This is a genomic window from Xenorhabdus aichiensis (assembly GCF_028598775.1).
In the GTDB taxonomy this organism is placed as follows: Bacteria; Pseudomonadota; Gammaproteobacteria; order Enterobacterales; family Enterobacteriaceae; genus Xenorhabdus; species Xenorhabdus bovienii.
On the sequence record NZ_JAQRFO010000005.1, the window covers coordinates 1 to 57,671 of the forward strand.

The 57,671-nt window shown below is 50.0% G+C and carries 31 protein-coding genes and 1 pseudogene (1 of these 32 running past the window's edge); 17 read left to right on the forward strand and 15 right to left on the reverse strand.

Features of this window, described 5'->3' with window-relative positions:
• Both PSI22_RS03730 and PSI22_RS03735 read right to left on the reverse strand, forming a co-directional pair.
• Positions 1-217: hypothetical protein (locus tag PSI22_RS03730; protein ID WP_273578645.1), on the reverse strand; the 217-nt coding region annotated here is incomplete at its 3' end.
• A gap of 423 nt (positions 218-640) precedes the next feature.
• On the reverse strand, positions 641-967 hold the full coding sequence (locus tag PSI22_RS03735) for a hypothetical protein (protein ID WP_273578646.1): 327 nt from the start codon (positions 965-967) through the stop codon (positions 641-643).
• Between the two features lie 1,015 nt (positions 968-1,982).
• Between PSI22_RS03735 and budC the strand changes: the two genes are divergently transcribed.
• Positions 1,983-2,741 (forward strand): meso-2,3-butanediol dehydrogenase, encoded by a 759-nt coding sequence (budC, locus tag PSI22_RS03740; RefSeq protein WP_273578647.1) that lies wholly within the window; start codon positions 1,983-1,985, stop codon positions 2,739-2,741.
• 28 nt (positions 2,742-2,769) lie between these two features.
• Here budC and fliR read toward each other — a convergent pair whose 3' ends face one another.
• The 13 genes from fliR to fliF form a co-directional block, all read right to left on the reverse strand.
• Positions 2,770-3,552, reverse strand: coding sequence for a flagellar biosynthetic protein FliR (fliR, locus tag PSI22_RS03745; RefSeq protein ID WP_254851281.1), 783 nt, complete (start codon positions 3,550-3,552; stop codon positions 2,770-2,772).
• A gap of 2 nt (positions 3,553-3,554) precedes the next feature.
• A complete protein-coding gene (gene fliQ, locus PSI22_RS03750; protein WP_012989128.1) occupies positions 3,555-3,824 on the reverse strand; it encodes a flagellar biosynthesis protein FliQ in 270 nt (89 codons plus the stop codon).
• 78 nt (positions 3,825-3,902) lie between these two features.
• Complete coding sequence (gene fliP / locus PSI22_RS03755) at positions 3,903-4,619, reverse strand: flagellar type III secretion system pore protein FliP (protein ID WP_143827733.1); 717 nt, start codon at positions 4,617-4,619, stop codon at positions 3,903-3,905.
• An 82-nt stretch (positions 4,620-4,701) separates the two neighbouring features.
• Positions 4,702-5,199, reverse strand: a complete 498-nt coding sequence (gene fliO, locus PSI22_RS03760) for a flagellar biosynthetic protein FliO (RefSeq protein WP_273578648.1) — start codon at positions 5,197-5,199, stop codon at positions 4,702-4,704.
• A 2-nt stretch (positions 5,200-5,201) separates the two neighbouring features.
• Entirely contained in the window at positions 5,202-5,609 is a 408-nt protein-coding gene (gene fliN, locus PSI22_RS03765) for a flagellar motor switch protein FliN (protein ID WP_012989125.1), read from the reverse strand.
• Positions 5,602-6,609, reverse strand: coding sequence for a flagellar motor switch protein FliM (gene fliM, locus PSI22_RS03770; protein ID WP_273578649.1), 1,008 nt, complete (start codon positions 6,607-6,609; stop codon positions 5,602-5,604). The genes fliN and fliM overlap by 8 nt, the downstream gene beginning before the upstream one ends.
• 5 nt (positions 6,610-6,614) lie before the next feature.
• Complete coding sequence (gene fliL, locus PSI22_RS03775; protein ID WP_273578650.1) at positions 6,615-7,091, reverse strand: flagellar basal body-associated protein FliL; 477 nt, start codon at positions 7,089-7,091, stop codon at positions 6,615-6,617.
• A 203-nt stretch (positions 7,092-7,294) separates the two neighbouring features.
• Positions 7,295-8,656, reverse strand: coding sequence for a flagellar hook-length control protein FliK (locus tag PSI22_RS03780; protein WP_273578651.1), 1,362 nt, complete (start codon positions 8,654-8,656; stop codon positions 7,295-7,297).
• Positions 8,653-9,099, reverse strand: coding sequence for a flagellar export protein FliJ (gene fliJ, locus PSI22_RS03785; RefSeq protein ID WP_273578652.1), 447 nt, complete (start codon positions 9,097-9,099; stop codon positions 8,653-8,655). Before fliJ ends, PSI22_RS03780 begins: the two co-directional genes overlap by 4 nt.
• A gap of 94 nt (positions 9,100-9,193) precedes the next feature.
• Positions 9,194-10,558: a flagellar protein export ATPase FliI gene (gene fliI / locus PSI22_RS03790; protein ID WP_273578653.1), complete on the reverse strand. Its 1,365-nt coding sequence runs from the start codon at positions 10,556-10,558 to the stop codon at positions 9,194-9,196.
• The gene (gene fliH, locus PSI22_RS03795; protein WP_038208732.1) at positions 10,558-11,262 is read right to left on the reverse strand and encodes a flagellar assembly protein FliH; all 705 of its coding nucleotides are present in this window, start codon (positions 11,260-11,262) and stop codon (positions 10,558-10,560) included. The genes fliI and fliH overlap by 1 nt, the downstream gene beginning before the upstream one ends.
• Complete coding sequence (gene fliG / locus PSI22_RS03800; RefSeq protein WP_273578654.1) at positions 11,255-12,247, reverse strand: flagellar motor switch protein FliG; 993 nt, start codon at positions 12,245-12,247, stop codon at positions 11,255-11,257. The genes fliH and fliG overlap by 8 nt, the downstream gene beginning before the upstream one ends.
• Positions 12,244-13,953, reverse strand: a complete 1,710-nt coding sequence (gene fliF / locus PSI22_RS03805; RefSeq protein WP_273578655.1) for a flagellar basal-body MS-ring/collar protein FliF — start codon at positions 13,951-13,953, stop codon at positions 12,244-12,246. Before fliF ends, fliG begins: the two co-directional genes overlap by 4 nt.
• A gap of 285 nt (positions 13,954-14,238) precedes the next feature.
• Here fliF and fliE point away from each other — a divergent pair, with 285 nt between their 5' ends.
• The 16 genes and pseudogenes from fliE to PSI22_RS03885 form a co-directional block, all read left to right on the forward strand.
• On the forward strand, positions 14,239-14,550 hold the full coding sequence (gene fliE / locus PSI22_RS03810) for a flagellar hook-basal body complex protein FliE (RefSeq protein ID WP_038214531.1): 312 nt from the start codon (positions 14,239-14,241) through the stop codon (positions 14,548-14,550).
• Between the two features lie 287 nt (positions 14,551-14,837).
• Positions 14,838-14,912 (forward strand): annotated as a pseudogene (locus PSI22_RS03815) (IS6 family transposase); the annotation flags it as partial.
• Between the two features lie 171 nt (positions 14,913-15,083).
• The gene (locus tag PSI22_RS03820) at positions 15,084-15,527 is read left to right on the forward strand and encodes a hypothetical protein (RefSeq protein WP_273578656.1); all 444 of its coding nucleotides are present in this window, start codon (positions 15,084-15,086) and stop codon (positions 15,525-15,527) included.
• Positions 15,528-16,041: 514 nt separating this feature from the next.
• Complete coding sequence (locus PSI22_RS03825) at positions 16,042-16,293, forward strand: acyl carrier protein (RefSeq protein ID WP_012989112.1); 252 nt, start codon at positions 16,042-16,044, stop codon at positions 16,291-16,293.
• Positions 16,286-17,449, forward strand: coding sequence for an acyl-CoA dehydrogenase family protein (locus PSI22_RS03830; protein ID WP_273578657.1), 1,164 nt, complete (start codon positions 16,286-16,288; stop codon positions 17,447-17,449). Before PSI22_RS03825 ends, PSI22_RS03830 begins: the two co-directional genes overlap by 8 nt.
• Positions 17,450-17,586: 137 nt before the next feature.
• Positions 17,587-19,206, forward strand: coding sequence for an amino acid adenylation domain-containing protein (locus tag PSI22_RS03835; protein WP_273578658.1), 1,620 nt, complete (start codon positions 17,587-17,589; stop codon positions 19,204-19,206).
• Positions 19,199-23,845 carry an AMP-binding protein gene (locus tag PSI22_RS03840; protein ID WP_273578659.1) on the forward strand — a complete coding sequence of 1,549 codons (4,647 nt, stop codon included), beginning with the start codon at positions 19,199-19,201 and terminating at the stop codon, positions 23,843-23,845. Before PSI22_RS03835 ends, PSI22_RS03840 begins: the two co-directional genes overlap by 8 nt.
• Positions 23,842-25,080, forward strand: a complete 1,239-nt coding sequence (locus tag PSI22_RS03845) for an ACP S-malonyltransferase (protein ID WP_273578660.1) — start codon at positions 23,842-23,844, stop codon at positions 25,078-25,080. The genes PSI22_RS03840 and PSI22_RS03845 overlap by 4 nt, the downstream gene beginning before the upstream one ends.
• A 2-nt stretch (positions 25,081-25,082) precedes the next feature.
• The gene (locus tag PSI22_RS03850) at positions 25,083-28,433 is read left to right on the forward strand and encodes an AMP-binding protein (protein WP_273578661.1); all 3,351 of its coding nucleotides are present in this window, start codon (positions 25,083-25,085) and stop codon (positions 28,431-28,433) included.
• Positions 28,430-34,957: a type I polyketide synthase gene (locus tag PSI22_RS03855; RefSeq protein ID WP_273578662.1), complete on the forward strand. Its 6,528-nt coding sequence runs from the start codon at positions 28,430-28,432 to the stop codon at positions 34,955-34,957. The genes PSI22_RS03850 and PSI22_RS03855 overlap by 4 nt, the downstream gene beginning before the upstream one ends.
• Positions 34,950-38,150, forward strand: coding sequence for a serine hydrolase (locus PSI22_RS03860; RefSeq protein ID WP_273578663.1), 3,201 nt, complete (start codon positions 34,950-34,952; stop codon positions 38,148-38,150). Before PSI22_RS03855 ends, PSI22_RS03860 begins: the two co-directional genes overlap by 8 nt.
• Entirely contained in the window at positions 38,143-44,682 is a 6,540-nt protein-coding gene (locus tag PSI22_RS03865; RefSeq protein WP_273578664.1) for a non-ribosomal peptide synthetase, read from the forward strand. The genes PSI22_RS03860 and PSI22_RS03865 overlap by 8 nt, the downstream gene beginning before the upstream one ends.
• 1 nt (position 44,683) lies before the next feature.
• Positions 44,684-51,244 carry an AMP-binding protein gene (locus PSI22_RS03870; RefSeq protein WP_273578665.1) on the forward strand — a complete coding sequence of 2,187 codons (6,561 nt, stop codon included), beginning with the start codon at positions 44,684-44,686 and terminating at the stop codon, positions 51,242-51,244.
• Positions 51,229-56,253 carry a beta-ketoacyl synthase N-terminal-like domain-containing protein gene (locus PSI22_RS03875; protein WP_273578666.1) on the forward strand — a complete coding sequence of 1,675 codons (5,025 nt, stop codon included), beginning with the start codon at positions 51,229-51,231 and terminating at the stop codon, positions 56,251-56,253. Before PSI22_RS03870 ends, PSI22_RS03875 begins: the two co-directional genes overlap by 16 nt.
• Before the next feature lie 13 nt (positions 56,254-56,266).
• On the forward strand, positions 56,267-57,364 hold the full coding sequence (locus tag PSI22_RS03880; protein WP_273578667.1) for a cupin-like domain-containing protein: 1,098 nt from the start codon (positions 56,267-56,269) through the stop codon (positions 57,362-57,364).
• A 250-nt stretch (positions 57,365-57,614) separates the two neighbouring features.
• Positions 57,615-57,671 carry the beginning of a GNAT family N-acetyltransferase gene (locus PSI22_RS03885; RefSeq protein ID WP_273578668.1) on the forward strand. It continues 624 nt past the right edge of the window, so 57 of the gene's 681 nt are visible here — the first part of the coding sequence; its start codon is at positions 57,615-57,617; the stop codon falls past the right edge of the window.

The window sequence follows — 57,671 nt, forward strand, 5'->3', positions numbered from 1 at the left end:
CGGTTGCATAATCGTAATAAATTGGCCAGCTACCGCTTTCAGTCGTGTCACCCAATCTACCGTCTGGTAATATTTCTTCAATGAAATGTTTATTATTTTCGGTTTTGGATTGTCCAAACATAAATTTCTTGTTATTTATCTCGTATATTGCCATTGCATTTCTATGATAGAAATTATATGCATTTTTATATTGAATTGTCGTAATTAATATACTCATTTTATACCTCGATTATATATTTTTATATGTGAATGGTGTTAATTTTGATGTTTATTATCCTCTCGCTTTAGTAATTAAGCGCTAAGTAGGGCGATATAAGTATTGAGAGTTTGTAGGTTATGGAATATCTGAGAATATATTTTCCATATTTACATGATAGAGGGTGCAAGAAATTATTCAATTTCATTTTATATAATGGATGAAAGGAAAATAGAAATTTCATTGTAGTTAGCGAACAGTTGGGTGGGGGTGGTTAGGGTGAATTGTGGTCGGATGTTGGAGGGTTCGGTGTGGGATGTGAAGCGGGGGAGAATAGCGGAGGCAGAATAAGGGGCGTTATGCCCCATCTCTAATATCTCATCTATATATCAGAAAGTGTATCCTTTATTATTGAAATAAATTGACAGGTTCATCGATCGTTAATCAATAATCCTTGCTTACTATAACACCTGTTATGTAATTATTTCCGGTGCTACTTATAGGTCCATTTGTTTTGATACTCACTTTTATTGAATTAGTCAAAGCAATCAATAATGTTGTATATAATCCTGCACTTTCTATTACGCTATTACTGGGATACGCGAGATAAACATTACTATAAAATTTACCATTTTTATCTCTAATTGTTATCTGAGCATTATTAGTTGCTGTATTTGATGGGGATGTTTCTAGCCTAGTTATATTCACTCCCTCTAGAATAGTTGAGTTTGATGTGGTGATGGTGGGAGATGTGTTTTTACTATCATTCATATTTATTATCCATTAATTGTAGGTAAAAATTTAGGTTAAATAAAGATATTGTAAATATCTATCGTTTTTAAAGTTTACAGTTAAAAAATATTATTGGTGGTTATTAACTTAATGATATATTTTTTGGTGGTGAATAATTACGTATAAAATAAATAAAAACGCCTCTATTATTTAACTTTTGTATATTGTTTAAAATTTTTCTAATAAGCAATAATATCTTTTAATACAGTAATAAAACCACTATTGTTACTGATGATTTTTTAATTTTATTATTGAATTTTTAATATCATATTAAAAATCATAGCATAATAAGTTTAATTGATTGTTATTTATTGTTATGTAATTTATTGGATAAATATTAACTAAGTTTAATGAGTTATTATAAAGGTTTTCAAAATATTTAATCTGGAATTTTATTTTCTCCATTGTTTCTAAAGCCTCACGAAAATCACGACAAAAACTTGTAAAATAGTTCAATGGAATATAGTTAACATGAATAACAATTAATTTATATTTTAATTAATGTACTTCATTTTCTTTATGGTTAAATAGCATTTTTCTTTATTCTAATTACTTTTAATGATAAGCATTATTCGAGTTATTATCGCAATTCCTTGATTTCATTAATCTCTAGCACAGTGACAGAATTAAGTAAAATCAATTACTTAGATAAATGGAAGAATTGCACCATTTTTAACTCATTGATTTAATTGAATTCCCGCCATGAGAGATAATTACAAAAAAAAATCAAAAGGTTAGCTAAAGGGGATTTGAAAGCCCATCTAAGTGGGGATACCCACTTTGGTTTTATACTCACGGGTGAGGGTGTGAGAAATTCTTCGCATGCCTTGTGTTTTCGGAACTACTCCCAACTTCTCCTATCTAATAGTGTGAAATCAATTTCTAAGTGTCATATTGAGCACTCTTTTAGTTTGTACATATTAGTGTGCATATATTATTTTATTTCACTTGGATTATTATATAACTATATGTTTTTTATAGGTAAATTAATAATATGATGCGATTTGAAAATAAAGTGGTCGTGATTACCGGTGCGGGAAGTGGTATCGGTGAAGCCACCGCAAAGCGTTTTTCCCAAGAAGGTGCCATTGTTGTTTTGGTGGGACGCAACGTTGATAAACTTAATCGAGTGTACAGTGAGCTGTCATCCAGCCACGCACGGGTCATTCAGGCGGATGTGTCTGATCAGGATTCCGTCAAGATGATGATTGATGAGACCATCGAACACTTCGGCAAGATAGATATTCTCGTCAATAATGCCGGGTTGTATATTCCCAGTACGATATTGGATACTTCGCTGGATGATGGCAAAAAAGTGTTGGCGACGAACCTTGATGGCGTTATTTATTGCAGCCATTTTGCCTTGCCTCATTTGCTCAAAAGCAAAGGATGTATTGTCAATAATGCCTCTGTATCGGGGGTAAGGGCTGATTGGGGCAATGCTTATTACTGTACCGCAAAAGGGGCGGTGGTCAATCTGACCCGTGCTATGGCATTGGATCATGGCTCCCAGGGGATTCGGGTTAACGCGGTGTGTCCAAGCCTGATCATCACACCAATGACCGAGTATATGTCCGATGACGTTCTGCAAAAATTCGATTCTCGAATCTCGATGAAAAGAGCGGGAACTCCGGCTGAAGTTGCATCAGCCATTGCATTTTTAGCCAGCGAAGATGCCAGCTTCATTAATGGCGTTAACCTACCCGTCGATGGTGGCGTTACGGCATCAAATGGTCAGCCCAATTTTAGTTAAACATAAAAGGGTACCGGGGAGCGGTGATTTATAACACCAACTCCCCGATAATCACTGCCAGCCGATCGAATATTTCTGCCATTAACCGTTCAGTAAAGGGCGCCAGCATCGGGAACAACAGGGAAAGTGTGAAGATCCCCACGGTGAGCGTCAGCGGAAAGCCGATGACGAACACGGAAAGTTGTGGCGTCATGCGGTTGAGCATCCCCAAGGCAAAGTTCAGGACCAACAGCAGGGTAATCAACGGCATTGCCAGCATCATGCCATTGATAAAGATTAAATGGGCACTTTGGGCTAACAGCAGAAAACCTTTGGGATTCAGTTGCGTAGGTTGAATGGGAATCGAATCAAACGTACCGGCCAGAATGCTCAGTAACCATAAATGCCCATCTAAAGCCAGAAACATCAACATCATCAGCAAGTTCAGAATACGCGCCAAAATCGGCATATTCGGGCCACCGGTAGGATCAAAAAATGTGGCGAATGAAAGCCCCATCTGTAAGCCGAGTATTTCTCCGGCATGACGTATTGCTGCAAAAGCAATCTGCATGGTTAATCCCAAGGCAACACCAATCAACACCTGCTGTATCATGACCCAAACCCCCGCAACGGAAAATATCGGAATTTGCGGAGAGGGTATGTTAGGAACCAACAAGAAGGTGATCGCCAGCGCCAAACTAATTCTGACTTTTATCGGTGTCTGCTTTTCACTGAAAATAGGGGCTGTGCTGAACAGCGCCAAAAGGCGTACCAGTGGCCAGAAAAAATCACTGACAAGACGAGAGAGCATTTCGCTATCAAACGGGATCATGATTAACCGATAATGGTTGGAATGCTGCTAAATAACACGCGCATGTAATCTAGCAGTAAGTTCAGCATCCACGGGCCAGCGATAACGATAGTGACAAAAACAGCCAAAATTTTAGGGATAAACGATAAGGTCATTTCGTTTATCTGAGTTGCTGCCTGCAACAGGCTGATCACCAAACCACATATCAGGGCAGACAGAAGCAGCGGGGCGGCCAGCGCCAGCGCCACTTTCATTGCCTCAATGCCGAGAGCCATTACCGATTCTGGAGTCATAATTTTTTTAAACCGCTTTTTCGATCTTGTTCCAATAGGATTTCACGCAAGTTTCGCGCTAGACATAAAAACTGTTTGTTAGACATAAAAGCTTTGTGCCAGTGAGCCAAGCAGCAATTGCCAGCCATCCACCAAGACAAACAACATGAGTTTGAAGGGCAGCGATATGGTGGCAGGTGGAACCATCATCATCCCCAAGGCCATCAAGACACTGGCAACGACCAGATCGATGATCAGGAAAGGAATGAAGAGCGTGAAACCAATCTGGAAGGCGGTTTTCAATTCACTGGTAATAAATGCCGGAACCAGAACACGGATGGGGACGGAATCCGCTGTTTCAAAAGCATCCTGATCCGCAAGACGGGCAAACAGTGCCAGATCGGTTTGTCGTGTCTGGCGCAGCATGAACTGACGCAAAGGCTGGGCACCTTTGTCCAGTGCGGCTTCCAGACTTATCTTGTCTTCACTGAAAGGCAAGTAAGCATCTTGGTAAACTTTATCGAATACGGGCGACATAATGAAAAAAGTCATGAACAGTGCCAAGCCAATCATGATTTGATTGGGTGGGGCAGAAGGCGTTCCCAGTGCGTTACGCAGTAAACCAAGCACGATGATGATGCGGGTAAAGCTGGTCATCATTAGTAAAGCCGCAGGGATAAAACCCAGTGCCGTGATGAAAACCAGGGTTTGAACCGGCAGTGACCAGCTTTGCCCACCATTTGCCATCGGCTGGCTGATGATGCCAGGCAATGCGGCCGCGGCATTCATGGGGAATAGCGGCAACAAAAGCGCCATCAGCAGGGTTGCTAAATGCACAGGCCGGAGGAGAGAAACAAATTTCTTGCCAGTCATTGGAGTGCCTGTCATAAAGAAAACGCTATTTTTCATCGTCATCCTTGTCGTTCTTGCTTTTTCGCTGGAGCGTATTTTTTAACATCTGGCTGAAGGGTAACGTCTTGAGTACAGTTTCCTTTTCCGCGTTATCAGATGGCACAGGCATCTGATGCAAGACATTAATCTGTTGGGATGTCACGCCTAATACGAGCCAATTGTCTTCTATCTCCAGTACAACGACCCGTTCTTTTGGCCCAAGAGAGCAACTTGCCTTCACATTGAGCAACCGGTGATTTTTGTTCTTGGCAGGAGCAAGACCCAGACGACGAATCAGCCATGTTATGACGAAAATCAGCAGCAGGATGCCGCCGAGTGCACTGCTGACCTGCATCAGTGTCTGACTGGCGGGGAGAGGTTCGGGACTGGCTGTTTGTTTCACCGTGTTAGCAGATAGGATGTTAGCTTTTGCGTTAACAGGTGCAGCATCAGATGCTGCACCATGTTGAAAAGAAGCATAAAGGGAAGGCTGGTTCGCCATCATGGTCAACGACTCAAACGACGCATGCGTTCAGAAGGCGTGATGATATCCGTGATACGGATACCGTATTTATCGGATACGACAACCACTTCCCCTTGTGCAATCAGATAGCCGTTGATCAGAATATCCAGTGGTTCACCGGCAAGACCATCAAGAGGAACCACTGAGCCTTGGGACAGTCTCAGGAGTTGTTTAATGGTCATTTTAGTGCGTCCCAGCTCAACAGAGAGCTTAACGGGAATATCCATGATCAGGTCAATATCAGAAAGCTGGGCGAGGGCGTCCTGCGGCTCCAGGTTCTCAAATATTGACGCGCCGCTGTCAGAGGTTTGCTGTGCGGCCTGTTGTTCCAGTGCTTCTGCCCACATATCTTCAGTCAGTCTGGCTTCTGCGGGTTGTTTAGCATCACTCATTGGGCTTTTCCTCATCCAGAGCATTTAAAACAGGGTTAATCAGGTGTTCAACACGCAGGGCATACTGCCCGTTCAGTGTTCCATATTGGCTGGTGAGCACGGGCACACCATCAACGTGAGCGATAAGGCGTTCCGGTTTCTCAATCGGCAAAACATCGCCGCGTTTCAGTTGGAGAATTTTTGATAGTCGCAGGGGAATATCAACAAAGTTAGCAACGAGTTCCAATTCTGAATGCTGAACCTGTTTCACCAGACTTTCACGCCACTGGCCGTCTTCCTGACGTACATTTTCTACGGGAGGATTGGTCAGACGTTCACGCAGAGGTTCAATCATGGCGAAAGGAATACAAATATTGAATTCTCCGCACAGTGCACCAATTTCCACCTGAAACGGCGTCGTGACCACGATATCGTTCGGTGAGGTGGTGATATTGGTGAACTTCACCTGCATTTCGGAACGGACGTATTCCACTTCAATTTTGAAGATGGAATCCCATGCGTCACGGTAGGCATCCAGTGCCAGTTTCAGCATCCGGTTGATGACTCTCTGTTCGGTATAGGTGAATTCACGGCCTTCGACTTTGGTCGGAAAACGGCCATCACCGCCAAACAGGTTATCAACGGCGATATAAACCAGACTGGGTTCAAAAGCGAATAGTGCGGTTCCCCTCAAGGGTTTCAGATGAACCAGATTGAGGTTGGTTGGCACGGCCAGATTGCGGGCGAATTCGTGATAAGGCTGGATTTTAATAGCGCCGACCGTAATATCTGGGCTGCGGCGCAGCATATTAAACAGCCCCATCCTGAATTGACGGGCAAAACGTTCATTGATGATTTCCAGTGACTGCAAACGTTCGCGTACAACACGACGCTGCGTATTGGGATCGTAAGGTCGAATCTCACTCTCCCCTGACGCAGTGGGTTCTACGTCATCGGCAGTGGCACTGTCACCATTGAGCAGAGCATCAATCTCTGCCTGTGAAAGAATATTGTCACTCATCGTGATTATCGCAAAATAAACGTGGTAAACAACACATCGGTGACCACTTGATCTGGCTCACCGGGTATCATCGTTGGGCGCAGTGTCTGCTTGATATCTGCCACCAAACGCATCTTGCCGTCATCGTTCGTCAGATCTATCGCTTTCTGACGGGATAACAATAGCAGCATACGGCTACGAACTTCTGGCAGATAATCATGGAAGCGCTGACGGGTTTTTTCATCAGGCAGGCGCAGTGTCACTCCAACATGTAAAACACGGTCAATATGGTCTTCGTTGTCGATCAAATTGACGGTAAAATTCTCCAGCGTCATAAATACCGGGGTACTGATGACTTTGGCTTTTTCGGTGCTGTTCTTGGTTGGCTGCTTCATTGTCCACCAGCTATACCCTCCGATGGCGGCACTAAGAACAGCAATCAGTATTAACAGTATTATCCAAATTGGATTTGTGCGTTTACGCTCGTAGCTATAATCAGACATGGACAGACAAATTCCTGTTTTCCGTTGCGGATAAGTTCCCGCGCATTCCGTGGCGGGTCTTCTTATCCATCAAAATCGATATCAATTATCCCGCGTCTTTGTTCCGCCAATAGCGAGAACAAACGCGGAAAAAACCATTAACTCATACGTTTGTTATCGGCCTTCTTTCTTTTTCTTGCCGTTTATTACCGTGCATCCTGAAATCAGGCGAAAATATCAACACCTCCGCGAATTGAAGCGAGCTGCTGCGGTGTTATTTTGATGGCTGATTCATGAGTCGTTGGCATCTGTGTCACGGCGGCTGAATCCTGTCCCTGAGCCTTGGCAGAGTGATGGGAATGACTCGGTGAATCGCCCGCCTGTTCCTGCTGCCAGTTCCCCTGAGTGTCACCGCCTACACTGCTTTGTGCTAATTGGATGCCATTTTCCGCCAATGCATGGCGAAGCCCGGGTAACGCCGCTTCCAGTGCTGTGCGGACATGCTGGTGTGCAGAGACAAAATGCAGTTGAGCCTGATTGTCTTCAACATTCAGGCGGATATGCAGTGCGCCTAATTCTTGAGGGTGTAAGCGCAATTCAGCCTGTTGCAGCCCGTTGCGATTAAAGAACAAGACATGTTGGTTGAGCTGCTGTTGCCACTCTTCACTGCCAAGATGGGCACTCAGTAGCGGAGCAGGAGTGCCGTTTAACTGAAATTGACCGGTTGTTTGCTGTCCCGCTGAAAGCAGGGGAGAGGCAGCCGGTATCGCAGGTGATTCTGGCTGGAAAGTTTCAGCCGCCGCCGCCAGTGCGGGTATCCCCTGAATCGCTATCTGGAACTGATTCAACTCTTTTCCGTTATTTTGGGAAGCGGAGTTTTGTTCTGCTTTATTATTGATGGCGAGTTTCACTTGCCCGGCAACAGGAGCCAGAGTTGGGCGTATTTTGGTTGATTGCTCCGCGTTGTTGCTCAGGGTAGTCTCTTGCGTGGCGAAAGACCGGATACTTTTATCTTGTTCGCCCTCTTTGGTGTGGTCAGTACGATCTGTAGTGATCAGTGCAGCATCGACTTTTGCATTCTTGCTAGGTTTTACATGCTGACCCAGTAAAGTCTCCGCATCGGTATTTTCACCACGTAGCCGTTCGTCTGTGTTTTCAGCACCATCCGCGGGAATCGACTGAGTGTTGATCAATCCTGCGAGTTGGATTGGCATTGCAGCAACCAGAGCTTCAGCAGACAAGAGATCTTCATCCTTCAACACAGCAAAATCAATATCGCTTTCCGGTGTGGAGATTTCTGTCAATGGTTTGCCCCCAGCCAGCGTTTTACCACCAACGCTAATGACAGTGTTGTCCGCTACAGCCAGCAAGGGCACCAATTCACCTTCGATTGGGTTATCACTGGAGTGTTTCTCATTATTCAGACCATTTTTATCAGCCTGAGCCGCCGTCTTCCGCACAGAGGCCATTTCTGCATCAAGATGCTGCCCAAATTCAGAAGAATTGTTACGGGTCAAGGGATCATTCAACGTCGGCTGACTTTTTTCCGTGAGTGTTATATCAGTAGGCAAAAGAGTGAGGTTCATTGTTTCATTCTCCGTTGTGCACCACGTTGTGCGTACTCATCCATTTGTTTTTGCTCCATGCGATTCTGGTGTAACTTCAAATTGTGCTCTGCCCGCTGTTGCAGTGTGTCGAAGGCGTTCAGACGCTGCTGTTTTTCCTGCCATTGTGACATGGCCTGCTCAAGCCGATTTTTCCATTGGGTAAGCTGTAACTTGTGTTGTTCAATCGCCATTTCCAGCGTTTTCATAAACTGTTGATAGTTTTGCCAAGTTGAGCTGGACATGCCGCAACTGAGTGTGTCATTTAAACGTGTACGATATTCATCCTGATAATTCGTCAACGCCGTGAGCTGTTGCTCCATTTGCTGGTGACTCTGCCGGATCTGTGCAAGTTGCCTTGCCGCTTTTTCCGCCGCATCTTGAGCAAGTTCACGTAAAGTCACGAGAGGGGAGTGCTGTTGCATGTATTTCCTCGTTTTAATGACAAAACAGACATAAGCGTTACTGAATTACATTAATAGCAAAGTTGTATTAGCAATAAGCTATATTGGCAATAAGTTATATCGGCAATAATTGTTGAAGCTGAATACATGCCGCATCGTACTCACTACGTTCATTCATGCCTTGTTGCAGGAACTGGGCCATATGAGGATAAAGCTGAATCGCTCTGTCCAGTAAAGGATCGCTGCCCGCGGCGTAAGCGCCGACATTAATCAAATCCCGATTGCGCTGGTAGCTGGAAAGCAACTGTTTGAACTGCTGTACCCGTCGATAATGGTCGTTATCAATCAGTGCGGTCATAGCACGGCTGATGGAAGCTTCAATGTCAATGGCAGGATAGTGGCCAGATTCTGCCAGTGAGCGCGATAGCACGATATGACCATCCAGAATAGCACGGGCGGAATCGGCAATCGGATCTTGCTGATCATCACCTTCCGTCAGAACGGTATAAAACGCAGTAATCGAACCGCCATCACTGATGCCATTGCCTGCTCGCTCTACCAGTGCCGGCAACTTGGCAAACACGGAAGGCGGGTAGCCTTTGGTTGCCGGTGGTTCGCCGATAGCCAGTGCTATTTCGCGTTGAGCCATGCTGTAGCGGGTGAGGGAATCCATGATCAGCAGGACATGTTTGCCGCGATCGCGGAAATCTTCGGCAATGCGGGTGGCATAAGAAGCACCTTGCATCCGCAGCAGTGGCGAAACGTCGGCAGGCGCGGCCACGACAACTGAACGTGCCAGCCCTTCCACACCTAAAATGTTTTCGATGAAATCTTTGACTTCGCGGCCACGCTCACCAATCAGTCCAACGACAATCACGTCTGCTTGGGTATAGCGAGCCATCATGCCGAGGAGCACACTCTTACCGACGCCTGATCCGGCAAATAGCCCCATGCGTTGTCCACGTCCAACGGTCAGCAGGGAATTGATGGCCCGCACACCAACGTCCAGAACATCGCTGATGGGTGTCCGTTGCAGTGGATTGATAGGGGGCGTGGTCAACAGCGCACGATAACCTGTATCGGGGGCAGGAAAGCCGTCGAGAGGGCGACCAGAGCCATCCAGCACTCTGCCAAGTAATTCAGGCCCCAGTGGTAACCGACGTCCGCCAGCCGAATCTTCGCCGTAAGAACGGGCATAGACACGGGCACCCGGTACTATGCCTTCCAGCTCTTCCAATGGCATCAATAACAGTTTTTCGCCATTGAAACCAACAACTTCGCTTTCGACTTCTTCAATCGTGCTGCCATTCTGCCGTTCGATCAGACAGGTCGCGCCCAAAGGCATCTGTATGCCAGTGGCTTCCAGTACTAAACCGGTAGCGCGGGTCAGACGCCCGTAACGGCGGACTTTCGGGGTTTTCTCCAGACGTTTTTCCAGTGAATCTAACGTTGCCAGCCAGCGCCCAAGTCGTGCAGTCATCACAATTCTCCTGACGCCGCCAGACGACACATTTCATGCCAGCGCGTTGCCAGACTGGCGTCCAGATCGCCTTCATCCGCACTGGCTTTACAGCCACCCGGATGCAGCTTGTTATCTGCAATCAGACGCCAGCCATGCAATGCCAGAACTTCCCCCAGTTGCTGTTCAACCAGCGGGATATTCTGTGGGTGGACTCGCAGTTGTGGTTTTCCGCTGAACATCGGCTCCTGCTGGATAAATTCACGGATCTGGTTCAGTAGGGCAGTGCCATCACACACTGCGGGCTGCCCCAGAATATGGTGAGCCGCTGTGAGAGAAAGCTGCATCAGGCGTGAAGCGATAACCGTATCCAGCCCATCCAGTGAATGGCTAAAGTCTTCCAGCAACGCTTTCCACTGTTCAACAACAATCTGCTGCTGTTGTCTGGCTTCCTGCAACCCTTGCTCCAGACCCGCTTGTCGGCCTTCCTGTATCCCTTGTTCATAACCTTGCGCTTGGCCTGCCGTAAAGCCTTGTTCATGGCCGGTCTGACGCGCTTGTTCTTTCAGCGCGTCCAGCATTCTGGCTTGCACCAGCAGACGATCCTGCTCGCTAGGTTCCGGCTCGTTGTCCATGGGCTCCAGTTTCGCCCGTAGTGTTTCCCACTGAGTCAATTCATTTGGCTGCCACGGCTGCCAAATTGCCTTATTCGACTTATCAGACATAGGTATCATCACCACCATTCAGGATAACTTCGCCGTTTTCTGCCAAACGACGAACCACAAGCAGGATGGATTTCTGTTCGGCTTCCACTTGAGACATGCGAACCGGGCCACGGGTCGCCAAGTCATCACGCATGATTTCAGCAGCACGCTGTGACATATTGTTGAGGAAGTGATCGCGCAATGCCTGATCGCAGCCTTTCAATGCGACAAGCAGGGAGTCGGTGGTAATTTCCTGCAACAAGCGCTGGATACTACGAGCGTCCACACCGATGAGGTTTTCGAACAGGAACATTTCATCAATGATTTTCTGTGCCAGTTCACCATCATAGGTACGCACTGCCTCAATGACGCTCTCTTCCTGCTGGTTTTTCATCAGGTTGATGATTTCAGCCGCAGTACGGACACCGCCCATTTTGCTACGTTTAAGGTTCTGGCCATCCAGCAGGTTATTCAGTACTTCGGTCAATTCAGCCAGCGCGGACGGCTGTACACCACCAAAGGTCGCAATACGCAGCATGACATCATTGCGCAGGCGATCATCGAACAGGGCAAGGATATCGGCGGCCTGACCCCGGTTCAGGTGAACCAGAATGGTGGCAATGATCTGCGGATGTTCATCGCGGATCATATCAGCCGCCATTTGTGGCTCCATAAAGTTGAGGGTCTCGATGCCCGTTGTGGTATCGCGGGATTCAAGGATGTCTTCAAGCAGGCTGGAAGCACGCTCTTCGCCCAATGCTTTCACCAAGACGCTGCGCAGGTAGTCGTTGGCGTTGATGCTGAGGGCCGCGTACTGTCCTGCATCTTCTTCAAACTCTGCCAGCACTTCAGCCAGTTGCTGGTTGGAGACTTGCCTCATCCCCGCCATCGCGATACTCAGTTGCTGTACTTCCCTGGAATTCAGGTGCTTGAACACCTCGGCCGCCTGATCTTCTCCCAGGGTCATTAACATGACGGCACTTCTTTCTGTTCCGGTCAGGCTCATTGTTCGTTACTCATCCATTGGCGGATCACCAGCGCGACAACGCGAGGATCTTTTTCTGCAAGTTCACGGATACGCTGGCTTTGAATCTCGGCATTGACTCGTTGGCGAGCCAGCTTACGGCGCACTTTTTCATCCAGTTCTGCGTTGGATTCTGGCGCTTGCTGTTTCTGTTGATTTTTCTGCGCGTTAAGTGCTGCTTTTTCCGCCGCACGTTTCTTGGCGATTTGCGGCACGATCATTTTGCGCCACAATAGCCATGCAACCAGTGCCAACAGTAACCAACGGCCCAACTCTAACGTTTTTTCCAGCAGGACAGGGTGTTGCCAGAACGGCAGGGGTTCTATCACTTCAGCCGTATCGTTGAACGGTGTGTTGACGACATTCAGGCTATCGCCACGTTTAGTTGAGAAGCCCATTGCTTCACGAGTCAGTGCTTCGATCTGGGATAACTGTTCTGGTGTCAGTGCTTTTGTTTCAGGGCCATTTTCTCCCTGAGCAGTGGCATAGTTGATTACAACGGCAACGGAAAGACGTTCTACTGCGCCTACCTGTAATTGGGTATGGCTAATGGTTTTACCGACTTGATAGTTAATCAGTTCGTCATGACGGTTATTGCGGCTGTTGTTCACCAGACGCTCATAATTGTTATAAGTACTGCTGCGATTCTGGTCGGATTTTTCGTCACCTTTGCCTTTCGTGTCTGGGTTTGGCTTCTCAATCGGTGCGCTTGGTGCTGCACTCGGTTGATTCGATAAGGCACCCGGAACGCCACCAACCAGTGATCCCCCACTTTGTTCGCTGGAACTGCTCTGTTTAGAGAGAATAGCGGCCTCATTAGGTGGCTGATTAGGTTTATACTCTTCTGCCGTTTGTTCGCGGCGAGAGAAATCAAGCTGGGCTGTGACCTGAGCATGAACATTGCCACGGCCGACCACCGGCGTCAGAATGGTTTCAATGCGATGCTGGAAACGTTTTTCGACTTCCTGGATGTATTTCAACTGAGTGGTGTTTAAATCGAGTCCATTAGCATCGGCTTGAGTCAGCAGACGCCCCGACTGATCCACAATCTTGACATTGCTCGGCGGCAAACCGGCAACACCGCTTGAAACAAGGTGCGCAATGGCGTTGACTTGTCCCTCATCCAGAGTACGGCCTTGCAGTAATCTTACCGTTACGGAAGCGGTAGGGGATTTTTGTTCACGAACGAACAGAGAAGGCTTGGGTATGGACAGAATGACACGAGCACTCTCGACAGGATCGAGTGACTCAATGGTACGGCTTAACTCACCTTCTTTTGCGCGATTGTAATTTACCTGCTCGCTGAACTGGCTGATGCCGAATTTTTCTTTATCCAATAACTCATAGCCCACCGCTCCCCCTTTGGGCAGCCCTTGCTGTGCCAGTTTCAACCGGGCTTCATGTACCTTATCGGTGGGTATCATGAGCGCAGAGCTGTTTTCAGCAAAACGGTAAGGAATATTCATTTGGGTTAATTGCGTGACGATCTCGCCGCCATCTTTATCACTCAGATTGCTGTAAAGCACCCGGTAATCGGGGCTGCGCATCCAGAGAAAAAGGGCGACTACGATAGCGATGGCAGCAGAGCCAGCAACTAATAATGGAACTTTTGGATCAGCTTTTATCCTGCTGATGATAGCGCTGAAACCTTTATTTTGGTTCTCAACGTCGGTTGTTGCTGCACTCATAGACGATCCTTGCCTTGCTGGTCAACATGAATACTAAAAGCGTGGCGTAACAAAACAGACTCCCCATACGCAAGCGAAAAGATTCTTCCTACTATTAATCCCATCATTATTCGCTGTTCACACCTCTTTTAATGGCACAATAAGCTTTGAATTTTTACTTCAATTACGCGCTTTAGTTTGAAAGGGCTATGTTACGGTGGCAGCGTGGAAAAATTGCCATGTCAGCCCAAGGCTAATATGGCACTTAATCACATAATCAATAGGGTGATTTAACGCGAGGTTTTTATGTCAATTCAGGCAATTGAAGGTGTACTGCAACAGATGAAGGCACAGGCATTACAGGCAACGAACATTGCCAAGCCCATGCCAGTACAGGGAGGTTTTGCCAGCCACCTTACCGCCGCAGTAGAAAAAATAAATCAAACCCGTCTGTCGGCGACTAAGTTGTCTCAGGATTTTACGTTGGGTGTGCCGGGTGTGGAATTGAATGACGTGATGGTCAATATGCAGAAGTCGAGCATTTCATTACAGATGGGGATTCAGGTCAGAAATAAACTGGTCAGTGCGTATCATGAGATTATGAATATGCAGGTGTAATAGGTAATTAATTGATATACAAGGATGTAATGGTTTTTTATTCCTCGTTTGGGGCATATCCGGGGCATTAGGGGTTTTGATTATATATCGTAATGCCTATAAACTATACATCCTATTGTCTAGTGAGTCATATGAGGGGGTTATATGCCAATTCAACCAGACCATATTTAACCATTAAAGCCCAGCCCCCTTGAGTGCCAACAACATGCGTAGTATGAACAACACCCGCTTCAACTAGGCGATGGAGCATTCAGGTAATATCGCAACTTTTACTTGGTGCTCTGATCATGTCTTTAATCCGAAAATCCTTCAAACGCCTGCATTATCCTGTTGATATTATGGCTCAGTGTGTCCGCGGGTATTATTACCAGGAAGTACATTCCTGATTCATTTATAATATTGACGCTAACTTTGATGCTCTATTAGGAAATATCAAAATGATGTATTTTTGGCCTAATTTTTATGGTTTTATATTTTTTATTGCTATTTTTTTGTTATCTGTCCGTATGTTTCGTTCGTCGAAAAGAATATTTATGAAAGCCATTTTATGTATCATTATTTTTGCGTCTTCATCGTGTTCTATTAAATCCATGATTAGTATGTTTGGGGATAATTTCGAAACTGAAACAAGAATTTTAGTTCAGGGTATGTTTTTTGGGGACAATAAAACCGACCCTGATTTTATAATTTCAATGAAGGATGCAAGAAAGACATCAGGGTTTAAATTGGCTAATATATATGTTCATTCAGTCTGGCATGGAAAGTATCGTATTTATAATGGTGAGATTCCATTTAACATCTATGAAATCAACTTGGAATGGAAAAATGAAAAAAAAGATACTGTAGAATATAATTGTTTTATGATGGCTTATGCCACTGATACGATAAATGATTTTTTGAAAGCAATGAGTTATTCAGAAGATTGTTCTAAAAAAGATGAATGGATTCTTAAAATAAAAGAAAGCATTACTCAATAATAAGTATCACTATATTTAATAAAAAATCACTCAAAAAAATAATAACAGAACCATATTGATGGTTTAAACATGAAACTAAATACAATAAAATTTTTAATCTCTTAGGGTCTAACTCCCCGCCGCAAGCGGCGGGGTTCTTCCCTGCATTCCGTGCAATTGTCTTCTGAAAGTGCGACAGAACCGTAACCTGTGCTACGGACTAATTTAATTCTATTTGTGACCCACAAAAAATGAGAAGAATACTTTTCTTTGAAGATATATAGTTCCTTAACGATATGTTCACTATACTGATAATATATCGTAAGTTAATAATTTTTATTTAAATAATATTTTATGTTATATAAAAAGAGATCTGCAATCATTAATCTGCATTCAACTAATGTCGGTCACAGTGACCTGTTCTGATTTTGTATTCTCTTCGGGAAGTTACACTCTCATGCGGTAGCTATAATAGTTCCAGCCGTTTTTACAATAGAAAGATCCACGAAATTAAGTTCGCATAAGGAAATTAGTGATGGACGTATCTGCGCGTAAAAAATTAGTGTCTGAATACCTGTGCAAACTTGCTGGCAAGCAGGATTTAGACGATTCGGTCAATATCTTCGAAACAGGCTTGGTTAACTCTCTGGCCGCTATCCAGCTAATCTCCTTTCTCGAAAAAAACTTCAAAATCAAAGTCGAAATTGATGACCTTGATAATGCCAATTTTTCCAGTATTCAAGCTGTCTGCAACTTTTTGGACAGAAAGGTGGCGGTAAATGCTTAATCGTTTTTTGTCACCTTTGCAAAACGAGTGGTTACAGACATTTGAGCAATTTTCAGCGACTGAAATCGCGCCTTATGCTGACGAATGGGATTTGGCAGAAGCGATTCCTGCAACGGTTGTGCGAAAACTTGCACATAACGGTTGGTTGGGGGGACTGGCAAAACCCGAGAGTGGTGGCCTGGGGTTTGACGTTACGACTTTCGGATTGTTGAACATGGCTATCGGCGCAGGGAGCGGTTCGCTCACGGGTTTGCTGAATGTGCACGCCATGGTGTTGAAAACCATTGAAGATTGGGGTTCTCAAGATCAGAAACAACGCTTTCTGGCACCGCTGGTAAAGGGTGAAATAATTGGTGCATTCGCGCAAACGGAAGTTTCCGCTGGCGGAGATTCCAAAAATCTGTCGACGCAGTTTGAAGAAGACGGAGATTATCTCAGTGTTAATGGGCAAAAGGCTTGGATTACTTTCGCCCAGATTGCGGATTTATTTCTGGTATTCGGTAAATATCAGGGACTGGATACCGCAGTGTTGGTTCCTAAAGATACTCCGGGGCTAAAAGTGACCGCCAAAAAAAATATGCTGGGCTTCAAGAGCGCATATTTGGCGGTGTTGGATTTCACTGATTGTCGGGTTCCTAAAACCAATATCGTCGGAAAGCCCGGATTCGGACAAAACCTAATCTCTAATAATGCCTTGGACTATGGCCGCATCAGCGTGGCCTGGGCGGCGCTCGGAATACAGCAGGCTGCATTGGCGGCATCCGCTCGCAGGGCTAACTCCCGCGTTACCTTTGATACGTTGCTTGCGGATCAAGGTATCATTCGCGGCTATCTGGCAGAAATGTCCAGTAGCCTGCTGGCCTCTCAACTCATTTGCTTATCAGCGACAAAAGCCAAAGAAACAAGGGATGAAGACGCTCTTGAGCAGATCCTTCAAGCCAAACTTTTCTCATCGCATGAAGCTGGCACCGCAGCAGCGAAAGCGGTACAGATTCACGGTGGTCACGGTTGCGATGAAAGCAACGGCATCAGTCGGCTCTATCGGGATGCGAAAATATTGCAAGTTGTTGAAGGCAGCAATGAACTTCAAAAAATGCTGATCGGCAAAGCAGTATGCAATCGGTACAGCCATAACGTCGCACAGACTATTCCATAAATCGTCTCAACATTATTCCCCCTGAAAAGCCTGACGTGTTGCGTCCGGCTGACGGGTTTCTATCGCCTGACGTTCGTCTGTAACGTCAGGTCACAATGAGATTTGAACAAATCCAGCACTCAGAGGATGTCGGCATCATGGCAACTGGTCGATTTATTACTGATTATTTCGAAAGTACGGCGAGAGATAACCAGAATCCGGCGATACGGTGGGGAAAAGGGAACGCTTTATCTTGGGGCGAATTATACGAAAGAGCACAACGGTTGGCTCATTATCTGGTGAATGAGCGCGGTGTATGTCAGGGCGATTGTGTTGCTATTGGCCTTGAGCGCAGCCCGGAATTTCTGGTGGCGGCATATGCGGTACTGCTTGCTGGTGGCGTTTATTTTCCTGTGGAGGCGAAAACGCCTGCCGCCCGGTTGACGTCTATGTTTGCGACGGCTCAATGTCGTATCGCTTTTTGCAATGTGGCACAGGAGAGTCTGTTTACTCAGGCCAGGCCCGGATTGGAACTGATCGGGCGTGAATTTCTGACAGAAATCTCCACTTCTCATTGTCTGGATGACCAGCGCCTGAATTTTCATCAGCCAGAAAGCGCGGGCAAAAAAGTGCGCCAACGACGGGCTACCGATCCGGCCTACTTAATCTTTACTTCCGGCACAACTGGCACCCCGAAGGGCGTGCTGGTCAATCATGGCGCCTTCATTAACCGATTGCAGTGGCATCAGGCTCATAGTGAGATGAGGGATGCGGACATCATCTTACAAAGAACGGCGTTGACGTTTGATGTGTCTTTATGGGAGCTCTTTTTACCTGCCCTGAATGGCGCGAGTAATTATTTGCTGCAACCGGGATTGGAATCCTTTCCCAGAGGCATAGTCGCTGCATTGGTAAATGAAAATGTTACAGTCGTCCACTTTGTCCCCAGTTTATTAAAGCCCGTACTGCAAGAGCTTCAGGATGACAGTATTGAAACGCCCCCGTTATCGGCGCTGCGCAGGGTGTATGTGAGCGGAGAATCATTGCCAGCCAGTCTGGTGACTCAATTTCAGAAAATATTTGCTTCGCGCTGCCTGTTGACCAATTTATACGGCCCCACGGAAGCTGCCATTGATGTCAGTTTTTATGACTGCGTGGAAACCGTGCCGGACGCCATTCCCATTGGACAGCCTCTTACTGGATGCCAGTTATATATCTTAGAACCCGACAGTCTGACGTTAAACGCGGACTCGGAAGAAGGCGAAATTGCCATCGGTGGGATATGTCTGGCAGAGGGCTACTACAACCGAAAAGATCTGACGGATAAGGCATTCATCTTCCATCCAGAACTTCAGCAGCGGTTATACCTGACCGGTGATCTTGGTTGGCATGAGAAAGGACGGGGTTTTTTCTGTCAGGGACGAAAGGATACGCAAGTCAAATTACGCGGATTGCGGATTGAGTTGGGAGAAATAGAGCACCATCTGCTCAATTACCCTTCTATTACCGAGGCCGTTGCTTGCGTGGTTGAGGATGAAGATCAGGAACAGTGGCTGGTCGCGGCGATTGTTGCAGGCGAAAGGGAGCTTAATGAGCAGGATATTCGCCAATTTCTCGCTGGGCAGGTGCCGGCTTACATGTTACCCACTCGTTATTGGCAAGCCCGAAATCTGCCGAGGTCTGGCTCAGGAAAACTTGATAGGAAAACGATAGCCCAAAATATGCGGGATCTGTTTTTCACCGATCATCACAAAGGTGGGAACTTAAGCCATGAATAAACCGACTTTTGAGCTATCGCGGTCACAACAGGCCGTTTTCAAAATGGAAGCGTTTCATCTATCCGGCTACCCATTTTATTTGGGAGGCGTGGCGCGATTGAGTGGAAATGTGTCGCTGGATCAACTTGTGTGGGCGGCCGAAACTGTCAGGAATACGCAGGATGTGTGCCATATCGGATTCGTCAACGACCCTTTAGCAACGGTTCATCCAGAAGTGGTTGATTGGCAAATATTATGGCGGGGAATTCGGCACAACACGCCTCAGGCCGACGTGGAGCGAGTGGACTTCAGCAGGCATCCAGACCCCAGACAGGCTTTTGAAAGTTGGGTGGAGCGTCAACTGCTGGTGGAAGAGGACTTATCACTCACGCCGATACGGATTTTTGCGGTGCGTTTCGGACAGGAACAATCGGGATGGTTTGTGAAAGCGCATCATGCCGCGGTGGATGGTGCGGCGTTGGCGATATTACTAGAACGTCTGGCCGATGCGTTGGCGCAGGAGTCGGGGAAGGTGAGTTCCCCTTTGTACCCTATTCACGCCGAGAGAGAGCGGGATTACGAGAATTCCCGGCGTATGGTAAGGGATGCGGCGTATTGGCGGACGGTTTTTGGTGAACAGAATGCGTATAGCGACACGGCGTCAGCCAGCGCCACTAAAATCTCCTGCCGCTACCCAATAGGGGATTATCGTGGATTGAAGCCGCACGCGATGCGTGTACGGATCGCTTTGAGCGAAACGCAAAACGACATGCTGCACAAATTCAGTCATCGCGGCGGTTCAGTCTTTCGGCTGTTTTTCGCTGCGGTTGCCTATACACAAATGGTGATTGAAGACGGCAATGGCGCTTTATTGCAGGCACCTATGCTGAATCGTTGGAGCGAAGACGAAAAACAGTCAATAGCCATGGCAGTAGCTCCCGTCCTGATCCCGGTATTTCGTGAGGCAGGGGAAACCGTCGCGGATTGCTACCGCACCCTCAAAAAAAGTCTGCAAAAAGCCATTGTGCACTCACGCTATGCTCCGGGCGCCCGTTGGGGGGATTTCGCCTCGCAGGAATGGAGACAGATTGTGCCGGCTTTCGGCGTTTCCTATCAAACAGGCGTGTTTCAGAAAACCGTCTCAGGTGCTGAAGTGGAGATTGACCATATTCAGGCTGTGGAGGCGTTGTTTGCCACCGTACATATCCACGATCGCTTTGAGGGCGGTGACTTCAAGATTGAAGCCGATTTTCGCAAAATCTGGTCTTTCGACCAATGTCATGCATTCCTGCAAACCGTCATTGATTATGCACTGGAAGCTGCCGCTGAAGTGATGGGGCAACAAGAAACCACGAGGCAAACAAAAGAAGTCAACGTACGGACTGATTGCCTCGCAGAGCCGATCGGCATTCATTTATGTGACGCTTTTCGGCGTTATGCCGATAACTGGCTGTTCAAACAGGAAGCCGGTGAGGAAGTTGGTGATCTGACCTACCGTCAAGGATGGCAGTGGATTCGCAAGTTTGGTACGCAATTGCGTGACAGGCGGGACCGACGTTTCGAACACCGTCCGGTGGTAATTCTGGGAAGGCGCTCGCCTGAAATGACGCTCGCCTATTTGACCTGTCTTATTGAAAATGTGACCGTGGTTCCTGTTTGTCCCACCGCGCCGTTGGCGAGATTATCGACTATCGTCCGTAATTCGGGCGCGTCTCTTTGCATTTATACGGGAACGGATCAAAACCTTGCGGAGGCGCTGAATTTGCCTCTGTTACGCGCTTCGCTGGATAAAGATTTAGGTGACGTGGGTTTGCATCCGGAAATACAGCCAGAATTCATACACCCCGAACAAGCTCGGTCACAACAAACAGACAGCAATCCTGCTTATATTCTGTATACATCAGGGTCAACCGGAGAACCTAAAGGCGTTGTCATTTCCCCTGTTGCACTGGCGAACTATGCGCTGGCAGCCAAAGGGGAATACGCTGCTGAGACGCCGTTTAATGCACCTTTGTTTACTTCCTTTGGGTTCGATTTGACGCAGACAGCGATTCTGATCCCGGTTTTGTCGGGAGGTTTTATACAAGCCCACGAACAGGATATTCGCGATAACCCGGAACTACTGCGAACTCTTCTCTCCGATGAGGCATTGACGGGAGTTAAATGTACACCATCCCATCTCTCATTATTGATTGAACATAGCGCCCAGAGACGGAATCCGCTGACCTTTATCGTTGGCGGCGAAAACTTGTCTGTCGCTTTGGTGAACAGAGCGCTTGGTTTCTTTCCTTCGGGCAGTAGAGTGATCAATGAATATGGGCCGACGGAGGCAACGGTAGGGTGCTGTATTTATTTGATGAACGAAAGTTCGATGAGCGAATCTGATGAGAATGACAGAACGAGTGCCGTGATTGCGCCTATCGGTAAAGCGCTGGGGCAAGCGGAGATGTCGATAAGAGATGCTTGGGGGCAAAATATGCCTCGTGGGTTTAAAGGTGAAATAGGGATCGGCGGTTCAGTGCTGGCGGATGGATATCTCAACAACAGCGCGCAGACGGAGGCGCAGTTTGTGTGCAGCGCCGATGGGCCGCATCGTTGGTATCGCACTGGCGATCTGGGCTTGCAGGATGAACAGGGAATATTTTATTGCCTTGGGCGCATTGACGATGAATTCAAAGTACGTGGTCATCGGATTCATCCTGCGGAAATTGAGAAAGCTGTGGAAGAAGCACTGGCAGATCTTGAACATGACGATGACCGTCGGGAGTTGAAAGCGCTAAAACTGACCATTGATGGATATGAAACGGTCGCTTTGTGCAGCAGCCAATCTGTGCCATACGATAATCCTGCATTCCAGAAAAACCTGAAAAACCAAATCCCTGACGCTTGGCTGCCGGGTCTCTATTGTACTGTGCAGCCTTGGCCGATGAATGCCAATGGTAAGGTTGACATGGCGGTACTCACCGCTGCGGCTAAAGCAAAGTTGGCGGCAGCCGATCCTGCTCAGTTTCGCACAACCGACAGGCAAGGTCAGAGAGAGCCGGAAACCTACTCACTCCCGGCATGGCTGGACGCCGAGTTTTTAAGGCCGATTTGGCCGAAAACTGTGGATCTGACCGCTTCATTTTTGGCGCAGGGGGGTGACTCGATCAAAGCGATCCGCCTTGTCGCATTGCTCGCCAGACAAGGCGTTCGGGTCGGCGCCAGTGAACTGTTAACGTCAACCGCCTTAGGGGCTGTACTTGAAAGAGTCTGTGCGGAAAAACCAGAAGTTGTTGTCACCGATTCGGCTGTATTGGAAGCGCCAGAAGCAAACTGGGTGAACTATTTACCCAGTGTTCGCTGGTTTCAGGAACATCACTTTAAATACGGGGAACGGTTGCAACAGGGCGTAGTGCTTGAGTTACCGCCATCCATTTGCGCCGGGCGTATAAACAGCGCGGTGGCAGCGGTAAAAGCCAGGCACAAAATCTTCGCTTTGAGATCGAATCGGAGTTTGAGTGAGTTTTATTTTTCGTCCTTGGAGCCAGAGCAACATGACGGCGATATGTTATTGCAGGGGCAAGTGTTGGCGCAAGACGAAAGCCTTGAGGACAGACTGCACAGATTGCAGGGCGAAGTTTGTCTGGAAAACCAGCCCAGTGTGCATGAAGTGGTATTTGATCCGGTTGCGAACAAAAATTATCTGATCTGGGTTTGCCATCACCTTATCTGTGATGTTCATTCATGGATTTTCTTACTGGATGAATTGGATCAGGTGCTGAACGAATCGGCGGTTCTGCTCAACGTTGATAAAGCCAGCGCTGTTGTTGAGCAGGGTGCATTCCTTTGGGGGAAATGGCTGCGGGATCACGTCTCTTATGCTGAACCTGCACCACATGACGACACCTTTTATCAGCCGGCAGCCGTTCCCGTCACGCTGGCACTGTCAGTTTCCGGCGAGGGTTTCCGGCTTATGGAACAACGCTACAAAGCTGAACGCACGCAGTTGATCGTCGCTGCTTTGCTGGAGATTGTGCAGGATAACGGCATGTTACCGGAGCAGCCTGCGGTGCTGTTTGAAAACCACGGACGCTTATTCTCCGAGGCAGAGACTCCCGCTGCCTGGCATGCGGTGATGGCGAATTCCGTCGGTTGGTTTACTGGCTTCAATCAACTGAATCTCCACGTTCCCTTTGGCCATCAAAGCGGTTTTTTGCCCGGTTTATTTTTACGAACATTGAAATCACAACGATATGAAGACAACCCAGACTGGAAAGAACAACTGGGATTGAATGGCGTGCGGACGCGGCCGCTCATCTGCATCAACGATATTGGCTTCGGACTGAGCGAACACGGAACATGGCGCCATTTTAATCTGGTTGATTCCCTGTCGGGTGGTTTTCGGCATCCCGATGAAAAGAGCGTGGCTGATTTTGATGTGCTTATTCACGATGGTCGCGAATCCGGTTCTGTTTTTGTTGAGTTGAGATTGGGCATTCCCGGAGCTGGCGACGAGGATGCCAAGTGCTACCTGATGCAATTAAACGAAAGACTATCCGACTGGAACGATGCGTTACATCGCGCGCAAGTGGAACAGGCGTTAATTCCGGCAGATTTTCCCCTTTGTCAGCTCTCACAACCGGAGCTCGATCTCATTATTAATGGAGCCTCAGCATGAGAACTGCTATCGATTCAGCGAAGACGGTATTTTTATTTCCCGGCGTGGGCGCACAGCAACCCGATATGTTTGCCGCATTCAGAACCTATCCCGAATATCGAGCCTGTTTGGAAGAAGTGTCGGATCTGTCTCAGGTCGATCTATTCGGTGTTATTCATGGCGAACGGCGCGATTCCTTGAAACAAGTGCGCATTGCCCAACTGGCGCTCACGGCGACCACGGTTGCCATCGCGGGCATATTACGTAAGCACTGTGGGATTGTTCCTGAGTTTATGATGGGACACAGTCTGGGGCAGTATCCGGCTTTGTGCTCCGCAGGTTACCTTGATTTGGCGACGTTGACCAAAGTGGTGAATCTCCGCTCGGAAGTCGTGGAAGCCTGCGCCCGTCATTACGAACAAGGCGACATGTGTTGGGTGTTGCACCTTCCTGCCGACGTTGTGGTGCAGGAAGTGGATAAAGCCAGAAAAGACGATGGCATAGAATTGTACATATCTGCCATTGATGCGTTTGATCAGGTGACGGTTTCTGGCGTCATGGCTGACATTCGACGCTTCGCGCCGCGTATGGAAGCGTTGGGCGGGTTGCTTTATCCATTGAAAATCGGCGGCCCGTTTCATTCGCCTTTAATGATGGAAGCGCAAGAGAAATTGGCGGCATTGCTTGATTTCCTGCCTGACACAGACAAGCAGGGGACGCTGATCTCCAGACTGGTCTGCAACGTCAGTGGCGCGGAATTACCGGCCGAGGATCTCAAGCCATCAATTTTACAGCATCTGACTTCTCCCGTGCAGTGGCTGCGGAGTTTGCAGTATGCCGCGCAAAACGGCGTCACCCGTTATTTGGAGATTTCCCCGAAAACCGTATTGAGTTATCTGAATCAGCGCGCCGGATTGCCCATGCTGCCCTTGTGCGAACCCGCTGAAATTTTCACTTTCGCTGAGGCTCTAAGCACCGCAGATAGCCGGCTGGAACGGCTTTTCAGGCACTGTCATTTCCATCTTTATAGCTCCAGATTGCCTGACATAAAGGATGCGGCAGCGATCGCACAACTGCGTCAAATCAGGGATGCAGTAACACAAAAGATAAAAGGCTCACATCTGACCCGTGAAGACTGTGGCTTTCTCCATCAGTACACACAGCAATGGCTGGAAATTATCGAAGAAAGGGGAGACACCTCTTTATCTGTGGAAAAGGTGAAGTTGCAAAGCCTCTTTGATGCAGTGGGGCGTTGAGTATGAAGCAGCCCAACGATTCCAATAAACCCAACTATATCGAAGAATTATTACAGGTGACGCCGCAAGCGAACGGCCTGCTGTTTCATGCTTTGAAAGATGGCAACAGTGCCTATCATATTGGCGTGGTATTCAGCCTGAAAGCGGACACCAGTGAAGAGGAGATTGTTGATGTATGGTATCAGATACAGCAGTCACAACCTGCGCTGAGGGCGGTTTTTACCTGGGAAGGCATTCGTGTTCCCCATCAGGCTGTATACGCATTACCACGGATCCCGCTTGAATATATCCGCGTTGACTCAACCCTCCCGGAACCGTCGTTAAAACGACGCGGTCTCGATTGGCTGGCACAGTCGAAAGCGACGCCATTTGAGTTGGATACGGAGGTGTTTCGGATTATTTGTTTCCACGATATTGACGCGGGAACCTTAAGAATCGCTTTCTCTTTTCACCATATTCTGATGGATGGTTGGAGTAGCTCGCTACTGATTTCTCTCTGGTTACAGGGATTGCGTCAGCAAAAAATCGTTCCTCTGGCTGCACGACTTTATTCGCAGCAACTCTGGAAAGGGCTAAGCCAAGAAGAACTGAGGCTCAGTCGTGAATACTGGCATCGTGTTTTCCAATACCTGCCAGACGGAGAAACTTCGGCGACGACAAAACTGCTGGCCGAACCGCTGTTCCGTTCTGCCGAACATACCGCGATTAAGCGTAAGGCGGGAGAAAAAATAACAGATGAAAAAATCACCGCGAACTGCATATGGGACAAAGAACGTAAAGCGGCGATAGAGTTGCTTTGTCGCCGTGCGGGGGTGACTCCGGCAAGTTTTGTCTATCTGTGCTGGGCGCTGGTGCTGGCCAAGTTGACCTTTCAAAAAACCGTCACGTTCGGTTGTACATTTTCCGGCAGGGGAGCGGCGTTGACACAAAACGTCGACCGCCAACCTTTGGGGCTGTTTACGAATACGGTGCCGCTGATCCTGACGCTCGACGGAAAATGGCGTCTGGAGGTGGCATTACGTGCCGTTTTTCAAGCGCTGCAACAGACTCATCAACATGAAAAAACGCCGCCCCTGTTGATAAGAGAAGAAACGGGGATACGTGACGAACTCTATGACTCTATTGTCGTTTTCGATAACTATCCAATCGATGCCAAGTTGCAGGACGCCGATTGTGGTGCGTTTCTGACGGATTTGCACAGCGAAGAAACGACGCATTTTGGTTTGACTCTGACGGTTTCCGGTGTGGATCAATGGAAAATTGAGTTAAGTGCGGGGGAAACTTTTGAGGGTGATCCTGATGCGGTGAATAGGGTGTTTTACGCGTTTGAATCTTTGGTGGCGGATTTGGTTAAAGGGGCTGCGGATGTACGGGTTGAAGATCTGGTGTTAAAACTCAACCCAGACGGCGCTGAAGAAGCCACTTTGGTCATGGGAGAACACAATGCGCAAACGCCGGATATCAATGCTTTGCTGCTGCGCATTTATCAGCGCCTTAATCAGTCACCCCAAGCAATAAGCCTGATCGAAGACCGGCATCAGATCAGTAATCGCGAGTTGCTACGGGGCGTTTTTGCCTTGCAGGAACGGTTACGGGGATCGGGATTCGTTCCGGGCGATAGAGTGGCCGTCCATCTCGAAAAGGGACTGTTATCCACCCAGGCGATACTGGCGATATTGTTTAGTGGCGGCAGTTACTTCTATGTAAACCCGAAAGATCCACGGCAACGCAAAAAAAATCTGTTGGCATTGGCGTTGGCGAATTGCGGCATTGTCTTATGTGATGCTTCCTTGAACGGGGAACTTGATACTGACATCGGGCGTCACTTGCTGCTGAATATCGAAACAGAGACAACATGGCTGGAGTCCACTGGCGAACCGACGTTATGGCGCAATCGGCGGCCTGAAGATGAGTTTTACTTCATCTTCACCTCAGGAACGACCGGAGCGCCTAAAGGCATCTCTATCCGTAATGAATCAGTGGCAAACTTGCTGGATTGGTTTGTCCGGGAAACCTACCTTATGCCTACGGATCGAGTGCTTGGGCTGACCGATCTGAATTTCGATCCCAGTGTCGAAGATCTGTTTGGCAGCCTTGTGGCCGGAGCTACGCTGATTTATCCATCCTCCAATGTATTGTTGGAGCGACAGACGTTTATCGATCTGCTGCGGGATGAGTCCATCACGCTGATTAACTTTATTCCGGGCGCCATTGCCCAGCTCATTCAGGGCGCTCCCTTCTTCCCTGCTATGCGATTGTGGATCTTCGGTGGGGAAGAATTACCTCAATGGCTCAGGGATGATTTGCTGCGGCAGGGCTACGCCGTCAGCAATCATTATGGCCCCAGTGAGACGACGGTGGACTGCTTGACTGCCAGACAATCTCTCGCTGCGGAAGTTTCCATCGGCTGGCCAATTCAAAATGTCATCGCCTGCTGCGCGGACGTCTTCGGTAAACCTTTGCCTGCGGGGATACGGGGCGAGCTTTGGGTTGGGGGACGGGCGGTGGCTCACGGTTACGCCACCAATCCGGTTGAGTCCGATAAATACTTTGTCAAATACAGTGAGCAAGCTTTTTATCGCACAGGTGACGCGGTCACTTTTTCTCATGGGTCAGGTTTTAAGTATCTGGGACGAATTGACGATCAAGTGAAAGTGAACGGTGTTCGCATTGAACCGCGTGAACTGGAACGCGCCGTTGAGACATTGGAGGAAGTTAAAGCTTGTTGTTTGTTACCCGCGATAGGGCGGGAAGGAAAGCGGCAATGGCGTCTTTTCGTCGATAGCCGCGAACCGCCTGCCATGCTGGAGCCCCGTGTGCGAGAACATATTCGTCAGCATTTTTCAGCGTCGTGGCTCCCTGCCCTTATTGTGGTGGTAGACGGTTTTGAACGCACCATCACCGGTAAGATCGATCGTCAGCGACTGCTGGAGCGCGAGACTCAACGACTGCAAATACAAACCGCCCTGGATCATACGCCGTTGACCGATCCTGTCGAAGCGAAAGTACAGGCTATCTGGAGCGCGGTTCTGGAACACCCGGTGGCTGATGCAAACGTGAATTTCTTCGATGCAGGCGGTGACTCAATAAAAATAATCGCGCTGCAATCCCAAATGCAGCAGGCGTTCAACCAGCAAATCGGCGTCGCCGTCTTATTCGAATATCCAACCATCACTACCTTCGCAAACTGGATCAAACAGAGCAACTTGTTTTCCGAAAATGCGGAAGCCGGGGTGAAGCTGTCCGATTCCGGCAAGCAGCTATCCCAAGAAAATACTCTGTCGTCGGCTCGCTCAGGTAAAAACAGACTGGCGGACAGGCGGCGTAAAGTGAAAGGAAGTTCAGTATCATGAAGCGTGAATATATGGGTAGTGAAGTCGCTATTATTGGCATTTCTTGCCGATTTCCCCAAAGTCCCGACTGGCGAAGTTTTTGGAACAATCTACTGGCGGGGCGTGAGCTCGTGTCATTTTTCTCGCGGGAAGAACTCTTAGCTGCCGGTGCGCCGTCTGAGATTATCGATCTCCCCAACTACGTCCCTGCCAAAGCCTCCCTTGAAGATGCTGAGTGTTTTGATTATGAGTTTTTCGGCTACTCACAGCGGGAAGCGCGGAAAATGGACCCGCAACTGCGGGTGTTGCACGAAGTCAGTTTTAACGCCTTTCTTGACGCGGGTTTGCCCGTTGGCGAGTCGATGTTAAAGGCGGGTGTGTTTATCGGTTCCACATTGAATCTGGCACGACTGGAGCAATTTGCGGGAGCCAGTCAGGATATTTCAGAAATGTTCGATGTCGGCAACTATAACGATCCGGCTTCGTTCGCAGCGCAAATCGCTTATCGCATGAAATTGAATGGCCCGGCGGTGCACGTACAATCCGCCTGTTCGACGTCATTATCCGCTGTCCATCTGGCTTGTAAGGCACTTTTGGCCGGCGAGTGTGAAATGGCGCTGGCCGGTGGTGCATGTATCACTGATCCGGTGGCAGGCGGTTACTTATATCAGGATGGGATGATCCTGTCGCCGGACGGACACTGCAAGACGTTCTCTGATGACGGGAAAGGGACGGTGAATGGTAACGGCGTGGCAGTCGTGTTGTTAAAATTGCTGGAAGACGCGATCGCGGACGGTGACCCTATTCATGCCGTTATCGTCGAATCTGGCATGAACAATGACGGCGATAGAAAAGTGAGCTTTGAGGCTCCCAGTGTGCAGGGACAGGCGGAAGTTATCTCACAAGTCTATCGGCTGGCGGACATTCCGTTTTCGAGTCTGGGCATGATCGAGGCACACGGCACGGCTACCGTCCTTGGCGATCCGATAGAAATTCAGGCGTTGAATAATGTCGCACGGGAACTGCTCTCTCCGGACGAACTCCATCAATTCCGTTGCGCTGTGGGGAGCGTCAAATCCAACATGGGACATCTGGATGCCGCCGCCGGTATTGCCGGGCTGATAAAAGCCGCTTTGAGCGTCCGTTTTGGTAAAATTCCGCCTTCGTTACATTTCAATAAACCTAATCCCCATCTGGAACTGGACAATACCCCCTTCTGGGTGCCTACCCAAGCCACCGACTGGCCGGCAAAGCAGGCGATTCGACGCGCCGGCGTCAGCTCATTCGGCATAGGCGGAACCAATGTGCATGTCTTGCTTGAACAGCCGCCGGAAACCGTCAGTGAAGAAGCCTCTCACCGGGAACCTGCGCAAATACTGCCGCTCTCGGCCAAATCTCCCAGTGCGCTGGCGCGATTGGCAGCGTCTTATTCCATCCATCTCAGCCTGATTAATCAGGGATTAGCCGAAGAAGAAACATCAAACCTTGAAGTGATCGCCCGGCAGCTACAGGAAAACCGAACCGAATATCCTTGTCGCGCCGCTTTTGTTGCCAACCATCGCGATGACTGGAAACAGCAGCTTGATAACTGGACGCTGATGGATGGCGCTTATGCGTCAATGGCGGAGTTAATTTGGCTGTTTCCGGGGCAGGGTTCGCAATCGCCGGAAATGGGCCTGCGCTTGGCGGCGGAATATCCGGAGTTCGGTGACATCTATCTGGGGTTGTTAGATAAAGCCGCAGCACTGTTATCTGTTCAAAAAGCATCTGTCCAAAAAGCGCTATTGATTGATAAACAGACATTAATTGACAGTATTAAGCGACCTGAACAACTGTCAACTCTTTACCTCCAGCCCATTTTATATGCGGTTCAGGCCGCATTGGGTGTTTGGCTACAGAGGCTTGGCTGTAAGCCTACGGCTTTGTTAGGGTTTAGTCTGGGAGAATTCGCTGCGGCGGCTATCGCCGGTGTGTTCAGCATCGAAGAAGGAATGGAGCTGGTGGTCGCACGGGCAGGGCTGATGGATTCCATGCCAAAAGGCGCGGTCTTTGCAGCCAGTCGCAAGAGCAAAAATAGCAAGAAAGACATTAACGGTGATTTCCCGGCGATGCTTTGGTGCATATCAGAACTCAGCCCGGGAACGTGGACACTGGCGACAGAGGAGGGATTGGTCGCAGATGCAGAGAACTGGTTAACGCAGCACGGCTTTACTTTCAAGAGAGTGGCGGTATCCCACGCCTTCCATACACCAATGATTGAACCAGCGGCGAAAGCGTTTGGCGACCTGCTGAAAAATTATGATCTGCAACCCGCGCAGTGTGCTATCTACTCAACCGCTTTGGGACGGAAAATTGATGCGGATGAGATGCGCAATCCGCAATATTGGGTCAATCAAATGCTGTCCCCTGTGCAATTGGGCGCCGCTTTAAAGCAGGTGGCTCAGGAGCATCCAGCGTCACTCTTCGCGCAAATAGGGGTTGGCATGGATTTGTTGCAGCACACGCGTAAATGGCTGCATCTGAATGGGGAGAGATGGGCTCCGACTTTAGGCACGGGCGGCGCGGATCACGAGATAAATTCAACGTTGCAATTCATTGCCAAGGTCTGGATACAGGGCGGTGGCATGGATTGGAGCAGAATTCATCCGCAGACATCCATCGAACGTACCATAACGAAAACGCACCTGCCCGGTCACGCTTTTGAACGTCGGGTTTGTTTGCCACAAGTGGGCACAAAAGCGGCTCAGACAATTTCATCTCTGTTTTTCGGTTCGCATTATTACGGGCTGGAGTGGGAAAAAATCAACTCATCCACGTCGGAGAACGCTATCCAATCAGGGGACACGCCGACAACCTGGATAATTTGCCCACAGGTTCAGGAAAGAGAACGTCGTCTGGCTGAGGCGCTGGAACTGAATAACCGTCAACTGACGTTTATTGAGTGTGCGAACTGGCGGGGCAGCGATACCAACCTTTATGCCGAGCTGGAAGGCTGGCTGTTGCAGCAAGGGCTAGCAGTGTCCGCCACGATGGATATTATTGTTACCGGATTGCTGGATGATCTGGATGCACGGCAGGCGCAGTTCTGGGCGTTCTGGCTGCCAACTGTTCTGGCGAGATGGAGCACAACTCAGCGTTTTTCACCAAAAATACGGCTGTTCTTCCCCACAACCGAAATGGCGGCATGGAGTGGTTCGGAGACGCTGAATGCAGAAAAAAACCAGCTTCTGGGGCCGCTGCTGATCCTGCCGGAAGAATACCCCAACATTACTGCCCTCTGTGTGGATTTAGAGAATTCGGAAGTAGAAAACATTGCCCGTGGGTTACAGCCTTGGATAGATCAGGACTGGCATGGCGGTCAATTCTATTGTTTCCGTCAAAACGATTTTTGGCAGCGGCGCGTGACGTCGCAAGTGCAAAAACAGGCTTTGACGCACACTCTGCCAGACGTCAGCAGCAACAGTTGGGTGCTTGTTACTGGCGCTAATGGGGGCATGGGCGCGGCTATCGCCGAACATTTAGCGCAGGTTTATCATTGTAATCTCTTATTGTTGGTGCGGAAATCTCTGCCGAAAAAGCGGGATTGGCCGGCGGAGATTGAAAGCAACGGTTCCCACGCGGAATTTTTGCGCTGGGTGCTGAACCTTGAAGCCAAGGGAAGCCGGGTAGAGTTGTTGCAGGCAGATTTGGGCGATAGTGAATCTCTGGCGCAGGCTTTTGCCCCCGTATTCCAATTGGTCGCGCGGGGCGAGGGGATCGATTACGTATTCCATACCGCCGGTCGCGGAGAGGGCGCGATGTTGCAGATGCGTTCTGAGGCGGAATCGATTGCAACGCTGGCTCCCAAAGTGACGGGAACCCGCTTCCTCTGCGATAACCTGAGTAGACTTGGCAATCCGGCGCTGTTGCTGTTCTCCAGTCTGGGTAATTTGCTGCCCAAGGAAAAGATCGGTCAAATCGCTTATGTTGCCGCTAACGCCTGTCTGGAAGCCTACGCGGATCAGATCCGCAACAAAGGCGGCAAAGCGCTGGCGATTGCCTGGGATGATTGGGCTGAATCAGGCATGGCAACCCTCTCCGCGCAGCAATTAGATCGTGCGCTTAAAAATCCGGTACAGGACACGATATCCGACGCCCCAATCTGGATACGTCGGCTGTGCGCCAAGGACGACTGGTGGCTTGACGAGCATCGCATCGATGCATCGACTGCCGTGATGCCCGCGATGGGAATGGTGGTTCTGGTACATCGCGCGTTGATTGAGTGGCGAGCGGTGGCGGCAGAGGCATTCTCATTACAGGAGATCGCCATTGAGAGGCCGTTGGTGGTGGCTAACGACGCGGAGCTTGATGTCGCAGTGATCTTTGCGGACGACTTGAACGCCTTTGAGCTATTTTCCGGCAATGGCAAGTTTTCCCCTGAAACCTGGCTTAAACATGCCAGCGGTAAAATTAAATACCGCGACGGTCATACTGCACTTTCTGGCGAAACCGTTTCCTTAAAAACCCTTCCTTCCCAGCCGCCGCTCCTGAGCCTGTTTAGCGCCAAAGATAACATCGGCGTCAGCCCGAAAGGGGCGCTGACATTCGGTCCCCGCTGGCGAAATGTGATCGCGGTTGATCAGACCGGAATCAATGAAGTGTTGAATCTGTTACAGCTTCCCACTGCCTATCGGGGTGAAGCAGAAGCATCCGGTCTTCACGTCGCGTTGTTGGATACGGCAACTCTCATTGCCTCTCCAGAACACGAAGATGGACAGTTTGCCCCCATCTCAATAGGGGCTTTCACTCAATTCGCGCCCATGTGCGACAGAGTGAAAAGCCACGTCCAAATTCAGGATCTGGGTGCTAACAAGTTGTTGCAGGTGAATATTTATTCTGAGGAAGACAATCTGTTAGTGGCAATCAGTGATTTGTTGCTGGTTGATGCATCCGCTGCTTTGCAACACACCGTCATGCGCTTGAATGCCAGAGACGCAGGAAGCGTCGATTTTTCTTTTAGCTCACAATCCGAAACACGCAAAGAGCCTGGCCCGCTGGATGTAGAAATTCAGGTTAAGGCGGCGGGACTGAATTTTAAGGATGTATTGATTGCGCTCGGCGTATTGCCGGCTCCTGCCGACCCGACCATGACTTTTGGTCAGGAGGCGGCAGGTATTGTCACCCGCGTTGGGCAGCAAGTGAACGCTGTTCGCGTCGGTGATCGCGTGATGTGTGCGGGACATAGCTGCCTGGCTGAACACGTTATTATGCCGCAGCGCGTTGTCGCACCTATTCCACGGACACTTGGCTTTCAACAGGCCGCGGGGGTTCCGGTGGCTTTTACCACCGCATGGATTGCCTTGAAGCACGCGGCCAATTTGAAAAAGGGTGAACGCATCTTGATTCATTCCGCGGCAGGGGGTGTCGGCATGGCGGCGATGCAGATTGCCCTGTATTTAGGCGCGGAAGTTTGGGTGACAGCGGGCAGCGAAGAAAAACGCCGATTGCTCAGAGAAATGGGTGCACAAGGCGTAGCGAATTCCAGAACGCGAGAATTCGGCGATATTTTCCGCGGTGATCTGGGTGAGCGACCTTTCGATGTGATCCTCAATGCGCTGGCGGGAGAACTGCTGGAAGAAAGCCTCTCTTTATTGGCGCCGCAAGGCCGGTTCTTGGAGCTTGGCTTACGGGATATCCTGCAAAACTGGCAACTGGGGCTGTCAATTTTTGCGGAAGGAGGCAGTTTCCACGCAGTGCAGGCGGGTGCCGAACATCCCGCCTATCAGAAGGCTTGGGCTGAGGTCGCAGTACTGTTGGAGGACGAGGTACTTAAGCCTTTGCCGACAAAAGTTTATCCCGCCAAAGAGATCACGGAAGCCTTTCAGTTCATGGCTCAGGGGCGACATATCGGCAAGATTGTCATCGCGATGGAAGAACGCGGCAAAGCACTCAGCTTCGTAGAAAAGCTGAAAGCAGAGGGATTATCCAATTTAGAAGGAACGCAGATAGCCGTGGCGATGGCGGCGCTTGTCGGTCAAACCAAATTGCCTTATGTCGCGGTTTCTAAACTTCCCATTGGCTCAGTTTTAGAAAAGCAACGGCATACTCAGCAGATGCTGTTCAGTTCTGGCTCAACGCGAAATGCGCCGGCCGCCGTTGATGGAGATGCAGACGAATCGCTTAAGGGCGCAAATGCGGACGATTTATTGCAGGCCATACGCACCATGCTGGAAGGATTTCTCGGTGTTGACGGTCTGGATGTGGACGCCAGTTTCTTCTCCTTGGGGGCAACCTCGCTGGATCTTATCCAATTCGCCAAAAGACTGGAGCAACGGCTGGAGCGGGATATACCGGTAGCGCTGCTGTTTAAGGCCGCCTCTTTGCGGGAATTGAGCAAAGAGCTGGCACCGGAGCAATCCGTTGCAGAAGAACCGCAGATGCCGCAACAAGGGCTGGGAGATAAACGGCGCACGTTGCAGGCTCGCCGCAAATTACGCGGCGTTGTGTCCGGTGAGGATATGCCCGGTCAGGAAAGGTCCAGTCAGGGGAGTGAAGACAATGAGTAACGCTGGATTGATCCGCATAGGCATTTTTTTAGTCGCCACCTATCTCGCGCTGGTGGGCAGCGTGTTCGCTGACACGATCGACCAGAAACAGATTATCAGCCAGAAGCCAGATTCTGATCTGGAGCAGATAGTCAGTGAATTGAGCCGTCGTTGGGATGTTGCGCAAGTTCCCACCGGCGGACTGAGTGTCATCGTCGGCGATAAAGTTCGTACATGGCGACTGGGCAAGGAAGAGGCTGGTACATTCGAACTCGCTTCCACCTCTAAAGCCTTCACTGGGTTGCTGATTGCGCTGCTGGAGCAGGAAGGCGTACTCAACCAGCAGGATGCGATTACGCGATGGATACCCGAGCTGGCGGAGCATCCAGAAATGGGCTACTCCGCCGTGCTACTTAAAAACCTGTTGTTCCATACCAGCGGTATTTCAGGCGACACGATCGACTTGCTGCGACCCTATGGTGCACCTGATGCTTTAGCTAAACTGCCGATATTGCTGAAAGAGATCCCGCTGGCCTATCCCGTCGGTGCCAAAGAGGAGTACGCCACGCTGAATTACAGCCTGTTGGGTTTGGCGGCTGAACGGGCTACGGGGAAATCGTTCGCGACCCTGATGCGGGAAAAAGTCTTTCTGCCTTTGGGAATGAAAAATACAACGGTGGAGGGCGATCTGTCGGCAGAGGGGAGTGCCGCTGCATCTGCGCGCATTCCGGGGTATAAAATCAGTTTTACCCGCGCACAGCCGTATGATGCGCCTCGCTATCTGCAAAATACACCCGCAGGTTATGTCGTCAGTACTCCGCAGGATATGGCCATTTGGTTACAGTTCTTACTGCACCAGCAGCCTTTAAGTAACGACAAAGGTGATGGCGATGAACAGCGGTCTGCGTTATACGCGGCACTGGAGCAGGCAAAGCGTCCTTACGGTGGCAATGGCGACGCGGGGTACGCTTATGGTTGGGATGTAAAAACCGATATAACCACGAGCTGGAGCCATCCGGGGCAAAATCCCAATGCCACAGCCTATGTCGCGTTTGACCCGAAGGCTGGCGTGGGTGTTTCCCTGTTAGGTAACAGCAACAGCCCCCAAGTGATTCAATTGGGGCAGGCGATATTCGAACACCTGCGTGGTGCTTCTTCGGCAGGTTTGCCGGGAAATTTCCCCGTTGATGATGGGGACTGGATTTCCACGGTGGCTGCTGTGATTTTCTGGCTCGGTGGGGCGCTGCTTTTAGTGGCGGTCATGTATAAAAGGGAGAACAAGGATAAAGGCGGTTGCGATGAGTCGGTTCCCGATGGAGCAAGTGTTCTAGAGAGCCGAGTGGAGACGGCGATAATACAAGAGAGTTTTGTTCGATCCGCAGAAAGCACCGCAGAAAAACCGGTCTGGCGCGCTTTCCTCAGTCGGTTCATCGTGCAGAACGTGGCTCTTGTGTCCGTGCTTGCGATTATACCTCCGCTATTGTTGGGGTTAAGCTGGGCAAATCTGCTGGTTTGGGGGACTTTCAGCCTGCCTGTTGCTGCTGTGGGGCTGCTGTTCTTCGTCAACGCGGTCAGCCTGTTCTTTTTTCTGGTGACACAGCGCAGCGGCAGATATACCAGCAAGACTTTTTCCGCGTTGATGATTGCGAAAGTCGTCGGTCTGACGGTCATTTCCGGACTGCTCAATTCCGCATTGGTTTTATTCATCATTCAGGCTATCGATAGCCCATCTACGTATTTGCTGTACAGCGCTGTGCTGCTGTTTAGCTGCATCTACTTCTACATTTCCACCCGTAAAGCGGCTGAACAACAGATCATGCGCTTTGGGCATTCTTTTGTGCAGGGCTGGCGGATGGAGATCATCCGGAAACTGCTGGCATCGGATTACAAAAACATCGAACAGCTATCTTCGGGGAAAATACAGTCCGTCGTTGGGGAGAATTCGCAAGAATTAGCGAAAAGCGTTCTGGCTTTCGTGCCTTTCTTCGCCAATTTGTTGACGATCATCTTTTTGTTCACCTATTTGATGGTGTTTAAGTCGCCGGTAGCCACTTCTGTCCTGTTGGCCTGTGCTTTGCCCATGATCGTGCTCTATTACTGCATTTCTGAACGAGCCAATCGCATTATGCCTCAAGCATTAAGCATCCGTAGCGAGTTTATGGATACCGTGGAAGATTTGCAGAAAGGCTATAAAGGACTGCGGCGTGACGCGGTAAAACGCAGTTTCTATCGCCATGCGCAGGGCGTGTCGGATCGTTTTAAGGCGTTGAGGATTCAGTACGATCTCGGCTTTTTAAATGCATTCTTTATCGGCGAGTCATTGCTCACTATTTTACTGGTTGCGGTGGCGTTGATGTTTCCGCTCCTGATCCCCCATTTTGACGGTAATGTGTCGAAAGAATATCTGATCATTCTGCTGTACCTCATCGGGCCGCTGAACGCGGTGATGGCGGCCATGCCTGAACTCATCAGGCTGAAAAGCCTGATGAATAATATGGTGATGTTCAGCCAGTCGATTCAGGCCGACTCTCCTGCCGAGACGATGCCGAAAATTCAGGATGTGAAGACGCTCGAACTGTCCGCGGTGTATTTTCACTATCCGGCTACGGGGGGAGAATGCTTCGGTGTAGGGCCAATTTCATTGAAAGCGGAAAGTGGAAAAAGCTATTTCCTGACCGGTGGCAATGGCTCCGGTAAGAGTACGCTGGCTATGATTCTGGCGGGTTTGTACGCACCTGAGCGGGGAACGGTCAGGATAAATGGTGAAGAGGCTTCCCAGCATCAATTGCTGGAACAAACACGGGCGATCTTCAGCGACAACTGGTTATTCAAACGGGTTTATGACCCGGCACTATTGCCGTTGCGGGAGGCTGTCAACCAGAACATCGCGTTGTTGGGGTTGACGCAAAAAGCCACGCTTCTGAGTGATGGTGCTTTTGACAACATCAAATTATCAACAGGTCAGCGCAAACGTCTTTCTTTGGCCATGCTGTTAGCTGACCCCAGCCCTCTAGTCGTTCTGGACGAATGGGCGGCGGATCAGGACCCTCGTTCTAAGGCCCGATTTTACAAGGAATGGCTTCCTATGTTGAAAGCCCAGAATCGTATCGTGTTTGTCGTGACCCATGATGACGAATATTTTTCGGAAGCAGATGTCCTGATCACAATGAAAAACGGTCAGCTCATTGAGTTAAAGGAAGAGAGTTATGCTTAATCAGTCGCAGTCAGAAAATCATTTTGATCATTCCAACCAGAGCCGGGCGCCAAAGGACACTATCCTGAATTGTTGCATTCATGAACTGTTTGAGCGGCAGGTAGAAAAAACACCGGATGCGGTTGCCGTTCGATTCGGGGAGCAGTCACTTTCTTATGCAGAATTAAATCGCAGGGCGAACAGGCTGGCCCGATTCCTCAGAGAAGATTTGCACGTTGGCCCGGATACATTGGTAGGCGTGTGTGTGGAGCGCAGCATAGAAATGGTGGTTGCGTTGCTGGCGGTACTGAAAGCGGGGGGAGCCTACGTACCTCTTGACCCGCACTATCCTGCTGAAAGGCTCGACTACATGCTGCATGACGCTGCCCCCCGTGCTTTGTTGTCTCACGGTGCGGTGCCGGTTGTCGTTCGCGCGCTGCTGGATCAATACGCGATGAGCACAAATGTCAGCGTGATCGATTTGGAGGCCGATGTCTCGCAGTGGTCCGGACAAAACAGTGATGATTTGCATCCGGCGGATAACGGGCTGACTTCTTCCCATCTGGCGTATGTTATCTATACTTCTGGCTCAACCGGGCGGCCAAAGGGCGTGATGAATGAGCACGTTGGCGTCGTCAATCGTTTGGTATGGATGCAAAAGGCCTATCGGCTGAATGCGAATGATGCTGTTCTGCAAAAAACACCCTTTAGTTTCGATGTGTCCGTCTGGGAGTTCTTCTGGCCCCTGATGTACGGTGCCCGTCTGGTGGTGGCAAAACCCGAAGGACATAAAGATCCGGCTTATCTGAGCGCCTTAATCCAAGAGCACCGGATAACTACCCTGCATTTTGTACCGTCAATGTTATCCGCCTTTTTGGATCAGGCGCCGCCAGAAGTGGGCAATTGCCTGCAACGCGTGTTTTGCAGCGGTGAAGCACTGCCGGCGCGCAGTGTGCATCGGTTTCGGGAGCGTTTTGCCAAGGTCGAATTACATAACCTGTATGGGCCGACCGAAGCGGCCATTGACGTCACCGCCTGGAATTGCTGCCTTGATGAAACGGATGGCTTGATCCCGGAAAATGTGATCCCGATAGGTAAACCGATTGATAACATTCAGCTTTATATCCTCGATGCTTACGGCCAGCCGTGCCCGGTCGGTGTGGCGGGTGAGCTTCACATTGCCGGGGTGGGCGTGGCACGCGGCTATCTGAATCAGCCCGAGCTGACAGCGGAAAAATTCATCAAAAATCCCTTTAGTCCGGCATTAAATGGCGTGATGTACCGAACGGGGGATCTGGCTCGGTATTTACCCGGCGGCGACATTGAATATCTGGGACGTAATGACTTTCAGGTCAAGTTACGTGGCTTCCGTATTGAGCTGGGTGAAATTGAAGCACGTCTGATGAAGCATCCGGCCGTACGCGATGCCGTTGTGTTGGCGCAGGGCGAGAGTGCGGAAGATAAACGCCTAGTTGGATTTGTCATTGCCGCGGAACGCGCCTTACAGCGCCAGTCCAGGGAGAGCGTGAAAGAGAGTATTCAACGGCTTATCAACGATGCGGTGCCCGATTACATGAGGCTTGCCGCTATCGTCATCGTCAGTAGTTTTCCTTTATCCGCCAGCGGTAAAATTGACCGCAAGTCCTTTCCGGTGGTCACTTTTGATGAATTCACGGCACAAGACGTTGCACCGCCGAAAAATGCGTTGGAGCAAACCTTGGTTGAGGTGTGGAGTGAACTGCTCGGCGTTAAAAACATCGGCAGAAATGCCCACTTTTTTAACCTGGGCGGCCACTCGTTGCTGACTCTGAAAATGGTGCTGGCTTTGCGTCGTCGTGGACTCTTTGTGGATGGCTACACGCTGTACCAGTATCCCGTATTGTCCGAACTGGCGACACAGTTGCAGGTGTCCGATCCACAGGAAACCCGCTCTGACATGGCGGAACGCGCTATGGTGGAAGCGTCCGCCTGGGCGCAACTCAGCCAAAAAGAAATCGATGCTCTGATTACCGCCATTCCCGGGGGCCTCGCCAATATCCAAGATATTTATCCTTTGGGGGCGTTGCAGCAGGGGATGATCTATCACTATCTGACGAATTTGGCGGGAGATCCCTATGTGCTTTGGCAGGTCGTCCGTTTCCGTAATGCAGACTTGCTGCACGCTTATGTTGATGCCCTGCGCAGCACGATTGCCCGTCACGATACGTTTCGGGTCAGCGTCCATTATGAAGGACTTAGCCAGCCGGTGCAGGTGGTTTGGCGGGACGCTGAATTGACGGTGGAAGAGCTGAAACCTACGATGGATTGCGATGATCCGTTGGTCATCTTGAAACAGCATTGCGATCCCGCCATGCTGCGTTTTGATATCACTAAAGCACCTTTGCAGCGTTGTCTTTATTGCTATGACCCGAAACGGGACGAATGGGTATTGCTGCATTTGATCCATCATATGACGGTGGATCACACGACGGTAGAAAAGATGCAGCAGGAAATAGAAGCGCAACTGCGTTTAGAACCGCCTGCTCTGATTGCGCCCATATCGTTCAGGCAGGTGAACGCAGGTCTTTTCTGCACAACTGGCGTGGAAGAGCAAAAAGCATTTTTTGACGCTATGTTACGGGATTATGAACCGACTCCAGCGCCGTTTGGTGCCGGTGAATACTTAGGGGGCAACGCGGTGGTGGTGGAAGCCTGGCGACCGCTGCAAGAACGGTTGTGTAACCAGATACGCCAACAAGCCAAAGCGCACGGTGTCAGTGCTGCCGCAGTTTTTCATCTGGCTTGGGCGAAAGTGATCGCCTGCCTGACCGGATGCAACGATGTCGTCTTCGGTACTGTCTTACTGGGGCGCATGTTTGCAGGTGAAAACGCTGAAAACATCATGGGGCCGTTTATCAATACGCTGCCGATCCGGGTACATATGGATAATCTTGCTGTTTTTGAGTGTCTCTGGAATGCTCAGGATACTCTGACGCAGTTGGTCAGGCATGAACAGGCGTCATTGGCGCTGGCACAGAAATCAGTACAGACATCGGGAACAGTGCCTCTGTTCACTTCATTGCTGAATTATCGTCACAGTGAAATGCGTAACATTCCTTCGGCAGATCCTTTTCAGGCAATGAATCCTTCCTCCATAAATGGAGTCAGTTATTCCGGCAGTATGGAGAGAACCCATTATCCGGTTTCCGTCAATGTTGATGATTTCACCAACGATTTTGTTATTAATGCACAGGTCGAACAGGGGCTTGATCCTGAACTTATCTGTGACTACTTGCAGACAGCGTTACAGGAAATTGTCACCGCGCTGGAAAGCGCACCAGAAAGAAGAATGGGTCGAATTCATGTCTTGCCGGCGCAGGAAAAAGATAAATTGCTGTGGCAATGGAATCAGACCACCTCTGATTTTCCGCGACAGGCTTGCCTCCATACCCTGATTGAGGAGCAGGCGCGTCGGACGCCGGATGCTATTGCGGTGGTGTTCGAAGACCAAGTGCTGAGTTATGTGCAATTGAACCAGAGAGCGAACCAACTGGCCCGATTCCTCAGAGAAGATTTGCACGTTGGCCCGGATACATTGGTAGGCGTGTGTGTGGAGCGCAGCATAGAAATGGTGGTTGCGTTGCTGGCGGTACTGAAAGCCGGAGGAGCCTACGTACCTCTTGACCCGCACTATCCTGCTGAAAGGCTCGACTACATGCTGCATGACGCTGCCCCCCGTGCTTTGTTGTCTTACGGTGCGGTGCCGGTTGTCGTTCGCGCGCTGCTGGATCAATACGCGATGAGCACAAATGTCAGCGTGATCGATTTGGAGTCCGATGTCTCGCAGTGGTCCGGGCAAAACAGTGATGATTTGCATCCGGCGGATAACGGGCTGACTTCTTCCCATCTGGCGTATGTTATCTATACTTCTGGCTCAACCGGGCGGCCAAAGGGCGTGATGAACCAGCACGTTGGCGTCGTCAATCGTTTGGTATGGATGCAAAAGGCCTATCGGTTGAATGCGAATGATGCTGTTCTGCAAAAAACACCCTTTAGTTTTGATGTGTCCGTCTGGGAGTTCTTCTGGCCCCTGATGTACGGCGCCCGTCTGGTGGTAGCAAAACCTGAGGGACATAAAGATCCGGCTTATTTGAGCGCGTTGATCCAAGAACATCGGATAACTACCCTGCATTTCGTACCGTCGATGCTGTCCGCCTTTTTGGATCAGGCACCGCCAGAAGTGGGCAATTGCCTGCAACGCGTGTTTTGCAGCGGCGAAGCACTGCCGGCGCGCAGTGTGCATCGGTTTCGGGAGCGTTTTGCCAAGGTCGAATTACATAACTTGTATGGGCCGACCGAAGCGGCCATTGACGTCACCGCCTGGAATTGCTGCCTTGATGAAACGGATGGCTTGATCCCGGAAAATGTGATCCCGATAGGTAAGCCGATTGATAACATTCAGCTTTATATCCTCGATGCTTACGGCCAGCCGTGCCCGGTCGGTGTGGCGGGTGAACTTCACATCGCCGGGGTGGGCGTGGCACGCGGCTATCTGAATCAGCCCGAGCTGACAGCGGAAAAATTCATCAGAGATCCCTTTAATCCGGCGTTAAATGGCGTGATGTACCGAACGGGGGATCTGGCTCGGTATTTACCCGGCGGCGACATTGAATATCTGGGACGTAATGACTTTCAGGTCAAGTTACGTGGCTTCCGTATTGAGTTGGGTGAAGTGGAAGCGGCGTTGTTATCGCACGACAGCGTGAAAGAGTGTGTGGTGCTGGTGCGTGAGGATGTGCCGGGCGATGCTCGTCTGGTTGCTTATGTCACCCCTGCTTCCGGCTACGCCGATCAGGTTCAGGAGGAACGGAATCAGACGCTGAGAGCGCACTTACAGACGAATCTGCCTCCATTTATGATGCCGTCCAACTTGCTTTGGCTGGATGGGTTTCCTCTCACCGCGAATGGAAAATTGGATCGCAAAGCGTTGCCATCTCCTGCTGATGCACCGATGGGACAAACAATAACGGCACAACCTCCGCAGGAAGGAACGGAAACCCGATTGGTTCAATTGTGGGCCGAGTTACTCAATCTCAATACTAATGCGATTGGACGTCAATCCCACTTTTTTGAAGCCGGAGGGCATTCATTACTGGCTGTTGCACTCATGGCGCGGATACAGCAAGCGTTCAGTGTGTCATTGCTGCTGAGTGCGATAGTGGAACACTTGGATTTGGCTTCGCAGGCCGAGCTGATCGAGACTGAAATAGAAAAAGGAAACGCAGCAAGGGAATACGGGGATCGAGCGCACTTAATAGAGCCGATGGAACCGACGCCTGTCGAGCAGATCCGGGCGTTGCCAACGCAAAAAGCCATCTACAAGGCAGTAAAACTTAATCCTCAAGACTTAAGCAATAACAGTTTCCTCGCTTTGTCGTTCGACGACGATGTGGAGCCGGATCTTAAACAACTGCGTAATCTATTGCAGTCGGTACTTTCCCGTCATGAAAGCCTCAGGGCGCAATTCATTCTTACAGGTGATGAACTCTATTTACGCCCTGCCAAGCGTTTTTTATTCCGACTGGAGAAACGCCAAACTCTTGGCTCTTTGGAAGAGGATCTGCGCGATTTTATCCGCCCGTTCTCGCTGGAAGATGGCATGAATGTTCGCGGTCGGTGGGTTGTTGATGGACGGCGTTCGTTTTTGTTGTTGGATTTTTCCCACGCTTGTATTGATGGTTCTGGTCTGATGCAAATACTCAGCGAGTTAGCCGCTGAACATGACCCCGCTCCTTCGGGAACCCGTCTGGCTGCTTATTCTGATCTTTTCTACAGCCGTGAATTTGCGGCTCTGCGACAAGAACACGCGGACTTCTGGCGAACGCAGTTGCAGGAGTGGTCGCCTCTTGTGCATACGCAGGACACCGAGTCAGTTACGCACACTTGCCTTATTACGCTCGACGACGGACTTAAAGGACAGATTGAAACGCTCACGTCACGATTGAAAATCAGTGTTCCTGAATTCTTCATGGCCGCATTTTTGCTGTTTAAAGCCCGTTTGGATTATCAGCCTGCTCAATTCCACCCGCACGATCAACTGACGTCCATGATCTTTCATGGTCGGGACAGGTTGGATCAACAGACGGTCATCGCGCCATTGATGTCGGTTCTGCCCGTGCGGGTAAGGTTGAGGGGCGAGACGATGGAACCGGAGATGCTCCATGAAGTGAGCACAGCCGTGCGCGCGGCCTGTCGTCATTACCTGTTTGATGTCGAAGAATTGACGGTACGGTATCCGGCGCTGGCTAAACAGGCGTTGTCACCCACGTCCTTTTTCGGTTACTTCCAGAAAGAGGGCTTTGACGGCCGCATCGCAGGCAGTCTCTGTCGGCAGTTGGAAACGCCCAATGTTGCAGGTGGGCAATCGCACTGGAATCTGACCTGCGAAATTGCCGAGCATACCACGGGCTTTGACGTTCATCTGGAAGCGCTTTCGTTCAGAACGGGAAGTGACGTAAGAAATTGGGAAGCGCTGTTTAAGTCGATTTTGCAAAGTGCGCTGAGTGTTGAGTGATATGAAAATAAAACAGGAAGTTGCGGAAATGCACACTAATGATCCCATTGTGATGAATGCAAGGAAACAGGCATTCAAAGATTATGTTCGCCAACAACTGGATACCGAATATCAGGGGTGTCCCTTTTTTGTGACGCGTCTGGCGGCATCGGAGACGAACACAGAGGTTGTCACAACGTCATTCACCCTTGCCGAACCACTGAACAGCAGAATTTTCACTATGGCAGCGTCTCCGCTGCATCGTTTGTCGCTGTTTTCCGCCTGCATCAAGTATCTCGCCTTTTTGCACAGCCGAGAGCCGGAAGGGAGCTTGATTTGGGCGATCGAGGCGCAAGATAGGGCGGGCAACGGAACACCGATGGTTTTGTCCAATGACTGTCCCGCTGGTGTTTATCTGGTCCCCGCTAAATGGCATCTGACGGAAACGGAACTGACACAACCCGTAAAACGACTGTTTGGTGAAGAGCTTGCACAATGGAAGCGAGTTGCTGCGTTGACGTCTGGCATACCTGTGCAATCGGCGTCTTCCGTGATGTCGCAATCGCCGCAAATTTTGGTGGGTTACTCTGAAACGCAGGCACCCTTTGAAGGAACAGAGGCGGCGTGTTATTCACTGAGTCTCTGGATCCAAGCCCGTCCCGAAAAGACCTGTCTGCATATGCGATTCGATTCGCGGAGGGTGGACGCAGAACTGACATCACTTTTGATGGATCGTTTGACCTTGTTATTGAACAGCATGGTATTCGAGCCAAACTCCCCGCTCGCGTCAATGCCCTGGATGCCGGAGCAAGAGCGGGAGCGAGTTGCTGCACTTTCTGCCCCCGTACCCGCGCAGCCGCTGAGGTATAAAAATGTGGCGCAGGCCATGACCGCCTCCATGCGCGACAGAGCTGAAACCCGGTTTCTGGAGGCCGATGAGCAGACCGTTAACTTTAAACAGTTGGAACGGTACACGGCTATTTTGTTGACCGATCCTGATTTGCCACAATGGGAATCGTTAGGCGACTGTGTGCTTATTGTCGGCACCAAGGGCGTGGAAACCACACTCGCTGCGATGGCATGTATACGCATCGGTAAGCCGTTCTGCCTGCAATCCCATAGCGCGCCAGAAAGGCAGTTATTGGACATTATCGAGCTGCATAGCACCAAGGTGGTTCTGCTACAGGAAAGTTGCGGTGAGATGGTAGAATTCTTCCGCACTCAGGGCTGTCAGGTCGTCATGCTGCCTTATTATGTACCGGCCAAGCTGACGCATCGAACGGAGATGTTTGCTCTGGCGGCATTGCTGTGCAAAGGTGAGGCGGTCAATCCCGACGACCCATTGTGTGTGGTGATGACCTCCGGCAGTGAGGGTAAACCGAAAGGTTGTATCAATACTCATCAAGCATTACTTAATCTCAGTGATGAAAAACAAACCCTGTACTGCACGGCAGGTTCCAGAGTTGCCTCCGTAGCGAATCATACTTTCGACTATTTCGTGCTGGAATGTGTGCAGTGTCTGACTCAGGACATTGTGTTGGTCATGCCGCCGGAAGAGGCGCGTACAGACGCTGAAAAGTGCGTCAAATTCCTGCGGGAAAACCGCATCGATTTATTGTTCACCACGACCGTGCTGGCGGAATACATCATGGAGTTGGGGGATATTCCGAACTTGCGGCAACTGTATTTTGGCGGCGAAAGTCTGAGAACGTTTCAAAAGAATAATTACGAGCTGTTTAATGTATACGGCCCCAGCGAAACCGGCGTTATCACAACCTATTTATCCTTAGTGCGTAATGACCAGAAAATCACTATCGGTAAGCCGTTAGGCGGCTGCCAGTGTGTCGTGGTATTTCCCGATAGCTTAGAACCCTGTCCTATCGGTGTAGCGGGTGAGTTGTTGATAGGAGGAATCGGCGTTGGGGCGGGCTACATAAATCGCCCTGATCTCACTGCAAAGGTGTTCATAGACTTGGATACTGAGTGGTTGAAAGGAAAGTATTATCGCAGTGGCGATCTCGGTTGCTGGAATGTTCAGGGTGAGATTGAAATTGAGGGAAGGCGGGATCGCCAACTGAAAGTGAACGGTTTCCGCGTCGAGTTAGATGCCATTGAAAAAAACATCCTGGATCTGCCGACAGTGGCTCAAGCGGCAGTGATTGGCATAGAAGACCAGCGGGGACACGCTCATCTGGGCGCCTTTATCGTTACGACGGACAGTAGGGTCACGGAGCAAAACGTCAGAGAGGCGTTATTAAGCCGGATGCCCGCCTATATGGTGCCGAGTCCGGTTATTTTGGTCGCGGAATTATCGCTGACGCGCCACGGTAAACTGGATCGACAAGGGCTAAAACAGGCATTTGGCAAGGCAGTGAGCGGTAAAATCGTCCGGCCTGACGGTGCAATCCAAGAATGGTTGGCAGCCTGTTGGGCGCGGTATTTGGAGTTGGACGTTGACACGTTGTCGGTAGACAAAAGTTTTTTCTCCCTGGGTGGCCACTCGTTACGGGCAGCAAGAGTTCTGGCGGAAATTCAACATGAATTTGGGCTGGTTGTCTCTTTGTTGGAATTCTTTCAAAACGATACGATCGAAGCGCTTGCGAAAACAATCGACGCCCGACGGACTGGCAGTGACAGCATGGCGACGGAGAGTTTCTCAAATCTGCTGGACACCGCACCTCAGCTTGCGGTTAGCGGGCGTGGGCCGTTATCGGCACAAGAAGTTCGGCTTTATGCACAATATCGTCTGCATCCAGAATCACGGGCTTATATTTTGGCGCTGGAGATCCCGTTATCTCATGACCTCCTCCCTGATGCAGTGAAACAAGCACTACAGGCTCTAATCGACCGCCACGATATTTTGCGTACCCGATATCGCATTGATAGTGAAGGCATTCCCTATGCTGAGATATTACCGTCGCTCTCAGTTGACAGGGTACTGATCGATGATCCGAATCAGTGGTTACAGATGCGGACGCAGGCTTTCGAGTTAGGAGAAGCGCCTCTGCTGAGAGGCTGTCTACAGGAATTGAACACGGAGCACGCCGGCTTGCAGTTGCAGATCCACCATATTTTAGTGGACAAACCCTCGTTGGAGATCCTACAGCGTGAGTTTCAGCAATTGCTGGCGCACGAGTCGTTGGCTCCCGTTGCGCTGAGTTACAGGCACTACGCGCTGGCATTAGTGGATGCCCGTCAGCGCCCGGTTTGGACACAGGCTGAAACATTCTGGACAAACTATCTTGAAGGGCTTGAGTTCGATCCGTTCGGGCATGGCGCAGTGGATGCAGGCAGCAAGGTAAAAACCCTATCCTGGCATCTATCGGCTGCGGATATGGCAGCAGTGAAACGTCTTTGCGGAACAGTAAGCGTGACTCCGGCCATGCTTTTTCTGTCGGTGTGGGGGCTTACCGTGGCGCGCGAAGGGAGTAGCGATGCTTTTTCCATTTCAGTGGCGAATGCATTTCGCCCAAAAAATGCGCTGGAGACAGTGGGCATGTTCGTCTCGTTATCCCCTTGCGCGTTTCGTTTTGATAAGCCGGCAGAAACCTTTGACCGATTTATTAAGAAATTGGCGGATGAGCAGTGGCGCGCGGTTGATCAGCTTTTTTTCCCGGTTGAAGAGGCCTTTGCATTGCTCAGTCGTGACCCTAGGATGTTTGGCCATAATCCACTGCTTAATGTCGCCTATTCCTATCTTGACGCAGGGGAGAATGAGGCACTGGATGCAGAGGATTTATTGCTGGAAGCGCATGGGCCGCTCAATCTTACTGTCAGCCATCGTACGCAAGGTATACAAAATACACAAAGTTGCCGATTGACGCTGGAATATCAGATCGCGGCTTTCACAGATTCACAGATAGAAGCCATCGTAACCGGCTATCAGGAAATTTTGCAGCAGATCTTGAGTCACGCTCCCTCCGACTTGCTGATTGATGAGCTGATAGTGTCTACCGACGCAGTTAAAAAGGCCTTTCGGCCAGTTCAACGACGTGCGTCGTATCGCCAAATTGATGCCATGCTGATTAATGGGTTTCTGACATTGACCGACCGTCCCGCGGTGATTGATGAAGAAGGCGTCGTGACTTGGGAAGAATTCGCCGCATTAACCGCTGCGTATACGCAGGTTCTAAACAAGGGGACGATTCGGCGGGCGCTCATTTTGGGACGTCAGGGGCGTCAACTACAGGCATTTCTGGCGGCGTGTTTCCTGACGCACACGACCTATCTGGCACTGGAAACGGGGACACCGGAGGAGCGTATTAACGAGGTGATCCGCCATGCAGAGCCGGATCTCGTGATCATGCACGGAACGGAAATTGGCGCGGCGGCGGTGTCGGAGATGGGAGCGCAATTGCAGGACAATAATCTGCTTGCCCCTGTTTCCATCAATTGGCACGGCTTTCACAGCATGAAATCCTGCGACGATAATCCTATTGCATGGGTATTGTACAGTTCCGGGACTACCGGTAAACCCAAAGGCATTTGTGTTGCCGCGCGTACGGCGGCGCAGTATGTGGATTCACTCGTCAATAAGCTGAGATTGAAGCAAGAATTGCAGACAACGCAGCAAGAATTGCGGATCGTGCAGCAGTTTTCGCCCAGTTTTGACGGTTATCTCGAAGAAGTTCTGCTCGCTTGGGTGTTGCAGGGAACGAGTGTGGTCGCTGACCGTTACAGTTTATTGGATGAACGCAAGGTGAGGGCGTTTTTACTTCGCTACCGTCCTGATGTCATTTCTGCGGCTCCGGCTCTTTTCTCTGCTTGGAACCGTATACCGGAGTTGGCGCCCTTGCCCACGATCTGCATTAGTGGCGGGGATTTCCTCGCAGCCGGAGATATCAGCCAATTACTCGAACGCACTCAGATTTGGAACAGCTATGGCCCCACGGAGACCTGCATCGCTGTATCAATGGTGAATTGCGCTCGGTTGGCGTCAGGTGCGGCACTTTCCATCGGAGAACCCTTCGACCATGCCGCTTTTGCCGTGATCAATCAGGATGGCGGCCGGCTCCGGATCGGTCAATGGGGAGAACTGGTGATCTATGGGGATTTTGAGCATCACGGCTATCTGAATGATCCGACGCTGACTGCGCGTAAATTTGGTCGGGACGCTCAGGGAACGTTTTTCCGCACCGGCGATTTAGCGATGGCGGACAAAAACGGTCTGTTTTACCTCAAAGGGCGAATGGATGATAGCTGTAAAGTGCGGGGCAATTTCATCGGTTTGGGTGAATTAGAAAACCGAGCAGGGCAGTATCCTGACGTGATTGCGGCGGGTGCCGCAGTGGCGTTCGCCGGCACACCGGAAGCCTGTTTGGTACTGGCGATTGAAGGAGAAGAGAGTGTGCAGTCGGATCTGCAACAGTATCTGGCGCGACATTATCCCCGTTCCCACCTGCCGTCGGCGATATTTCCGGTAGCGTCTTTGCCCCGAACCGAAACAGGCAAACTGGATCGGCAGCGGATCGTGGCGCTGTTTCTGGAATGGCGTGAATACACGCATCAAACACAGGAGGAACAGGCAGCGACAATGGGTGAAGGATTGCAAAAGCTAATCACCTGCTGGAGGGAATGCCTGGGATATAAAGGGGCGTTGACACAGGATTCTGACTTCTTTCTGGTATCCGGCTCGTCCCTGAGTGCCGTGCGCTTGGCTAACCAATTGGAAACGCGGTTCGGCGTGACATTCAGCCCCGTTGATGTGTTTCGCAATGCCACGCTTGGTGAGCAATGGTCGCTGATCAAAGCACGGCAGGGAGCACATGACACAATGCCAGTGAAGTTGTTACAAGAGCGTTTCCTGAACGCCGATGAGCCGGGCACTGCCAAACTGATACTGCTGCCGCCAGCGTTAGGAGGATTGATTGAATTGCAGGCGCTGGCGGACAAATTGGCCGGTCGCGTCACTGTGTCTGTTTTAACAACGGATCCCCGCGCCGTTGAAAACCTGTCAGTGCAGGAATTTAAACAGGCGTTACTCAGTGACTTGGCACCGTATATTGAAGCACAGAGCAGACACTCGTCACGATCACTGTGGCTGGGCGGCTATTCTCTTGGGGCGGAGATGCTGGTGGCATTGCTGGCGCAACAAGCGGAACTATCGCAGCCATCGCAGCATTTTTCCCAATATATAGACAAGCTGGTATTTCTCGATCCTAACTTGCGCACCGATGTTTTTGCGGGGGATGAGCTGTATGCAGAGTTCGTTGAGTTTTTTCGCGACGTTAATCGGTTGGCCTTTGATTGTGCGGGTATTGATGCCGATATGGATGTTGAAACACTGCGGCGGCAATTCCCTTCGCTCCATCAGGAGTGGCGCTATTACCAATTACAGCATCAGATCCTTGAAAACAAAACATTTTATGAGCGGATCCTGGCTCTGCCATTAGAAAATCTCCCTGTCGCGATGTTCTTTTCCGACGATGCAGACGAAGCAGGTATTGATGGACTTACGCAAAAAATAAAAGGGTGCTGCACCGTCCGGCGTAAAAGCGGTGATCACGTTGAATTCGTTAAGCAATTAACTTCCGATGACTTTATCGATCTGGAACAGGGTAAGACATTATGCGTACAGAAATAAGAGAAGATTTAGATATCGCTGTCATCGGTTTGTCAGGTCGGTTTCCGGGAGCGGGGAATTGCAGTGAGTTTTGGCGAAATTTGTTGATGGGCGTGGACGGGATTTCCTGCTTTACGGCAGAAGAATTGCTTAAAGCGGGGCATGATGCCAGCAAGATACGCAATAAAGATTTCGTGCCGGTTAACGGAGTACTGGAAGGTGCACAGTATTTCGATGCGGAGTTTTTCGGCTACAGTCAGGCAGAAGCGGCGCTTTTGGATCCGCAAACCCGTTTGATGATGGAGTGCGTTTGGCATGCCCTGGAGAACGCTGGCGTCGATCCGGACAAACGGAGTCGTAATATCGGACTGTTTCTGGGGGCGCGCAGTTCGGTGCAGTGGACTATGCAGGCGATGCTGTCTGAACAGGTTGAGAATGTAGGCGGTTTTCTTGCCTCCCAACTGTCCAATAAAGATGCGATGAGTACGCTAATCTCCTGGAAGTTAGGACTGGAAGGCCCCAGTTTTACCTTGCAGACCGCCTGCTCAACCAGTTTGGTCAGTCTCCATCAGGCCGTGCAGAGCTTGTTGAGTGGTGAGTGTGATTTCGCTGTTGCCGGCGGAATCAGTCTGCTATTGCCGCAGCAAAACGGGCATACCTATCAAGACGGGATGTTATTTTCAAAAGACGGTAAGACCAGAGCGTTTGATGCGGAGGCTACCGGCAGCGTGTTCGGTAGCGGGTTAGGCGCGGTGGTATTACGGCGGGCGGGAGACGCTATTGCTGATAACGATCCTATCTGGGCGATCCTCAAAGGTTCTGCCATTAACAACGACGGTGCCCGCAAGGTAGGTTACACCGCGCCTAGCGTTAAAGGGCAGACGGAAGTGATTCGCTCTGCTTTGCAGATGGCAGAGATCGACGCGGCGGATCTGGATTTCATCGAGTGTCATGGCACGGCGACCTCTTTGGGAGACAGCATCGAATTTATGGCGTTGCGTGAAGTTTTCAATGAAAGAGGATCTTCTGCCAATGTAGAGGAGACACTCAATCAATGTGCACTGGGTGCCGTTAAAACCAACATCGGGCATCTGGATTCCGCCGCGGGTATCGCCGGTTTCATTAAGATGGTATTGGCACTCAGACACGGCATGATCCCACCCACGTTGCATTTCCAACGCCCTAATCCTCAGTTGGAATTTGAACACTCCCCGTTTTATGTCAACACCCGCGCTGAACCGTGGCCGTCAAAACAAGGGAAATTGAGAATTGGTGGCGTCAGCAGTTTTGGTATTGGCGGAACCAATGCGCATATGGTGTTACAGCAATATGTGCTCCCTCCGCAGGCCATGAAGACAAGCGGTGTCGATAAAGTACCCGAAGTCTGTTTTTTTCCGTTTTCAGCGAAAAACAGCGCTTCTCTGGGGTTGCAATTAGAATCAGTGTCCCAGTGGTTGGTATCGCAAACTGATCCGGATTTATCTGCGCTGTCCCGTACCTTGGGCAAGCGGCACAGTTTTCCGTATCGAGCCGTGTTTGCGGCAGATTCGAAGTTTGCTCTGATGTGGCAAATTGAACGCTATCTGGCACCTGATGAACAGACGGAGAGTCTGGCGCTGGTTCGGCAAGTTTTGGAAACGACATCGCCAGATAACCTCTCAGAACATTTTGCTGCTATCACCGACTGGGTATCCGGTAAGACAAAAGAGCTTGAGAAATGTCTTTTCCGCTCCTGTGATGGACAACCATTGATGGATGTTCCCGGATACGCTTTTATTCGTGAGGAGCACGGAACAGGACATATTACAGATAAAACCTGGTCGCAGATTGCCGATATCGTCGCGGCACCTGATGGCAAAAATCTGTCTAAAAATGCGTCGGGTCTGTTATCGCCATTCTGGAAGCCTATACGCTTGCCGGCACAATCGATGTTGGAGGTGAAGCCGGACGCCGTGCTGCTGGTTGACCAGACGTTAGCGTCTCTTGTGGGCGGGTTGGCAGACAACAGTCAGATTGAAGTTGTCAGTCTGGATATGCTGTGTCCAGTACAGGTGCGGAACGCTCTGGCAAAACTGTCTATTGGTTCGCAAATAACAGGTTCGCAAATGACAGGTTCGCAAAAGAATCCTTCTCTGGTGTTGTCGCTGGCGTTCCCGACGGAGGGTTTTTCTTTTGCGCCAACGTCGCTCCAAATCTTATCTGAATTAGGCAGGGCGCTCGCGGAGACTGATTTCTCCGTGTTTACTTCCGTGCATATTTATTTGATCGTGCCTGCTTTCTCCATGACCGGCGATAGCGGATCTCTGGCTGAATCTGTATTGACGGCTGCGGCTCTTAAAGCGTTAGCGTTAGTGATGCCTCAGGAAATTCCCGGTGTCAATTGTGCGTTTCTGTGCATTCAGAATCCTAGTGCAGATTGGACACCCGCTGCGCTGACCAGACTGCTGCAAACTCCGTTGCATGGGCCTTTGAAACTCAATGACGAGGGGCTGTTTGTTGAAGATTTCCGTTGTCCGGATGCGGAAGAAAATGATGTGTTGGATGCGTCGTATTTCATCGGGAAAACTTACGTCATCACGGGTGCTGGCGGCAGGATGGCCAAGGTGATGGCAGGGGTGATCGCACGACGTTTTCAAGGGCGGTTGGCACTAATCAGTCGCCAGCCTGCGGACTCTCCCGCGATGAAGCGCTTACAGGAAGAGTTGAAGGACGCGGGCGCTGAAACGGTGGAGATTTTTCCGTATGCTCTGGAATCGGAAGCCGACGCATTAGCGTTGTTTGAATCCATTCGCCATCGTTTGGGGGAAATCAGTGTGGTTCTACACGCCGCCGGCGTCACTGATGGCAATTCTTTTTCTCCTCTGGTTCAACTCAATGCTGATCATTATTGCGCGCAACTCGCGCCAAAAGCTCAGGTGGCGGAAGTGCTTGCCAACGTATTTGAAAGCATTCCTGTCAAATACTGCTTCGTGACATCTTCTATGTCGGCATTTTTCGGGGGGATTGCCCATGCGCCATACGCGGCGGCCAATCTGTTTCTGGATGGTTGGGGTCAGATGCAAAACAGACGGTTGACAGGAACGCGTTGGGTTGTTGTGAACTGGGAAACGGTTCATTTCGAAGAAGAACGCCGGGCTGATGCATTTGTCTGGGGTGCCAATGAAGTTGCTCTCTCTGGCGCTGAGTTTCCTGCTCTGTTTGAACGCAGCTTGCGTGAATACGATCACGAAAACCAGAAAATTTTCTCTGCTGGCCAGTTTATGGATAGGTTATATGCCTGGGGAGGAAGACGTGCTGCCAATGGCGATCACAGACCGCAGGCCGAGGGGAACGTCAAATTGAAGCCCAGACCGAAAACGCTGACTTCCGTTTATCACTCGCCTGCCAATGAGATGCAGAAGGAAATTGCTGCTATATGGAGCAGTATTCTCGGTATTGATGGTATCGGCATTGATGACCGATTTATGGAACTGGGTGGCGACAGTCTGAAGACTATTGTGATGGCGGAAAAAGTGTATAAAAAACTCGGTAAGCGAGTTTCCATTCAGGACTTTTTTGCGCAGCCCACCTTACGGGAGATTGAGCGGCAGTTGCTCAACGACCAAAACGCTTTTCATCCGATCTTGCCGACCATCGACCCATCTGAGCCAATCGTTGCCAGCGCCGATCAGGAATTGTTGTACATACATCAAACCACGTTTACCGACGCCAGTTATAACATGCCAATGGCTTTTCAATGTCCGGCGGCGATCAGTGCGATCGCCATCGCTACAGCGATAGAACAGGTTGCAGATCGGCATCCAGTCTTGAAATGTCTGTTTAAAAGGCAGGAGGCTAATTTGATAATGCTGCCTCAGCTTGATGCTAAAGTCAGCTTGGCCATATTTGAGGCTGAACCCGCACAGGAGGAAAATCTGGTTCGCCTCGAACAGTTTGCTAAGGCACCTTTTGACCTGCATACCGAACTGCCAATGCGCGCCATGATGATAAAAGGTACGGATGCCGGCCAGTTCCATCAGGTGTTGATCGTCGTCCATCACATCGTATGCGACGCTGTTTCTCTGGGCATACTCGCTCATGATTTTCAGAATAGGCTTGAGGAGCGTCCGTTACCTGCGCCGGAGTACAGTTTCGCGGCCTATCGGCGCTATAGGCTGGAATTTGAGAGTGAAGATCAGGTACGGAAAAATAAAGCCTATTGGCTCGCCAATCTATTGCCTTTGCCGGCGCCGTTGGCATTGCCTGCGGTAGATGATTATGACGGACATATCGATGCCGACAGCCATCGGGGGGTAACGCGGGTTAAAAGTTTTTCTGCGCAAACCAGTGAAGAAATCAGGTGTTTTTGCAGTGATCTGGGGCTCCCTGTATTTACCTTTTTCCTTGGGGTGTTCGGGGTGCTGATGACGAAAATCGCCCGCGCCGAATCCTTTCTTCTCGGTGTTCCCGTCACCGGACGCACACAGCCGGAGGAACTGGCACTGGTGGGCTATCTTGTCAACATGCTGGCTCTGAAAATTGAGCCGGATGCGGACTTTGCCATGACGGATTATCTTCTGGAGCTGAATGCACAGTGGTCTGAAAGCGTCCCTTATCAGTCCTATCCGATGAGCACGCTGCTGGAAGACCTGAGTACCGGATATGACTTTCAAAGCCGTCAAGGCAAACATCCGTTGTTCGACGTGGTTTTCGGATATCTGCCACTGAGTCTGAACGGTGCTGAAGAGGCCGAGTGGCTCCCCGGATTTTCCCGACTGGAACTGACGTCAGATACGGCCAAATTTGATTTGGTGATGGAAATATCCGAAACCCAAGAGACATTTGACTGCACGATACAATTTCGTGCACGCATGTTTAGCGAAGCAATCATTATGGCGCTGTTTGAGTACTTCTTCGCGTTGATAGAGGAAGTGCTCACCGATCCTGATACGGAAATACAGGAATTACTCAAGAACCTTAGCGGTGAGCCTACGCCGGAAATGTCCGCTCAGACGAGCGACCAGAACGTGGATTCAGAGTTTAATTTTTAGGGGAGGGCGAAAGATGAGTCTTTTCGGTAATACATGGAATGCGTTCGGGGATGTCGCGATGTGGGCATTCGAAGAAATGAGCATTTATCGGCGCAGGCAGGGTACGCAACGAGAGGTTGGCAATAACGATGTACTGGCGCGCCTTGAGGCGGCTGAATATCGCAAGGTGGAGAAAGTTTCGGACATTTCTGTCGCTGAGTTCAGCGAACGCTACTTAATGAAGAAAGAACCAGTTATTGTCACAGATGGCTTGAGAGGCTGGCGAGCGAAGCAAATATGGAGCTTTGATTACTTTTGTCAGGAGTTCGGGGATATGTCCGTGCAATTGCAGGATGCAGGATTCAAACCGAAAGACCATGTTGAGTTGCGCGCCTACCTGCGGGAAATCGCGTCATTGCCTGCCGTTGAACTGGGCGAAATGGGGGATAACCTTAGCTATCTGCGATACACCTACGATTCATTTTTTAAACATCTGCTGTTCACTTGGGGATTTGGCCACAGGGTGAAAACCAATTCGTTCAGTTTTCTGGCGTTTCAACGCATTCAGGAGCATTGGCGTAGGCCTTATTTTCTGCCGGATGGCGGTTATAAGATCCCTTGGGTTCAGGTAGGGTCCCTGCATCCCAACAAGCGGATGTGTCAGGATTGGGGACTCTATTTTTCTGCTCCGGGAGCTTGTACCCGTTTACATGTCGATGGTATGCGCACCAATGCGGTGTTGTGTCAGGTCGCGGGCAGAAAAGCGGGCTGGATCTTTTCCGCTTCGCTTGAAGATGTGGTCAGAGATGCTGCTGAGGGTAGTGCTGCTTTATCACCCGTCGCACCACCCGCCGCTAATGGGAAAAGTGAGGCAAATTCACCACACAGCAAAGATCGCATATGGCAATTCGACTTGCTGCCGGGTGAGATTATGCTGATCCCCAAAGGATTAGCCCATGAAGTGCATACCTTATCGCCGAGTATTTCTTTGACTTATAACTTTGTCACTAATTCGGAATATCGTGATTACTTCAATTTCAAACGCGAGCGCGGCCACGGCTGGATAGCCAATGCACCGATTGCGGCTGTTCCGGAATTTTCCCTTATTCACCAACGTAACCAAAGGCTTTAGTTTTGACTGTTGCTGGCGGCTCTGTCCAGATTGACCAAGCCAGTGTTAAGTTGCCAAGCCTATTTACACGTGATGAAGTGATAGCATAGATTGAAGAGCGAGCAAGGGAGTGGGTAGCTCAAACTTCCGCTTGTTTTTCCTAGGGTTATTTGACTGAGCGCCATCGTGCGCTCGCTGATTCCAACCAATGCGAGTAAGAAGTATGCCTTCATTTTCACAAACAATAACTGATTTTTGGCAGACCCCATTTTTGAACGGAGACGTTCTCTATAGCGATGAAGTTTTTACGGTTACCGTCAATCCTGAT

What these genes read in the sequence shown, in the direction of transcription:
- PSI22_RS03870 (WP_273578665.1), top strand. Translation starts at nt 44,684, where the DNA reads ATGAAAATAAAACAGGAAGTTGCGGAAATGCACACTAATGATCCCATT.
- PSI22_RS03820 (WP_273578656.1), top strand. Translation starts at nt 15,084, where the DNA reads ATGAAAGCCATTTTATGTATCATTATTTTTGCGTCTTCATCGTGTTCT.
- PSI22_RS03825 (WP_012989112.1), top strand. Translation starts at nt 16,042, where the DNA reads ATGGACGTATCTGCGCGTAAAAAATTAGTGTCTGAATACCTGTGCAAA.
- fliM (WP_273578649.1), bottom strand. Translation starts at nt 6,609, where the DNA reads ATGAGTGACAATATTCTTTCACAGGCAGAGATTGATGCTCTGCTCAAT.
- PSI22_RS03860 (WP_273578663.1), top strand. Translation starts at nt 34,950, where the DNA reads ATGAGTAACGCTGGATTGATCCGCATAGGCATTTTTTTAGTCGCCACC.
- PSI22_RS03845 (WP_273578660.1), top strand. Translation starts at nt 23,842, where the DNA reads ATGAGAACTGCTATCGATTCAGCGAAGACGGTATTTTTATTTCCCGGC.
- fliP (WP_143827733.1), bottom strand. Translation starts at nt 4,619, where the DNA reads ATGGCGCTTTTGTTGCCGCTATTCCCCATGAATGCCGCGGCCGCATTG.
- fliL (WP_273578650.1), bottom strand. Translation starts at nt 7,091, where the DNA reads ATGTCTGATTATAGCTACGAGCGTAAACGCACAAATCCAATTTGGATA.
- fliG (WP_273578654.1), bottom strand. Translation starts at nt 12,247, where the DNA reads ATGAGCCTGACCGGAACAGAAAGAAGTGCCGTCATGTTAATGACCCTG.
- PSI22_RS03865 (WP_273578664.1), top strand. Translation starts at nt 38,143, where the DNA reads ATGCTTAATCAGTCGCAGTCAGAAAATCATTTTGATCATTCCAACCAG.
- PSI22_RS03880 (WP_273578667.1), top strand. Translation starts at nt 56,267, where the DNA reads ATGAGTCTTTTCGGTAATACATGGAATGCGTTCGGGGATGTCGCGATG.
- budC (WP_273578647.1), top strand. Translation starts at nt 1,983, where the DNA reads ATGATGCGATTTGAAAATAAAGTGGTCGTGATTACCGGTGCGGGAAGT.
- fliE (WP_038214531.1), top strand. Translation starts at nt 14,239, where the DNA reads ATGTCAATTCAGGCAATTGAAGGTGTACTGCAACAGATGAAGGCACAG.
- fliQ (WP_012989128.1), bottom strand. Translation starts at nt 3,824, where the DNA reads ATGACTCCAGAATCGGTAATGGCTCTCGGCATTGAGGCAATGAAAGTG.
- PSI22_RS03850 (WP_273578661.1), top strand. Translation starts at nt 25,083, where the DNA reads ATGAAGCAGCCCAACGATTCCAATAAACCCAACTATATCGAAGAATTA.
- PSI22_RS03840 (WP_273578659.1), top strand. Translation starts at nt 19,199, where the DNA reads ATGAATAAACCGACTTTTGAGCTATCGCGGTCACAACAGGCCGTTTTC.
- PSI22_RS03830 (WP_273578657.1), top strand. Translation starts at nt 16,286, where the DNA reads ATGCTTAATCGTTTTTTGTCACCTTTGCAAAACGAGTGGTTACAGACA.
- fliF (WP_273578655.1), bottom strand. Translation starts at nt 13,953, where the DNA reads ATGAGTGCAGCAACAACCGACGTTGAGAACCAAAATAAAGGTTTCAGC.
- fliI (WP_273578653.1), bottom strand. Translation starts at nt 10,558, where the DNA reads ATGACTGCACGACTTGGGCGCTGGCTGGCAACGTTAGATTCACTGGAA.
- PSI22_RS03780 (WP_273578651.1), bottom strand. Translation starts at nt 8,656, where the DNA reads ATGAACCTCACTCTTTTGCCTACTGATATAACACTCACGGAAAAAAGT.
- fliO (WP_273578648.1), bottom strand. Translation starts at nt 5,199, where the DNA reads ATGATGGCGAACCAGCCTTCCCTTTATGCTTCTTTTCAACATGGTGCA.
- fliJ (WP_273578652.1), bottom strand. Translation starts at nt 9,099, where the DNA reads ATGCAACAGCACTCCCCTCTCGTGACTTTACGTGAACTTGCTCAAGAT.
- PSI22_RS03735 (WP_273578646.1), bottom strand. Translation starts at nt 967, where the DNA reads ATGAATGATAGTAAAAACACATCTCCCACCATCACCACATCAAACTCA.
- PSI22_RS03835 (WP_273578658.1), top strand. Translation starts at nt 17,587, where the DNA reads ATGGCAACTGGTCGATTTATTACTGATTATTTCGAAAGTACGGCGAGA.
- fliR (WP_254851281.1), bottom strand. Translation starts at nt 3,552, where the DNA reads ATGATCCCGTTTGATAGCGAAATGCTCTCTCGTCTTGTCAGTGATTTT.
- fliN (WP_012989125.1), bottom strand. Translation starts at nt 5,609, where the DNA reads ATGAGTGATGCTAAACAACCCGCAGAAGCCAGACTGACTGAAGATATG.
- fliH (WP_038208732.1), bottom strand. Translation starts at nt 11,262, where the DNA reads ATGTCTGATAAGTCGAATAAGGCAATTTGGCAGCCGTGGCAGCCAAAT.
- PSI22_RS03875 (WP_273578666.1), top strand. Translation starts at nt 51,229, where the DNA reads ATGCGTACAGAAATAAGAGAAGATTTAGATATCGCTGTCATCGGTTTG.
- PSI22_RS03855 (WP_273578662.1), top strand. Translation starts at nt 28,430, where the DNA reads ATGAAGCGTGAATATATGGGTAGTGAAGTCGCTATTATTGGCATTTCT.